This is a genomic window from Streptomyces sp. NPDC093071 (assembly GCF_044754545.1).
In the GTDB taxonomy this organism is placed as follows: Bacteria; Actinomycetota; Actinomycetes; order Streptomycetales; family Streptomycetaceae; genus Streptomyces.
This window is the reverse complement of the sequence record NZ_JBIVPH010000006.1, coordinates 222,724-277,405: the sequence shown is the minus strand read 5'-3', so window position 1 is coordinate 277,405 and position 54,682 is coordinate 222,724. Positions and strand designations below refer to the sequence as shown.

At 73.0% G+C, this 54,682-nt stretch carries 55 protein-coding genes (2 of these 55 running past the window's edge); 15 read left to right on the top strand and 40 right to left on the bottom strand.

The window, feature by feature from the left end; genetic code table 11:
- The 6 genes from cobT to ACIQD7_RS24070 all read right to left on the bottom strand — a co-directional run.
- A protein-coding gene (gene cobT / locus ACIQD7_RS24095) for a nicotinate-nucleotide--dimethylbenzimidazole phosphoribosyltransferase (RefSeq protein ID WP_402444117.1) crosses the window boundary here: on the bottom strand, positions 1-2,269 show its 5' portion. Its footprint begins 998 nt before the window's first position; only the first 2,269 of its 3,267 coding nucleotides appear in the window; the start codon lies at positions 2,267-2,269; the stop codon falls past the left edge of the window.
- Positions 2,270-2,572: 303 nt separating this feature from the next.
- A complete protein-coding gene (cbiE, locus tag ACIQD7_RS24090; RefSeq protein WP_402444115.1) occupies positions 2,573-3,817 on the bottom strand; it encodes a precorrin-6y C5,15-methyltransferase (decarboxylating) subunit CbiE in 1,245 nt (414 codons plus the stop codon).
- A 60-nt stretch (positions 3,818-3,877) separates the two neighbouring features.
- Positions 3,878-4,513, bottom strand: a complete 636-nt coding sequence (locus ACIQD7_RS24085) for a GNAT family N-acetyltransferase (protein ID WP_402444113.1) — start codon at positions 4,511-4,513, stop codon at positions 3,878-3,880.
- A gap of 182 nt (positions 4,514-4,695) precedes the next feature.
- Complete coding sequence (locus ACIQD7_RS24080; protein WP_402444112.1) at positions 4,696-5,553, bottom strand: MetQ/NlpA family ABC transporter substrate-binding protein; 858 nt, start codon at positions 5,551-5,553, stop codon at positions 4,696-4,698.
- A gap of 94 nt (positions 5,554-5,647) precedes the next feature.
- Positions 5,648-6,316, bottom strand: a complete 669-nt coding sequence (locus ACIQD7_RS24075) for a methionine ABC transporter permease (protein WP_121829005.1) — start codon at positions 6,314-6,316, stop codon at positions 5,648-5,650.
- Positions 6,313-7,395 carry a methionine ABC transporter ATP-binding protein gene (locus ACIQD7_RS24070; protein ID WP_402444109.1) on the bottom strand — a complete coding sequence of 361 codons (1,083 nt, stop codon included), beginning with the start codon at positions 7,393-7,395 and terminating at the stop codon, positions 6,313-6,315. The genes ACIQD7_RS24075 and ACIQD7_RS24070 overlap by 4 nt, the downstream gene beginning before the upstream one ends.
- A gap of 571 nt (positions 7,396-7,966) precedes the next feature.
- On the opposite strand from ACIQD7_RS24070, the gene ACIQD7_RS24065 reads away from it, so the two are divergent.
- The gene (locus tag ACIQD7_RS24065) at positions 7,967-8,329 is read left to right on the top strand and encodes a hypothetical protein (RefSeq protein WP_121829007.1); all 363 of its coding nucleotides are present in this window, start codon (positions 7,967-7,969) and stop codon (positions 8,327-8,329) included.
- Positions 8,330-8,331: 2 nt separating this feature from the next.
- Positions 8,332-8,739: a hypothetical protein gene (locus tag ACIQD7_RS24060; protein WP_121829008.1), complete on the top strand. Its 408-nt coding sequence runs from the start codon at positions 8,332-8,334 to the stop codon at positions 8,737-8,739.
- A 31-nt stretch (positions 8,740-8,770) separates the two neighbouring features.
- Here the strand turns inward: ACIQD7_RS24060 and ACIQD7_RS24055 are convergent, their stop codons facing one another.
- The 3 genes from ACIQD7_RS24055 to ACIQD7_RS24045 form a co-directional block, all read right to left on the bottom strand.
- Complete coding sequence (locus ACIQD7_RS24055) at positions 8,771-9,259, bottom strand: GNAT family N-acetyltransferase (protein ID WP_121829009.1); 489 nt, start codon at positions 9,257-9,259, stop codon at positions 8,771-8,773.
- Positions 9,260-9,295: 36 nt separating this feature from the next.
- On the bottom strand, positions 9,296-9,886 hold the full coding sequence (locus ACIQD7_RS24050) for a sigma-70 family RNA polymerase sigma factor (RefSeq protein ID WP_402444106.1): 591 nt from the start codon (positions 9,884-9,886) through the stop codon (positions 9,296-9,298).
- Between the two features lie 101 nt (positions 9,887-9,987).
- Entirely contained in the window at positions 9,988-11,163 is a 1,176-nt protein-coding gene (locus ACIQD7_RS24045) for a glycerophosphodiester phosphodiesterase (RefSeq protein WP_402444105.1), read from the bottom strand.
- Positions 11,164-11,404: 241 nt separating this feature from the next.
- Here ACIQD7_RS24045 and ACIQD7_RS24040 point away from each other — a divergent pair, with 241 nt between their 5' ends.
- A complete protein-coding gene (locus ACIQD7_RS24040) occupies positions 11,405-12,076 on the top strand; it encodes a 1-acyl-sn-glycerol-3-phosphate acyltransferase (RefSeq protein ID WP_121829011.1) in 672 nt (223 codons plus the stop codon).
- A gap of 74 nt (positions 12,077-12,150) precedes the next feature.
- Here ACIQD7_RS24040 and ACIQD7_RS24035 read toward each other — a convergent pair whose 3' ends face one another.
- Together ACIQD7_RS24035 and ACIQD7_RS24030 are read right to left on the bottom strand one after the other, a co-directional pair.
- Positions 12,151-13,695 carry an MFS transporter gene (locus tag ACIQD7_RS24035; protein ID WP_402444103.1) on the bottom strand — a complete coding sequence of 515 codons (1,545 nt, stop codon included), beginning with the start codon at positions 13,693-13,695 and terminating at the stop codon, positions 12,151-12,153.
- On the bottom strand, positions 13,692-14,243 hold the full coding sequence (locus tag ACIQD7_RS24030; protein WP_389666889.1) for a TetR/AcrR family transcriptional regulator: 552 nt from the start codon (positions 14,241-14,243) through the stop codon (positions 13,692-13,694). Before ACIQD7_RS24030 ends, ACIQD7_RS24035 begins: the two co-directional genes overlap by 4 nt.
- A gap of 85 nt (positions 14,244-14,328) precedes the next feature.
- Here ACIQD7_RS24030 and ACIQD7_RS24025 point away from each other — a divergent pair, with 85 nt between their 5' ends.
- A complete protein-coding gene (locus ACIQD7_RS24025) occupies positions 14,329-14,838 on the top strand; it encodes an HAD domain-containing protein (RefSeq protein WP_402444100.1) in 510 nt (169 codons plus the stop codon).
- A 12-nt stretch (positions 14,839-14,850) separates the two neighbouring features.
- Here the strand turns inward: ACIQD7_RS24025 and argH are convergent, their stop codons facing one another.
- Complete coding sequence (gene argH / locus ACIQD7_RS24020) at positions 14,851-16,278, bottom strand: argininosuccinate lyase (protein ID WP_402444098.1); 1,428 nt, start codon at positions 16,276-16,278, stop codon at positions 14,851-14,853.
- A 245-nt stretch (positions 16,279-16,523) separates the two neighbouring features.
- Here argH and ACIQD7_RS24015 point away from each other — a divergent pair, with 245 nt between their 5' ends.
- Both ACIQD7_RS24015 and ACIQD7_RS24010 read left to right on the top strand, forming a co-directional pair.
- Positions 16,524-17,846, top strand: a complete 1,323-nt coding sequence (locus tag ACIQD7_RS24015; protein WP_402444097.1) for a hypothetical protein — start codon at positions 16,524-16,526, stop codon at positions 17,844-17,846.
- A 14-nt stretch (positions 17,847-17,860) separates the two neighbouring features.
- Positions 17,861-18,466, top strand: a complete 606-nt coding sequence (locus tag ACIQD7_RS24010) for a pyridoxamine 5'-phosphate oxidase family protein (protein WP_121829016.1) — start codon at positions 17,861-17,863, stop codon at positions 18,464-18,466.
- A 48-nt stretch (positions 18,467-18,514) separates the two neighbouring features.
- Here the strand turns inward: ACIQD7_RS24010 and ACIQD7_RS24005 are convergent, their stop codons facing one another.
- The 6 genes from ACIQD7_RS24005 to ACIQD7_RS23980 form a co-directional block, all read right to left on the bottom strand.
- Positions 18,515-19,045 (bottom strand): arginine repressor, encoded by a 531-nt coding sequence (locus tag ACIQD7_RS24005; protein ID WP_030214728.1) that lies wholly within the window; start codon positions 19,043-19,045, stop codon positions 18,515-18,517.
- Positions 19,046-19,052: 7 nt separating this feature from the next.
- Positions 19,053-20,309 carry an acetylornithine transaminase gene (locus tag ACIQD7_RS24000; RefSeq protein WP_402444095.1) on the bottom strand — a complete coding sequence of 419 codons (1,257 nt, stop codon included), beginning with the start codon at positions 20,307-20,309 and terminating at the stop codon, positions 19,053-19,055.
- Positions 20,309-21,220, bottom strand: coding sequence for an acetylglutamate kinase (argB, locus tag ACIQD7_RS23995; RefSeq protein WP_161374839.1), 912 nt, complete (start codon positions 21,218-21,220; stop codon positions 20,309-20,311). Before argB ends, ACIQD7_RS24000 begins: the two co-directional genes overlap by 1 nt.
- Positions 21,217-22,383, bottom strand: coding sequence for a bifunctional glutamate N-acetyltransferase/amino-acid acetyltransferase ArgJ (gene argJ / locus ACIQD7_RS23990; RefSeq protein WP_402444093.1), 1,167 nt, complete (start codon positions 22,381-22,383; stop codon positions 21,217-21,219). Before argJ ends, argB begins: the two co-directional genes overlap by 4 nt.
- Positions 22,380-23,408, bottom strand: a complete 1,029-nt coding sequence (argC, locus tag ACIQD7_RS23985) for an N-acetyl-gamma-glutamyl-phosphate reductase (RefSeq protein WP_121829020.1) — start codon at positions 23,406-23,408, stop codon at positions 22,380-22,382. Before argC ends, argJ begins: the two co-directional genes overlap by 4 nt.
- A 94-nt stretch (positions 23,409-23,502) precedes the next feature.
- Positions 23,503-24,081: a TetR/AcrR family transcriptional regulator gene (locus tag ACIQD7_RS23980; protein WP_402444091.1), complete on the bottom strand. Its 579-nt coding sequence runs from the start codon at positions 24,079-24,081 to the stop codon at positions 23,503-23,505.
- Between the two features lie 90 nt (positions 24,082-24,171).
- Here ACIQD7_RS23980 and ACIQD7_RS23975 point away from each other — a divergent pair, with 90 nt between their 5' ends.
- Together ACIQD7_RS23975 and argG are read left to right on the top strand one after the other, a co-directional pair.
- Positions 24,172-24,618 (top strand): anthrone oxygenase family protein, encoded by a 447-nt coding sequence (locus ACIQD7_RS23975; protein WP_402444089.1) that lies wholly within the window; start codon positions 24,172-24,174, stop codon positions 24,616-24,618.
- Positions 24,619-24,718: 100 nt separating this feature from the next.
- Entirely contained in the window at positions 24,719-26,164 is a 1,446-nt protein-coding gene (gene argG, locus ACIQD7_RS23970) for an argininosuccinate synthase (protein ID WP_402444087.1), read from the top strand.
- Between the two features lie 278 nt (positions 26,165-26,442).
- Here argG and ACIQD7_RS23965 read toward each other — a convergent pair whose 3' ends face one another.
- From ACIQD7_RS23965 to ACIQD7_RS23955, 3 genes are all read right to left on the bottom strand, one after another.
- Positions 26,443-26,847 carry a MerR family transcriptional regulator gene (locus tag ACIQD7_RS23965; RefSeq protein WP_402444085.1) on the bottom strand — a complete coding sequence of 135 codons (405 nt, stop codon included), beginning with the start codon at positions 26,845-26,847 and terminating at the stop codon, positions 26,443-26,445.
- Positions 26,848-26,886: 39 nt separating this feature from the next.
- Positions 26,887-27,903, bottom strand: coding sequence for an MDR family NADP-dependent oxidoreductase (locus tag ACIQD7_RS23960; protein WP_402444084.1), 1,017 nt, complete (start codon positions 27,901-27,903; stop codon positions 26,887-26,889).
- Between the two features lie 401 nt (positions 27,904-28,304).
- Positions 28,305-29,126 carry an NAD(P)H-binding protein gene (locus ACIQD7_RS23955; protein ID WP_402444082.1) on the bottom strand — a complete coding sequence of 274 codons (822 nt, stop codon included), beginning with the start codon at positions 29,124-29,126 and terminating at the stop codon, positions 28,305-28,307.
- 88 nt (positions 29,127-29,214) lie between these two features.
- Between ACIQD7_RS23955 and ACIQD7_RS23950 the strand changes: the two genes are divergently transcribed.
- Entirely contained in the window at positions 29,215-29,637 is a 423-nt protein-coding gene (locus tag ACIQD7_RS23950) for a helix-turn-helix domain-containing protein (RefSeq protein ID WP_121829027.1), read from the top strand.
- Between the two features lie 107 nt (positions 29,638-29,744).
- On the opposite strand, the gene ACIQD7_RS23945 is transcribed toward ACIQD7_RS23950, so the two are convergent.
- The 4 genes from ACIQD7_RS23945 to ACIQD7_RS23930 all read right to left on the bottom strand — a co-directional run bounded on the left by ACIQD7_RS23945 (position 29,745) and on the right by ACIQD7_RS23930 (position 33,626).
- Positions 29,745-30,905, bottom strand: a complete 1,161-nt coding sequence (locus tag ACIQD7_RS23945; protein ID WP_402444080.1) for a methyltransferase — start codon at positions 30,903-30,905, stop codon at positions 29,745-29,747.
- 83 nt (positions 30,906-30,988) lie between these two features.
- Positions 30,989-31,564 (bottom strand): histidine phosphatase family protein, encoded by a 576-nt coding sequence (locus tag ACIQD7_RS23940; protein WP_402444221.1) that lies wholly within the window; start codon positions 31,562-31,564, stop codon positions 30,989-30,991.
- A gap of 69 nt (positions 31,565-31,633) precedes the next feature.
- Positions 31,634-32,086, bottom strand: a complete 453-nt coding sequence (locus tag ACIQD7_RS23935) for a GNAT family N-acetyltransferase (RefSeq protein ID WP_121829029.1) — start codon at positions 32,084-32,086, stop codon at positions 31,634-31,636.
- 31 nt (positions 32,087-32,117) lie between these two features.
- Positions 32,118-33,626, bottom strand: coding sequence for a PLP-dependent aminotransferase family protein (locus tag ACIQD7_RS23930; RefSeq protein ID WP_402444079.1), 1,509 nt, complete (start codon positions 33,624-33,626; stop codon positions 32,118-32,120).
- Positions 33,627-34,254: 628 nt separating this feature from the next.
- Here ACIQD7_RS23930 and ACIQD7_RS23925 point away from each other — a divergent pair.
- A complete protein-coding gene (locus ACIQD7_RS23925) occupies positions 34,255-35,094 on the top strand; it encodes a DMT family transporter (protein WP_402444219.1) in 840 nt (279 codons plus the stop codon).
- Between the two features lie 123 nt (positions 35,095-35,217).
- Complete coding sequence (locus ACIQD7_RS23920; protein ID WP_121829032.1) at positions 35,218-35,421, top strand: DUF1918 domain-containing protein; 204 nt, start codon at positions 35,218-35,220, stop codon at positions 35,419-35,421.
- Between the two features lie 79 nt (positions 35,422-35,500).
- Here the strand turns inward: ACIQD7_RS23920 and ACIQD7_RS23915 are convergent, their stop codons facing one another.
- Positions 35,501-36,778: a glycoside hydrolase family 10 protein gene (locus tag ACIQD7_RS23915; RefSeq protein WP_402444076.1), complete on the bottom strand. Its 1,278-nt coding sequence runs from the start codon at positions 36,776-36,778 to the stop codon at positions 35,501-35,503.
- Positions 36,779-36,976: 198 nt separating this feature from the next.
- Between ACIQD7_RS23915 and ACIQD7_RS23910 the strand changes: the two genes are divergently transcribed.
- Positions 36,977-37,837: a 3-hydroxybutyryl-CoA dehydrogenase gene (locus ACIQD7_RS23910; protein ID WP_121829046.1), complete on the top strand. Its 861-nt coding sequence runs from the start codon at positions 36,977-36,979 to the stop codon at positions 37,835-37,837.
- 116 nt (positions 37,838-37,953) lie between these two features.
- Here ACIQD7_RS23910 and ACIQD7_RS23905 read toward each other — a convergent pair whose 3' ends face one another.
- From ACIQD7_RS23905 to ACIQD7_RS23885, 5 genes are all read right to left on the bottom strand, one after another.
- Positions 37,954-38,484 carry an NUDIX hydrolase gene (locus ACIQD7_RS23905; RefSeq protein WP_205613797.1) on the bottom strand — a complete coding sequence of 177 codons (531 nt, stop codon included), beginning with the start codon at positions 38,482-38,484 and terminating at the stop codon, positions 37,954-37,956.
- A gap of 142 nt (positions 38,485-38,626) precedes the next feature.
- Positions 38,627-39,967 (bottom strand): transcriptional regulator, encoded by a 1,341-nt coding sequence (locus ACIQD7_RS23900; RefSeq protein ID WP_402444217.1) that lies wholly within the window; start codon positions 39,965-39,967, stop codon positions 38,627-38,629.
- Positions 39,968-40,364: 397 nt separating this feature from the next.
- Positions 40,365-41,432, bottom strand: coding sequence for a PP2C family protein-serine/threonine phosphatase (locus tag ACIQD7_RS23895; protein WP_402444074.1), 1,068 nt, complete (start codon positions 41,430-41,432; stop codon positions 40,365-40,367).
- A gap of 433 nt (positions 41,433-41,865) precedes the next feature.
- Complete coding sequence (locus ACIQD7_RS23890; RefSeq protein WP_402444072.1) at positions 41,866-43,386, bottom strand: serine/threonine-protein kinase; 1,521 nt, start codon at positions 43,384-43,386, stop codon at positions 41,866-41,868.
- 259 nt (positions 43,387-43,645) lie between these two features.
- Positions 43,646-44,113, bottom strand: a complete 468-nt coding sequence (locus ACIQD7_RS23885) for a DUF4240 domain-containing protein (protein WP_402444216.1) — start codon at positions 44,111-44,113, stop codon at positions 43,646-43,648.
- A gap of 91 nt (positions 44,114-44,204) precedes the next feature.
- Here ACIQD7_RS23885 and ACIQD7_RS23880 point away from each other — a divergent pair, with 91 nt between their 5' ends.
- Both ACIQD7_RS23880 and ACIQD7_RS23875 read left to right on the top strand, forming a co-directional pair.
- Complete coding sequence (locus ACIQD7_RS23880) at positions 44,205-44,612, top strand: hypothetical protein (protein ID WP_402444070.1); 408 nt, start codon at positions 44,205-44,207, stop codon at positions 44,610-44,612.
- A 94-nt stretch (positions 44,613-44,706) separates the two neighbouring features.
- On the top strand, positions 44,707-44,997 hold the full coding sequence (locus ACIQD7_RS23875; protein ID WP_402444068.1) for a hypothetical protein: 291 nt from the start codon (positions 44,707-44,709) through the stop codon (positions 44,995-44,997).
- 195 nt (positions 44,998-45,192) lie between these two features.
- Here ACIQD7_RS23875 and pheT read toward each other — a convergent pair whose 3' ends face one another.
- The 7 genes from pheT to infC form a co-directional block, all read right to left on the bottom strand.
- Entirely contained in the window at positions 45,193-47,721 is a 2,529-nt protein-coding gene (gene pheT, locus ACIQD7_RS23870) for a phenylalanine--tRNA ligase subunit beta (protein WP_402444066.1), read from the bottom strand.
- Positions 47,721-48,848: a phenylalanine--tRNA ligase subunit alpha gene (pheS, locus tag ACIQD7_RS23865; RefSeq protein WP_121829036.1), complete on the bottom strand. Its 1,128-nt coding sequence runs from the start codon at positions 48,846-48,848 to the stop codon at positions 47,721-47,723. Before pheS ends, pheT begins: the two co-directional genes overlap by 1 nt.
- A 157-nt stretch (positions 48,849-49,005) precedes the next feature.
- Positions 49,006-50,235: an ATP-binding protein gene (locus ACIQD7_RS23860; RefSeq protein WP_402444064.1), complete on the bottom strand. Its 1,230-nt coding sequence runs from the start codon at positions 50,233-50,235 to the stop codon at positions 49,006-49,008.
- 93 nt (positions 50,236-50,328) lie between these two features.
- Positions 50,329-51,168: an RNA methyltransferase gene (locus tag ACIQD7_RS23855; protein ID WP_121829038.1), complete on the bottom strand. Its 840-nt coding sequence runs from the start codon at positions 51,166-51,168 to the stop codon at positions 50,329-50,331.
- Positions 51,169-51,421: 253 nt separating this feature from the next.
- Positions 51,422-51,808 (bottom strand): 50S ribosomal protein L20, encoded by a 387-nt coding sequence (gene rplT, locus ACIQD7_RS23850; RefSeq protein ID WP_019884941.1) that lies wholly within the window; start codon positions 51,806-51,808, stop codon positions 51,422-51,424.
- A 106-nt stretch (positions 51,809-51,914) separates the two neighbouring features.
- Positions 51,915-52,109, bottom strand: a complete 195-nt coding sequence (rpmI, locus tag ACIQD7_RS23845; protein ID WP_015032399.1) for a 50S ribosomal protein L35 — start codon at positions 52,107-52,109, stop codon at positions 51,915-51,917.
- Between the two features lie 123 nt (positions 52,110-52,232).
- Positions 52,233-52,877: a translation initiation factor IF-3 gene (gene infC, locus ACIQD7_RS23840; RefSeq protein WP_402444214.1), complete on the bottom strand. Its 645-nt coding sequence runs from the start codon at positions 52,875-52,877 to the stop codon at positions 52,233-52,235.
- A 354-nt stretch (positions 52,878-53,231) separates the two neighbouring features.
- Between infC and ACIQD7_RS23835 the strand changes: the two genes are divergently transcribed.
- Positions 53,232-53,609, top strand: coding sequence for a DUF1844 domain-containing protein (locus tag ACIQD7_RS23835; RefSeq protein ID WP_030214668.1), 378 nt, complete (start codon positions 53,232-53,234; stop codon positions 53,607-53,609).
- Between the two features lie 104 nt (positions 53,610-53,713).
- Here ACIQD7_RS23835 and ACIQD7_RS23830 read toward each other — a convergent pair whose 3' ends face one another.
- The gene (locus tag ACIQD7_RS23830; RefSeq protein ID WP_402444061.1) at positions 53,714-54,448 is read right to left on the bottom strand and encodes an SseB family protein; all 735 of its coding nucleotides are present in this window, start codon (positions 54,446-54,448) and stop codon (positions 53,714-53,716) included.
- Positions 54,449-54,493: 45 nt separating this feature from the next.
- Positions 54,494-54,682, bottom strand: the final stretch of a protein-coding gene (gene mycP, locus ACIQD7_RS23825; RefSeq protein WP_402444060.1) for a type VII secretion-associated serine protease mycosin. 993 nt of this gene lie beyond the right edge of the window; only the last 189 of its 1,182 coding nucleotides appear in the window; its start codon lies beyond the right edge, outside the window; the stop codon is at positions 54,494-54,496.

Here is a 54,682-nt window from a genome sequence, read left to right as displayed (position 1 = left end):
CGAGCGCCTTGGCGTCCAGCGGGCGGATGTTCGCGACGGTCTCCTGGAGGAGGTCGTGCGGCTCCTCGCCGGGCAGGGCGCGGCGGCCGTACGTCTCCTCGTGGACGACCCAGGCCAGCGGGCGGCGCTTGGACCAGCCCGCCTGCATCAGCTCGGGCTCCTCGGGGAACTCGTCCACGTATCCCACGCAGAGGTACGCGACCACTTCGAGGTGCTCGGGGAGGCCGAGGGCGCGGACCATCTCGCGCTCGTCGAAGAAGCTGACCCAGCCGACGCCGAGGCCCTCGGCGCGGGCCGCGAGCCAGAGGTTCTCGACCGCGAGCGCGGAGGAGTACGGGGCCATCTGCGGCTGCGTGTAGCGGCCGAGGGTGTGGCGGCCGCCCCGGGTGGGGTCGGCGGTCACCACGATGTTGACCGGGGTGTCGAGGATGGCCTCGATCTTCAGTTCCTTGAACTGCTTCGCCCGGGCCTTCGGGAGCGACCTGGCGTACGCCTCGCGCTGCCGCTGGGCCAGTTCGTGCATCGTCTGCCGGGTCTCGGCGGAGCGGATGACGACGAAGTCCCAGGGCTGGGAGTGGCCGACGCTCGGGGCCGTGTGGGCGGCCTCCAGGACGCGGAGCAGCACCTCGTGAGGGATCGGGTCGGAGCGGAAGCCGTTGCGGATGTCGCGGCGCTCACGCATGACGCGGAGGACCGCCTCGCGCTCGGCGTCGTCGTAGCCGGGGGCTGCGGGGGTGGGCACCTGCTCCTGGGCCGGGGCGGACTCTTCCGGTGTGGACTCTTCCGTGGCGGGTGCCGGTTCCGGGGTGGGGAGTACCTCGGGGGCGGGTGCCGGTTCCGGGGTGGGGAGTACCTCGGGGGTGGGTGCCGGTTCCGGGGACGGAGTCGGCTCCGGGACAGGTGCCGGTTCCGGGACGGGTGCCGGTTCCGGGGGCAGGATCGGTTCCGGGGTGGGCGCCGGCTCCGGGGTGGGTGTCGACTCCTGGGCGGGTGCCGGTTCCGGGGCCGGGGTCGACTCCTGGACGGGCGCCTGTTCCTGGACCGAGGGCAGTTCCGGGGCGAAGGCCGGTTCCGGGGCGAGCGCCTGCTCCTGTGCCTGTTCCTGGGGCTCTTCCGGGGCCTCCGGGGTCTCCTGCGGCTGCTCGGGGATCGCCTCCGCGACCGGCTCCACGGCCGGCTGCTCCGCCGGGGTCTCGGGCGCGGGAGCGGGCTCCTCGGCCACGGGCGCGACGGGCTCCGGTTCGGTGGCTTCCGGGGCCGTCGGTTCGGGCTCGCGCGGTGCGGGCACGACGATCGCCTCGGAGCCGGTCGGCTCCTCCCAGATCTCCGGGGCGGCCTCGGGCGTCGGCTCCGCCGTGGCGGCGGGCTCCTCCGGGGCGGGGGCCGGTTCGGCCGGCGGCTCGGGGGCCAGGTGCGGGGTCGTCGGGACGGTGCCGTCGACCTGGACGAACTGGCCGGAGTGGTCCGGCTGCGGGACGACCGTTTCTGCGGGGGGCTGCGCCACCGGCTCCTGCGCGGTCCACGGCTCGGCGCCCTGCGGCGCGAGCTGCTGCTCCTGCGCGATCTCGAAGTACTCGGGGCCCGTGGTCGGCGGGCCCGGGTTCCGGACCGGCATCGGGGCGGGGGCAGTGGCCACCAGGGGCTCGGGAGCGGGCTGCGGGGCCGGGGCGGGCGCGGTGGCCGGGCCCCGGTCGGCCAGCGAGCGGACGACTCCGCCGGTGGCCTCGGGCACGGGCGGGCCCATGTGCAGCGGGCGGCGGGCGGGCGGCGGGGTCTGCGCCGCGGCCGGCGGAGGCACCTGGACGCCGCCGAGGTCGACGGAGCCCGTGTCGAGGATGCCGGGCTCGTAGCCGTGGTCGGTGAGGACCGGCTCGTACGGGGCCGCGGGGACGCCGTGCGCGGGAGTGCCGGCGGCGGGGACGCCGTGTGCCGGAGTGCCGGTGTACGGGGCGTCGCCGAGGGCGGCGGGCTCGGGGAGCGGGTCCGTGAGCGGATCCGGCAGGGGGTCCGTCAGCGGGTCTCCCAGCGGGGCCTCCTGGTGCGGGAGCACGGGGGGCGGCACGGCGACCGGCGGCGCGGGCACGACGCCCGGCGGGTGCTCGCTCCAGGCGCCCTGGGCGCCCGGCATCAGAAGCAGGTCGTCGTCCTCGGGGGTGTGCTCGGAGGGGTCCAGGAAGGTGTACGCGCCCGGTGCGGGGATGCCCGGCTGCTCGACCATGCCTGCGTTCTCCGGCAGCCCCTCGCCCGGGACCTGGCCGGTGTCCGTCATGCGTACCCCTCGCCCATCGCTTGTGCTCCTTCAGACCTGCGCCCGTCGACAAGAACGAGCGTGCGCGCCGCGCGGCACGAAGGACGCGGACACCTGCACATTGTCCCGGCCCTCGGCCCCCGTGGCAGGAAGATTCGCCACGGTGCGCTGTGGACTGCGCCACGTCGCGCGGTCCCCCCTTGTCGCGTACCACACCGGTGACTCCTAGGGGCCACCATTTCCGGACATCGGTACACGAAGTGACGAACGTCAGGACGCGGTACAACAATCGGCCAGCCTACCCCGCCCGGCGGGGCGGCCGGGTCACGGGGCGCGGTCGATCCTGCGTCCGGAGAGCAGGAAGACGGCCGAACGATCGCGTTCCGACCAGGTGTCCGGGTCGAGTCCGACGGTCTGGAGGAGGAGGGCCTCGACGGCGTAGCCGCCGGCGGCGGTGAGGGCGGCGGCGATCGCCTCGGCCTCGTCGCGGGTGGAGGCGTGGGCGACGATGCGTTCCGGGCGCCGGTCGGCACAGGCGGTGACGACCTGGACGCCGCCGGTCGCGATCCGGACGACATCGGGTTCGGGGAGGCTCTCCAGGACGTGCGGGGCGCGGCCCCGGACGGTCTGGAGGGGGACGCCGTGGCGGCGGGCGGCGGCCTCGGTGCGGGCGCAGGCGGCCGGGTCGGGGTCGACGGCGATGACGGCGGCGCCGAAGCGGGCGGCCTCGACGGAGAAGGCGCCGCCCGCGCAGCCGATGTCCCAGACGAGGTCGCCGGTGCGGGGCCCGAGACGGGCGAGCTGGGCGGCGCGGAGGGCGGGGTCCTCGCCCGCCTTCGGCCGGGCCTGATCGGTTCCGGGGGCGTGCCCCTCGGAGTCGTACTCCTCGGTGGGGAGGCCCCAGCCTCGGACGGGGTGGACGGACGGGTCCTGGCCCGCCAGCCAGGGGGTGGCCGGGGTGCCGCCGCCCCCGCCGATGACGAGGACGACGTTGGGGTCGCGCCAGGTGTGGTCGGCGGCCTTGTCGGAGGTGAGGACGGAGACCCGTTCGCGGTCGGTGCCGATTTCCTCGCAGACGACGAAGGTGCGGTGGACGCCGTCGAGGAGGAGGGCGAGCTCGGCGGGGCCCGCGCCCGGCGAGGTGAGGACGGCGACCTTGGGGTGGGCGCGGCAGACGTTGACGGCGCGGCGCAGGGTGCGCTGCTGGGCGACGACGATCCGGGCGTCCTCCCAGGGCATCCCGGCGCGGGCGAAGGCGGCGGCGACGGAGGAGACGGCCGGGACGACCTCGACCTCCAGGCCGTGCTCGGGGGCGCGCAGGGTGCGGACGACGCCGAAGAAGCCGGGGTCGCCGTCGGCGAGGACGACGGCGGTGCCGCGGTGGCCGGCGATGCGGCGGGCGGCGAGGTCGACGCTGCCGAGGCGGATGCGTTCGGCGGCGGGGGGCACCTCGGGCCGGGCCAGGTGGTGGCCGGCTCCGGCCACCAGGGTGGCGGCGGAGAGCGCGGACAGGGCCGCCGGGGAAAGGGGCGAGCCGTCCCAGCCGATCACCGTGACGCGGTCGGCCATCGTCGTCTGTCTCCCTGTGGTGTTGTCGCAGGTCGGGGGCGTGCCGAGCGTACCCGGTCGTCAGCTCCAGTCGGTGTACGAGGAGTATCCGGCCTCGGCCATCTGGTCGGCGACGTCGTCGAGGTCCTCGGGGAGGAGGCCCCAGAGGATGAAGTCGGTGCGCAGCTCGGTCCAGGCGCCGTCCTCGGTGCGGGTGCGGGCTATGCAGGCGTTGCGCAGGACGCCCTCGCTGATGCAGCCGATCTTCTGGGCGACCTGCTGGGAGGCGGTGTTGTCGGCGGCGGTGCGCAGTTCCAGGCGTTCGAACTTCCGGTCGTTGAAGAGCCACCGGGCGGTGGCGAGGGCGGCTTCGGAGGCGTAGCCCTCGCCGCGGGCCCAGGGGGCGACGATGTAGGAGAGTTCGGTGGAGCGGACGCGCCAGTCGGTGTGGGCCAGTTGGACGATGCCGACGAGGCGCTGGGTGAGGAACTCGGTGACGGCGAGGTCGAGTCCGCGGCCCGCGGCGCGTTCGGCGGGGGCGTACTCGGTGATCCAGCGGTGGGCGGCGGCCTCGGTGAAGGGCTGGGGCACGGCGGTCCAGGCGCCGACGAGTTCGTCGTTCATCATCTCGGCGAGCGCGGGGGCGTCCGCCTCCTCCAGCGCGCGCAGCACCAACCGGTCCGTGTTGATGGAGATGTCCGGAAAGGTGGTAGTCATGCGCAGCTCCATGCCGTGGACCGTCCGAATCGACCGTGAACGCACAGCATGCAGCATGGCGCCGCCGGTGCGCATGGCCGGGTGGGGTACGGCGGAAGGCCCCGCGCACCGGACGGGGTGCGCGGGGCCTTCCGCTCAAGGACTGTACGGGGGAACCGGTCTGACGGCCCCTCGGACGGCGGTCACTCCTTGGGGGCGCCGAAGGCCGGGATGACCGAGCCCTTGTAGGTGTCCTCGATGTACTTCTTCACCTCGGGCGAGTTGAGGAGCTCGGCGAGCTTCTGCACGCGGGCGTCCTTCTCGTTGCCCGCCTTCACGGCGAGGAAGTTGGCGTACGGGTTGCCCTCGGCCTTCTCCAGGGCGATGGCGTCCTTCGCCGGCTCCAGCTTCGCCTCCAGGGCGTAGTTGCCGTTGATGACGGCGGCGTCGACGTCGTTCAGGGCGCGGGGCACGGTGGCGGCCTCCAGCTCCTTGAACTCCAGGCCCTTCTTGTCGGTAATGTCGGAGAGCTTGGCGTTGGTGCCGACGCCGTCCTTGAGGGTGATCAGGCCGTTCTCGGCGAGGAGCTGGAGCGAGCGGCCGCCGTTGGTGGTGTCGTTGGGGACGGCGATGGTCTGGCCGGGCTTGATGTCCTTCAGCGACTTCAGCTTCTTGGAGTAGAGGCCGAGCGGCTCCAGGTGGACGTTGACCACGGGGACGATGGTGGTCTTGTTCTTCTGGTTGAAGTCGTCGAGGTACGGCTTGTGCTGGAAGAAGTTGGCGTCGACCTGGCCGGACTGGGTGGCGGTGTTCGGCAGGACGTAGTCCGTGAACTCCTTCACCTCCAGCTTCAGGCCGGCCTTCTCGGCCAGGTTGTCCTTGACGTAGTTGAGGATGTCGGCGTGCGGCGTCGGGGACGCGGCGACGACGAGGGGCTTGTCGGCGGCGCCGGCCGAGTCCTTGGAGGAGGACGGGTCGGAGGAGGTGCCGCAGGCGCTCAGGCCGAGGGCGAGGGCTGCGGTGGCGGCGATGCCGGCGGTGAGCTTGATGTTCTTGCGCACGAAGAGTGCCTCTTTCAGGTGGAGTGGTAGTCGTCTGGACAACAAGTCCGGACTGTTCTTCGCAGGACGAAGTCGGGGGACGGGGCGGGACGGCTCAGGCCGTGCGGCCCCGGCGGGCGAGGAGTCGGACGACTCCGTCGCCGATGAGCTGGACGACGGTCACGATGACGACCAGGACGACCACCGTGACGAGCATGAAGGTGGTGTCGAAGCGCTGGTAGCCGTAGGTGACGGCCTTGGAGCCGAGGCCTTCGCCGCCGACCGCGCCGGCCATCGCGGAGTAGCCGATGAGCACGATCACGGTGGTGGTGACGCCGGAGACCAGGGAGGGCAGGGACTGCGGGAGCAGGACCTTGCGGACGATGGTGGGGATGCCGCCGCCCATGGCCTGGACGGCTTCGACGAGTCCGTGGTCGACCTCGCGGATCGCGGTCTCGACGAGGCGCGCGAAGAAGGGGATGGCGCCGATGGCGAGCGGCACGATCATCGCGGTCGGGCCGATGAAGGTGCCGACGACGAAGGTGGTGAAGGGGATCAGGGCGATCAGCAGGATGATGAAGGGCAGCGAGCGCCCGACGTTCACGATCGCGCCGACGACCTTGTTCACCGGCCGGTTCTGGAGCAGTCCGCCCTTGTCGGTGAGGACGAGGAGGATGCCGAGCGGCAGGCCGCCGAGGACGGTGACGACGGTGGCCCACAGGACCATGTAGAGGGTGTCGACGGTGCCCTGCTCCAGCAGGGGCTGCATCTCGGACCAGGTCACTTGGCACCTTCCTTCACCAGTACGGTCGCCGCGTCGGACGCCGGTTCCGGGACAACCGTTTCTTCGGCGGTCTCGGCTTCTTCCACGACCTCGACCTGGAGGCCCTGCTCGCGCAGGAAGCCGACCGGGACGACGTTCTCCTCGTACCGTCCGGGCAGTTCGATCCGCATCCGGCCGATCTGCTTGCCGCCGACGGTGTCCATCGCCGCCCCGAGGATCGAGATGTCGATGTTGTACGTGCGGGAGAGCTGGGAGATGACCGGCTGGGTCGCGGCCTCGCCGTGGAAGGTGACGTCGACGACCGTGCGGTCGGGGCCGGTGGGGGCGCCGCTGACCGGGAAGAGTTCGGCGGCGAGCTGGGAGCCGGGGGTGGCGAGCAGTCCGCCGACGGTGCCGGACTCGACGACGCGCCCGTGCTGCATGAGGGCGGCGGAGTCGCAGATGGTCTTGACGACGTCCATCTCGTGCGTGATGAGCAGGACGGTGAGGCCGAGCTGCCGGTTGAGGTCGCGCAGGAGCTGGAGGATGGAGCGGGTGGTCTCCGGGTCGAGGGCGCTGGTGGCTTCGTCGGAGAGCAGGACCTTGGGCTTGCCGGCGAGGGCGCGGGCGATGCCGACGCGCTGCTTCTGACCGCCGGAGAGCTGGGCGGGGTAGGCCTTGGCCTTGTCGGCGAGGCCGACGAGGTCGAGGAGTTCCAGGGCGCGGCGGGAGCGCTCGGCGCCGGATATGCCGAGGATCTCCAGGGGGAGCTCGATGTTGTCCTTGACCGTGCGGGAGGACAGCAGGTTGAAGTGCTGGAAGACCATGCCGATGCTGCTGCGCGCCCGGCGCAGGTCCTTGCCCGCGCGGCGGCCCTTCCCGGCGAGGGCGGTGAGGTCGACGCCGTCGACGGTCACCGTGCCGGAGGTGGGGCGCTCCAGGAGGTTGACGCAGCGGATGAGGGAGGACTTGCCGGCGCCGCTCTGGCCGATCACGCCGAACACCTCGCCCTCGCGGACGTGGAGGTCGACGCCGCCCAGAGCGGTGACCTGCCGGCCGCGCGACTCATAGACCTTGGTCAGGCCCGAAGTGGTGATCACAGGGGTTTCCGTCACTGTCGAGTGCGCGACGCGGGGTCCGTCACGCACGGGGCATTCGTCATCGGACAGTCAGGCGCACGGAGCCGGTCCGGCGGGTGGCCGGGCGTCGGCGGGTGCGCGGGGCGGGCACGGTCCGCCGCCGTGGGGCGGGGGGACCGGCGCGGCCGTCGGTCTCGCTTCGGGGCGCGAAACGCAGCGGGAGCCCTCAGATGGCGCACATTCGACACATACAACGAGCACCGGGCGTCGTGATCGCCTCGGTCGCAAGGGTGCGGCTGCTCGTCGTGGTCATGTCTGCAAGTAAAGCACGCACGGTCGGGGGCGAAAGGGGGCTGTCCGAATAGCGGACGTCGATGAGACGCCATGCGGACACTTCGGAGGCTCCTCCTCCGCTTCCCTCCGCCCGTGCGGCCCGCCCTGTGGCCTGCGGGGACGGGGCTGCGGGCCGGTGCTCGGGGGGACGGGCGCGGGGCCTGCCGGGGTGCCGGTTGTGGCCAAGGCCACGCGGGGGCGGGGGCGGTGGGGAGGGCCGAGCGCATCGGGTCATTCGCACCGTAATACCCTCGGGCCCATGCTCGACGCCCTGACGGTCGCGGTCTCCGTGGCCGCGCTCGCCCTCGCCGCCTGGTGCGGCTTCGCCGCCTTCCGCGACCTGCCGACCAAGGACTGGCACTTCATCGGCATGGCCGTGGTGACCTTCCTGGTCCTAGTGCAGCTGATCGTCGGCATCGTGCAGCTGGCGCGCGGCGAGAAGGCCGAGGAGGGCGCGACGATCTTCGTCGCCTATCTGCTCGGCGCGCTGTGCGCGGTGCCGATCGCCGGCTTCATGTCGCTCGCGGAGCGCAGCCGGTGGGGTTCGGCGACGGTGGCGGCCGGCGCGGTCGTCCTGGCCGTGCTCGAAGTGCGTCTCTACGACATCTGGACGGTGGGCTGACCATGACCGCGACCGAGGGAACGACCCGTCTGGTCAAGGGACCGGGGATGCTCCTCGTCTGGCTGTACGGCGTGATGTCGGTCGGCGCGGTCTCCCGCTCGATCTACCAGATCGCCACCGAGTTCGACCGGGCGCCGCTCGCGTACGCCCTGTCGGGGGTGGCGGCGGTCGTCTACGTCTTCATCACGTACACGCTGGTACGGGGCGGGGAGAGGGCCCGCAGGGCGGCGCTGGTGTGCTGCGCCGCCGAGCTGGCGGGCGTGCTGGTCGTGGGGACCTGGACGCTGGTCGAGCCGTCCGCCTTCCCGGACGCGACGGTCTGGTCGGACTTCGGCTACGGCTACGTCTTCATCCCGGTGCTGCTGCCGCTGACCGGGATCTGGTGGCTGCGGAGGTCCAAGGCCGCCTAGGGTCCGTCCGGCGGATCGGGATCGGCCAGGGTCAGGCGGCCTTCTCCAGGGTCACCAGGGTGAGCCTGGGGCCTACTTCCCGGGTGGCGACCTGGGCGTACCCCTTGCTGCGGTAGAGGCGCAGGTTGAGTTCGCTGCGGTGGCCGGTGAAGAGCTGGAAGCGCTTGGCGGGGGAAGCCGGTTCGGGGGCGTCGGCGAAGTGGCGCTCGATGGCGTCGAGGAGCCGGCCGCCGAGGCCGTGGCGCCGCATCCGCGGGTGGACGATGAGCTTGGCGATCCGTACGGTGCCGTCCTCGTCGGCGCGGGCCCGTACGGAGGCGACGACCTCGTCGCCGAGGCGGGCCACGAGCCCGTGCCCCTCCTCCAGTTCGGCGCGCAGGGCGTCGAGGGACTGGGTGAGCGGCTCGATGGACCAGTCTCCGTAGAGCTCCGCCTCGCTCTGGTAGCAGAGGTACTGCAGCTTCAGGATGTGCTCCGCGTCCCGCGCGTCCGCCGCCGAGATGGTCACGCTCAGGCCCATGTGTGCACGCCTCCCGCTCATCTGCCGATCATCGGTTCAACACACCCTTCCCCGTCGGCTCGGGGCGGGAACCTCCGCAGCCAGCATTCTGCGCAGGCATCCCAGGCAACGGGAACGCATCGGCCCCAGACTCCCCTGTGAGATACCCAACTCTCCTGCGATTTCGCGGTAGGTACGGTCCACGGGGTCGAGCATCGCGGTGAGGACCCCGGGGCAGCGGCCGGGGGTGCGGGTGACGGCGGCGCGCAGGGTGCGGCGGCCCTCGGCGGCGAGGAGGGAGCCCTCCGGGGAGCCGTGGGGATCGGCGCCGGCCGGTTCGTGGACGGGCTCGGTCCGGTAGGGGCGTTCCCGGTCGCCGGTCCTGCGGGCGCGGCGGGCTTCGGCCCGTACGGCCCGGCGGAGCCATTCGGCGGGCCGCTCGGGGGCGCCGGTGTCCCGGAGGCGTTCCAGGAGGCGGAGCCAGACGGCCTGTTCCAGGTCGCCGGGTTCGACGCCGGCGGCCGGTGCCTCGGCGTCCGACTCGGCGGCGAGGAGCGGAGCGAGCGCGGCGAGGAGACCGGCCGACGCTTCGGCGGTGTCGGGAGTGGGGGTGGCGGGGGCGGGTGCGGGGGTGGCTGGGGTGGTCATGCCCCGCACGATGCCGGGGTACGCGCCCGTGGTTGCGGTACGGGGCGTAAACCACCCGGGAGGGGGTCGTGCGGGCCCGGGGGTCCGGGCCCGCGGGGGCGTCAGCGGCGGGCGGTGAGGTCCGCGGCGGCGAGCAGGGCGGTGTCCGGGTTGTCGGAGAAGATGCCGTCGATGCCCGTCTCCAGGTACCTCCTCAGGGCGCCGAAGGAGTCTCCGTAGGCGTTCGGGTCGGTGCCCCGGCGGAACTCGGCGGGCAGGAAGGCGTTCTCGTTGCGGTGCGTGTACGGGTGGAGGACGAGCCCGGCCGCGTGCGCGTCGCGGACCAGGGTGGTCGGGGTACCGAGCCGGCCCTCCGCGTCCCGGGGGATCACCAGGTCGAGCGTGGGGCCGATGCCCTTCGCGTACGAGGAGATCCACCGCAGGCCCTTGGGGGTGACCAGGTCCGCGACCGTGCGTGGGTCCCCGGCCTCGGTGAAGTCCCAGGGGCGGCTGCCGGCGCCGGAGAGCAGGACCACGCCGGGGGCGTCGACCAGCTTCGCCAGGCGCCGGATGCTGCTCGGCTCGAAGGACTGGAGGATGACCGGGGAGTTCGCGCGGTGGCGTCCGTACCGGCGCAGGAGCCCGGCGAGCCGCTCCTCCAGGCCGAGGCCGAGGGAGCGGAAGTAGCTGGGGTGCTTGGTCTCGACGTACAGCCAGACCTCGCGGCCCCGGCGGCGGCCCTCCTCGTCGGCCCAGCGCAGCACCTCCTCGAAGGTGGGGACCGTCCAGCGCCCGTCGTAGAGGGTGTTCTCCTGGCGGTTGCCGGGGATGCGCTCCTTGGCGCGCAGGGTCTTGAGCTCGGCGAGCGTGAAGTCCTCGGTGAACCAGCCGGTGAGCTCGGTGCCGTCGACGGTCTTGGTGGTCCTGCGGGAGGCGAACTCGGGGTGGTCGGCGACGTCGGTGGTGCCGGTGATGTCGTTCTCGTGGCGGCAGACCAGGTGTCCGTCCCGGGTGGGGACGAGGTCCTGCTCGACGACGTGGGCGCCGAGGTCGAGGGCCAGGCGGTAGGAGCCGAGGGTGTGTTCGGGGCGGTAGCCGCTCGCGCCGCGGTGGCCGATGACCGTGGGGACGGGCAGGGAGCGGTAGCCGCGGCCGTGGCCGTGCGCACCGCTCGTCCCGACGGCGGGGGCGGCCTGCGCGGGGCCGGCGGTGAGGGCCGCGGAGGCGCCGAGGACGGTGGCGCCCGCCGCGCCGAGAACCGTCCGCCGTGCCGGGGTCCGGCGTTCGCCCTGGGTCATAAGGGATCCTCCTGAGTGGACCGGGGTGTGATGTCCCGCACCTGTCGGCGGTGACCCCGACGCTAGGCACGGAGCCCCTACGGGCGGCAGACCTGCGCCGAACATGGCGGAAACACGTGTCAACACTGCGTATCCACCCGGTGAACCCGATGTGCGCACGGTGGTGACCCGCGAGTATCGTCGCCACCTGCACCGTCGGTGCGGCCGCCTTCGCCCGACCCGCTTCCCACCGGAGGAACCGTTGTCCCGTCTCGCGATCATCAAGGCAGTGCTCGGGCCGGTCATGCGCCTGATGTTCCGCCCCCGCGTGGAGGGCGCCGAGAACATTCCGGGGACGGGTCCCGTGATCCTCGCGGGGAACCACCTGACGTTCATCGACTCGATGATCATGCCGATCTGCCTGGACCGTCCGGTCTACTTCATCGGCAAGGACGAGTACGTGACGGGCAAGGGGATCAAGGGCCGGGCGATGGCCTGGTTCTTCACCAGCGTCGGCATGATCCCGGTGGACCGGGACGGCGGCCGGGGCGGTGTGGCGGCGCTGATGACGGGCCGCCGGGTCCTGGAGGAGGGCAAGGTCTTCTCGATCTACCCGGAGGGCACCCGCTCCCCCGACGGCCGGCTGTACCGGGGCCGTACGGGCATCGCGCGGCTGACCCTGATGACGGGCGCGCCGGTGGTGCCGTTCGCGATGATCGGCACCGACAAGATCCAGCCGGGCGGGGCGGGCTTCCCGCGTCCGGGCCGGGTGACGGTCCGCTTCGGCGAGGCGATGGAGTTCTCGCGGTACGAGGGGATGGACCGCGACCGCTACGTCCTGCGGGCGGTGACGGACTCGGTGATGGCCGAGGTGATGCGGCTCTCCGGGCAGGAGTACGTGGACATGTACGCCACCAAGGCGAAGGCCGCGTAGGTCTCGTACGCGCGTGGAAGCGCCCCCGTACGGTCTGCGCCGTACGGGGGCGCTTTCGTGTGCGGACCGGCGCGTCAGTGTGCGACGCCGTCCTCCAGCTTCTGGCCCCTGAGCAGGAACCAGGCCGCGACCGCCGTCGCGAGGAGGACCGCCGCGCCGACTCCGGCCGCGATCCGCAGGCCGTCGACGAAGGCCTCCTGGGCGGCCGACACGAGGGCCGTCGCCGTGTCCGGGGCGAGGGCGCCGGAGGCTTCGACGGCGCCGCCGAGGGACTCGTGGGCGGCCGCCGTGACGTCCGCGGGGACGCCGGCCGGGGTGGGGAAGCCCCGGTAGACCCCGGTGACGATGGAGCCGAGGACGGCGATGCCGAGCGCGGCGCCCAGTTCGTACGCGGTCTCGGAGACGGCGGACGCGGAGCCGGCCTGCTCCTTGGGGACGCTGGAGAGGATCACGTCGGCGGTGACGGTGAAGGCGAAGCCGGCGCCGATGCCGACGACGAGCAGGGCGGCGCCGAGCAGCGGGTAGCCGGTGTGCTGGTCGAGGGTGGTCAGGACGGCGAGGGAGAGGCCGACCGCCGCGAGGCCCGCGGTGACCACGGACCGCACGGAGAAGCGGCGGGCAGCGACGCCCGCGATCAGACCGGCGGTGACCGCGCCGACCGCGGCGGGCAGTTCGGCGAGTCCGGCCTCCAGGGGCTGGCGGCCCTGGACCAGCTGGAAGAACTGGGACAGGAAGAACACCAGGCCGGAGAGGCCGAGGATGGTCAGCAGGTCCGCGAGGACGGCGCCGGAGAAGCCGCGGTGGCGGAAGAGGCGCATGTCGAGGAGGGGCGCGGGCAGGGTCAGCTGCCTGCGGACGAACCAGGTGAGCGCGCCGGCGCCGGCGAGGGCGGCGAGGCCCGCGTCGAGGGAGGGGCCGTGCGAGGCCAGTTCCTTGATCGCGTAGACGACGCCGATCATGCCGACGAGGGAGAGGGCGACGCTGGGCAGGTCCCAGGGGCCCGGGTCCGGGTTCTTCGACTCGGGGATCAGCTTGACGCCGACGAGGACGAGGACGGCCATGACGGGCAGGTTGATGAGGAAGACCGAGCCCCACCAGAAATGCTCCAGGAGGAAGCCGCCGACGACCGGTCCGACGGCCGCGCCGGCCGAGGCCATGGCGCCCCAGATGCCGATGGCGAGGCTGCGCTCGCGCGGGTCGTGGAAGAGGTTGCGGATGAGCGCCAGGGTGGACGGCATCAGGGTCGCGCCGGCGACGCCGAGGAGGGCGCGGGCGACGATCATCGTCTCGGGGCTGGTCGCGTAGGCGTTGAGCACGGAGACGGCGCCGAAGGCGGTGGCGCCGATCAGCAGCAGCTTCTTGCGGCCGATGCGGTCGCCGAGGCTGCCCATGGAGACCAGGAGTCCGGCGATGACGAAGGAGTAGACGTCGCCGATCCAGAGCAGCTGGGTGCCGGTGGGTTCGAGGTCCTCGGAGAGGAAGGGGGTGGCGAGGCCGAGCACCGTGGCGTCGACCGCCACGAGCAGGACGGCCAGGACGAGGACGGAGAGGGCGAGCCACCGGCCGGGGCGGCGCACGCCCTCGGTATGGCCCGTGCTCTTGAAGGTGCTGGTGGTCACTTCTCCACGCTCCTGCGCGCTCCGCCGAGCAGCAGCTCGACGATCATGTACTGGAAGTCCTTGGCGGCGACCCGGCCGTCCTGCACGGCCCAGGCGCCGGAACCGACGAGTCCGTAGAAGGCCTCGGTGAGCCAGGCGGGGGACAGGTCGATCCGGAAGACGCCGTTCTCCTGTCCGCGCCGGAAGAGCGCGGAGACCCGGGCGTCGATGCGGGCCCAGCCCTCGTTCTGCTGGTCGCCCTCGAAGAGCTGGTTCTCGGTGACGAGGAACGAGAGCAGGGGGCCGACGGGCTCGACCGCGGCGACGAGCCGGCGTACGGCCTCGTCCTCGGGTCCCTCGTCGATCCCGGCGGCGTCGAGGGCCGCCTCCAGCTCCTGGAGCCCCAGCTCCTCCAGCGCCCGCACCAGGGCGTCGCGCCCGGCGAAGTGCCGGTGCAGCGTGGCCCGGCCGATCCCGGCGGCCCGGGCGACCTCGTCCATGGTGGCGGTCGCCTTGCGGGTGAGCAGGGCGGCGGCGGCGCGGAGCACCTGGGTGCGATCGACTGACATGAGACGAGCATACACCGAATGAGACATCAGTGTCTCATTCAATAAATCGACGCCTCACCAGGGGCGGGAACGGAATGCTGTGAACATGACGAAGCCACTGCTGCTCATCGACGTGGACGGGCCGCTGAACCCGTACGCGGCGCAGCCCGAGCGGCGCCCGGAGGGGTACGAGACCCATCGGATGAGCCCCACGGGCTGGACGGGGGCGAAGCCGCTGCGGGTGTGGCTCAATCCGGACCACGGGGACGAGCTGCTGGCGCTCGCGGAGGCGTACGAGCTGGTGTGGGCGACGACCTGGAAGGGGGAGGCGAACGACTGGATAGGGCCCCGGCTCGGGCTGCCCGAGCTGCCGTTCGTCGACTGGCCGCAGATGCACGGGAAGGCCCCTCACGGGACCTTCTGGAAGACGCAGTACGTCCTGGAGTACGCGGCCGGGCGGCCGTTCGCCTGGATCGACGACGACATCACGCCGTACGACCGGGAGTACGTGGAGCGGAACCACCTCGCCGCCGCCCTGCTCCTGCGTGTCAACGAGCGGATCGGGCTGATCCGGCCGGACTTCGACGCACTCGCGGAGTGGGCGGCGGCGCTGTGATCCCCTGGCGTCCTACTGCTTCGCGGTGGCCCAGGCGTGCTGGATCACCAGGTCCGCCTTGACCTCGACGAGCTGGACGGCGACGGCGGAGGGGGCGGTGCCGCCCCGGCCGTCGCGGGAGGCGAGGGCGCCGGGGACGTCGAGGACCGTGCGGACCTCGGGGGTGAGGTGCTCGGAGATCTTGGCGAACTGCTCGTCCGTCAGCTCGTCCAGCTCCTTGTCCTCGGACTCGGCGACCTTCACGCACTCGCCGGCCACCTCGTGCGCCACCCGGAACGGCACGCCCCGCTTGACCAGCCACTCGGCGATGTCCGTGGCCAGCGAGAAGCCGGCCGGGGCGAGGGCCTCCATGCGCTCCCGGTTCACGGTGAGCGTGGCCATCATGCCGGTGAAGGCGGGCAGCAGGAGCTCCAGCTGGTCGCAGGAGTCGAAGACCGGCTCCTTGTCCTCCTGGAGGTCCCGGTTGTAGGCGAGTGGGAGCGCCTTGAGGGTGGCCATCAGGCCGGAGAGGTTGCCGATGAGGCGGCCGGACTTGCCCCGGGCGAGCTCCGCGATGTCGGGGTTCTTCTTCTGCGGCATGATCGAGGAGCCGGTGGAGAAGGCGTCGTGGAGGGTGACGAAGGAGAACTCCTTCGTGTTCCAGATGATGACCTCCTCCGCGATCCGGGAGAGGTTCACGCCGATCATCGCGGTGATGAAGGCGAACTCGGCGACGAAGTCGCGGGAGGCCGTGCCGTCGATCGAGTTGCCCGCGCTGCCCCGCTCGAAGCCGAGGTCCTTCGCGACCGCCTCCGGGTCGAGGCCGAGGGAGGAGCCGGCGAGGGCGCCGGAGCCGTACGGGGAGACCGCCGTCCGGGTGTCCCACTGCCGCAGCCGCTCGGCGTCCCGGGAGAGGGACTGGACGTGGGCCAGGACGTGGTGGGCGAAGAGCACCGGCTGGGCGTGCTGGAGGTGGGTGCGGCCGGGCATGGCGACGTCCGCGTGCGCCTCGGCGAGGCCGACGAGGGCGCTCTGGAGGTCGGCGAGGAGACCGCCGATGATCCGGGCGTGGTCGCGCAGGTACATCCGGAAGAGGGTGGCGACCTGGTCATTCCGGGACCGGCCGGCGCGCAGCTTGCCGCCGAGGTCCGGACCGAGGCGCTCCAGGAGGCCCCGCTCCAGGGCGGTGTGGACGTCCTCGTCGGCGATGGTGCCGACGAAGGAGCCGTCGGCGACGTCCGCCTCCAACTGGTCGAGCCCGGCCAGCATCCGGGTCAGCTCGTCCTGGGTGAGCAGGCCCGCCGTGTGCAGCACGCGCGCGTGGGCGCGGGAACCGGCGATGTCGTACGGGGCGAGGCGCCAGTCGAAGTGGACCGACGCGGACAGCTTCGCCAGGGCCTCGGCCGGACCGTCGGCGAACCGTCCGCCCCAGAGCCGTACGTCACCGTTGTTGCTGCTCACAGCTGCTGCTCCTCGGGAGGGTGGGGGTACCGCCGCCTTCCCGGCCCGGGGCCTCGCGGCGCGGGGACGGAGAAGACGATGGCATAACTATGCAATCCTCCGTATGTTTTGTCAACGCGGGCCGGTCACCCTCCCGGGGGTCACATCGGGGGTGACATCGGGGGTGGCCCCCGGGGTGACATCGGGGATGGCGGCGGGGGCGATATCCGGCGGCTTTCCCGGCCGCGCGGGCCTAGGCTCCGCCCATGCCGACCAGCGCTTTCGACGACCTCGCCGACCAGCTCGCCCGCGCCCTGACAGGGACCCACGCGCACGCGTGGACCGACTTCGACGAGGCCGTCCGGGCCGAGCTGCGATGGGGCCGCTCCGTCCCGCCCGTCCCCACCCGGTTCCCCGGCGACCCGGACCGGCGGCCCACCGCCGTCGAGACGGCCGTCGCCCTGTGCGGTCCGGACGGACGGGCGCGGGAGGCCGCCCTCTCCTTCGCGCACGGTCTCCCCGAACTCCTCCCCCTGGTCGTCGTCCGGTGCGCCGACTGGGCCGGACCCGTACGGGAACGGGCGCGGTCCGTGCTGCGCGCGGAGCTGCCGGGACTGCCGCCCGAGGCGTTCGGCGACCTCCTGGCGGTCGCCCTGCTGATCGCGGGGCGGCTGCGCGGGGACGCCGCGCGGGAGCTGCTGGCCGGGTCCCTGCGGGAAGGGCGCGCGAGCCGGGTGACCGCGCTGCTCGGGCACGGCGACCGGAGGGTCCGGCGGCTCGCCCACCGGATCGGCGTCGAGCGCGGGCTCCTCTCCCCCTCGTGGCTCGCGGAGACCGCCGCCACCGACCCCGACGTGGTCGTGCAGGACCTCTGCGCGAACGCCGTGCTCGCGGCGGTCCGGGACGCGGCCGACGGGGCCGTCCTCGGTCCGCTCCTGCGCTCCCGGAAGGGGCGGGTGCGGGCCGCCGGGGTCACGGGGCTGCGCCGGGCGGGACGGGCGGCCGAGGCCGAGCCGTTCCTGTACGACCGCTCCGCGATGGTGCGCGCCTGCGCCCGCTGGGTGCTGCGGCAGGCGGGCACGGACCCGTTGCCGCTCTATCGGGCGGCCTGCGCCGCCGGGACCGGGGTGCCCGACGACGCGCCGTACGGTCTCGCCGAGTGCGGCGAGCGGGCCGTGGACGTCCCGGTCCTGTGGGTGCTCACGGACCACGAGCGGGCCCGCGTGCGGGCGGGCGCCGTGGCGGGACTGCGCCGGTTCGACGCCGCCCGGGTCGAGCCCCTCGTCCCCCTACTCGAAGACGGTTCGGCGCGGGTCGTACGGGAGGTGGTGACGGCGCTGCTGCCGTGGGCCGGCCGGCTTCCGGCCGACGGGCTCCTCCGGCGCGCGACCACCGCCCCGGCCCCGCACGTCCGCGGGGGCGCGCTGCGCCTGCTCGCCGAGGCCGGGGGCGTCCCGGCGCGGGAGGCGGTCCGGGCGCTCCTCGACGACCCGGATCCCGGGCTGCGCGCCCGGGCACGCCGGGCATGGGGAGAAGCGCCTTCTTCCGCAAGGGACGTGCCAAAGGTGCGCTCCGGGTGGGGGCGGTGAGCAGAATGTGGGCCATGGGAAAGACATACGAACGTATTGACGGACGGCTGCGCGCCTTCATCGAGGAGCAGCCGGTGTTCTTCACGGCGACCGCTCCCCTGACCGGCGACGGCCACGTCAACCTCTCCCCCAAGGGGCGGCGCGGCACCCTCGTGGTGTTGGACGAACTGACGCTCGCCTATGTGGACTTCGGCGGCAGCGGGGCCGAGACGATCGCGCACCTGCGGGAGCCGGGCAACGGGCGGATCACCCTGATGTGGACCGCGTTCTCGGGGCCGCCGACCGTGGTGCGGGTGCACGGGACCGGGGAGGCGGTGTTCCGGGACGACCCGCGCTGGGGCGAGCTGTTCGCCCGGTTCCCGGCCGAAGCCGTGGAGGGGCAGGGCAGCGCCCGGGCGATCGTGGTGGTGCGGGCGCGGCTGATCAGGGACGCCTGCGGGTTCGCCGTACCGCTGATGGAGTACCGGGAGGAACGGACGCTGCACGCCGAGTACTTCAACCGGAAGACGGACGAGGAGTTCAACGCGTACTGCGAGGGCAAGGAGCACATCGCGAACAGCCTGGACGGGCTGCCCGCGCTTCCGCTGCCGCTGCCGCCGCTGCCCAGCCCGGCCGGGTGACCCGTACGGGACTGATGCCCCGTACGGGTCCGCACCGCGGGCGGGGGCCTACTTCTGGGCCAGTTTCAGGAGGTGGTCCGCCAGGGCCTGGCCGCCCACCGGGTCGCGGCTGATCAGCAGGAGGGTGTCGTCGCCCGCGATCGTGCCGAGGATGGCGTGCAGTTCGGCCTGGTCGATGGCCGACGCGAGGAACTGGGCGGCGCCCGGCGGGGTCCGCAGGACCACCAGGTTCGCGGAGGCCTCGGCGGAGATCAGCAGTTCGCCGGAGAGGCGCCTCATGCGCTCCTCCTTGGCGGACTCGCCCAGCGGCGCCTGCGGGGTGCGGAAGCCGCCCTCGCTGGGCACCGCGTAGATCAGCTCCCCGCCGGTGTTGCGGATCTTCACCGCGCCCAGCTCGTCGAGGTCGCGGGAGAGCGTCGCCTGCGTGACGCTCAGGCCGTCGTCCGCGAGGAGCTTGGCCAGCTGGCTCTGCGAGCGCACCGGCTGCCGGTTGAGGATGTCGACGATCCTGCGGTGGCGTGCGGTGCGGGTCTGCGGAACGGACGGCCCTCCGTGCTCGTTCTCCTGCGCGTCGGTCATCGTCGTCTCATTCTCCGCTTCGTCCTTGCCCGTTCACCACGTCGAGGACCCCGGGCAGCGCCCGGACGAAGGCGTCCGCCTCGGCGTCGGTGAGGAGCAGCGAAGGCATGATCCGTACGACATCGGGGGCGGGCGCGTTCACCAGGAGGCCGGCGTCCTGAGCCGCCTGCTGCACCTGGGGCGCGAGGGACTCCGTGAGCACGATACCCAGCAGGAGGCCCGCGCCACGGACGTGGGAGACCAGCGGGTGGCCCAGACCCTCGATTCCCTGCCGCAGCCGCTCCCCCACCGCCTTCACGTGGTCGAGGGCCGCGTCGGCGGCGAGGGTGTCCAGGACGGCGAGTCCGGCGGCGCAGGCGACCGGGTTGCCGCCGAAGGTGGTGCCGTGGTGGCCGGGACCGAAGAGGTCGGCGGCCGGGCCGAAGGCGACGGTCGCGCCGATCGGGAGGCCGCCGCCGAGGCCCTTGGCGAGGGTCACGACGTCCGCCTCGACGCCTTCGGCCTGGGCCGCGAACCAGTGGCCGCAGCGGCCGATGCCGGTCTGGACCTCGTCGAGGACGAGCAGGGTGCCGGTGGCGCGGGTGATCTCCCGGGCCGCCTTGAGGTAGCCGGCGGGCGGGACGACGACGCCGTTCTCGCCCTGGATCGGCTCGATGATCACCAGCGCGGTGTCCTCGGTGACCGCGGCCCGCAGCGCCTCGGCGTCGCCGTACGGCACGTGGGTGACGTCGCCGGGCAGCGGCAGGAAGGGGGTCTGCTTGGCGGGCTGGCCGGTGAGGGCCAGGGAGCCCATGGTCCGGCCGTGGAAGCCGCCGTGGGTGGCGACCATGTGGGGGCGGCCGGTGAGCCGGCCGAGCTTGAAGGCGCCCTCGACGGCCTCGGCGCCCGAGTTGCAGAAGAAGACCCTGCCGGGCCGGCCGAAGAGGCCGAGGAGCCGCTCGGCGAGGGCGACGGGGGGCTCGGCCACGAAGAGGTTGGAGACGTGGCCGAGGGTCCCGACCTGCCGGGAGACGGCCTCGACGACCGCCGGGTGGGCGTGGCCGAGGGCGTTGACGGCGATGCCGCCGACGAAGTCCAGGTACTCCTTGCCGTCGGCGTCCCAGACCCGGGCGCCCTCGCCGCGGACGAGGGGGAGCCGAGGCGTGCCGTAGTTGTTCATGAGCGAGCCCTGCCAGCGCCGGGTCAGCTCCGCGTTGCCGGTGCCGGTGCTGTTGCCGGTGCTGTGGTTGGTGCCGGTACCGGTGTTGGTGCCGTTGCCGCTCATCAGTCCCCCTGTCCGTCGTGGCCGTCCGGTACGACCATCGTGCCGATGCCCTCGTCGGTGAAGATCTCCAGCAGGATCGAGTGCTGGACGCGGCCGTCGATCACGCGGGCCGTGGTGACCCCGTTCCGTACGGCGTGCAGGCAGCCCTCCATCTTGGGGACCATGCCGCTGGAGAGCTCGGGCAGCAGCTTCTCCAGCTGGCTCGCGGTGAGCCGGCTGATGACCTCGTCGCTGTTCGGCCAGTCCTCGTAGAGGCCCTCGACGTCGGTCAGGACCATCAGGGTCTCGGCACCCAGCGCCGCAGCGAGTGCCGCAGCCGCCGTATCAGCATTGACGTTGTAGACATGTGCGTCGTCCCGGGAGCGTGCGATGGAGGAGATGACCGGGATCCGGCCGTCCTCCAGGAGTGCTTCGATGGCGCCGGTCTCGATGGCGGTGATCTCGCCGACCCGGCCGATGTCGACCTGCTCGCCCTCGATGACCGGCCGGTGCTGGACGGCGGTGATGGTGCGGGCGTCCTCGCCGGTCATGCCGACGGCGAACGGGCCGTGCTGGTTGAGCAGTCCGACCAGCTCGCGCTGGACCTGCCCGGCGAGCACCATCCGTACGACGTCCATGGCCTCGGGGGTGGTGACCCGCAGGCCAGCCTTGAACTCGCTGACCAGGCCGTGCCGGTCGAGGGCGGCGTTGATCTGGGGGCCGCCGCCGTGCACCACGACCGGCCTGAGGCCGGCGTGGCGCAGGAAGACGACGTCCTGGGCGAAGGCGGCCTTGAGGTCCTCGTCGATCATGGCGTTGCCGCCGAACTTGATGACGACGGTCTTGCCGTGGTGGCGGGTGAGCCAGGGCAGGGCCTCGATGAGGATCTGGGCCTTGGGGAGCGCGGTGTGCTTCCGCGTGGCGCCGGTCACGACGAGTACGCGCTGTTCTCGTGGACGTAGTCCGCGGTGAGGTCGTTGGCCCAGATGACGGCGGACTCGGTGCCGGCGGCGAGGTCGGCGGTGATGGTGACCTCCCGGTAGCGCATGTCCACGAGGTCGCGGTCCTCGCCGACCGAGCCGTTCCGGCAGACCCAGACGCCGTTGATGGCGACGTTGAGCTCGTCGGGCTCGAAGGCGGCCGAGGTGGTGCCGATGGCGGAGAGCACCCGGCCCCAGTTGGGGTCCTCGCCGTGGATGGCGCACTTGAGGAGGTTGTTGCGGGCGATGGACCGGCCGACCTCGACGGCGTCGTCCTCGGTCGCGGCGTTGACCACCTCGATGCGGATGTCCTTGCTGGCGCCCTCGGCGTCGCCGATGAGCTGGCGGGCGAGGTCGTCGCAGACGGCCCGTACGGCCCCGGTGAACTCGTCCTGGGCGGGGGTGAGGCCGGAGGCGCCGGAGGCGAGGAGCAGCACGGTGTCGTTGGTGGACATGCAGCCGTCGGAGTCGACCCGGTCGAAGGTGACGCGGGTGGCGGCCCGGAGGGCGTCGTCGAGGCGCTTGGCGTCCACGTCGGCGTCGGTGGTGAGGACGACGAGCATGGTGGCGAGGCCGGGGGCGAGCATTCCCGCGCCCTTGGCCATGCCGCCGACCGTCCAGCCGTCCTGGGTCACCACGGCGGTCTTGTGGACGGTGTCGGTGGTCTTGATGGCGATGGCGGCCTTCTCGCCGCCGTGCTCGGAGAGTTCGGCCGCGGCCTTCTCGACGCCGGGGAGGAGCTTGTCCATGGGGAGCGGGATGCCGATGAGGCCGGTGGAGGCGACGGCGACCTCGCCGGCGCCGACCTCCTCGCCCTTCGCGGAGAGGACCTCGGCGACCTTCTCGGCGGTGGCGTGGGTGTCCTGGAAGCCCTGGGGGCCGGTGCAGGCGTTGGCGCCGCCGGAGTTGAGGACGACGGCGGTCAGCTCGCCGTCGGCGAGGACCTGCCGGGACCAGACGACGGGGGCGGCCTTGACGCGGTTGGAGGTGAAGACTCCCGCGGCGGCGCGGCGGGGCCCGGTGTTGACCACGAGGGCCAGGTCCGGGTTGCCGTTCTGCTTGATCCCGGCGGCGATGCCCGCCGCCGTGAATCCCTTCGCTGCGGTGACGCTCACGGAGCGACTCCAATCGTGGAAAGTCCGGTCGCCTCGGGGAGCCCGAGGGCGATGTTCATGCTCTGCACCGCGCCGCCGGCGGTGCCCTTGGTGAGGTTGTCGATGGCGCTGATCGCGATGATCCGGCGCGCGCCGGGGTCGTACGCGACCTGGACCTGGACGGCGTTGGAGCCGTAGACGGAGGCGGTCGCCGGCCACTGCCCCTCGGGGAGCAGATGGACGAACGGCTCGTCCGCGAAGGCCTTCTCGTATGCGGTCCGCACGGCCTCGGCGGTGGTGCCCGGCTTCGCGGCGGCCGTGCAGGTGGCGAGGATGCCGCGGGGCATCGGGGCCAGGGTGGGCGTGAAGGAGACGGTGACCCGCTCCCCCGCCGGTCCGCTGAGGTTCTGGATCATCTCGGGGGTGTGGCGGTGGCCGCCGCCGACCCCGTACGGGGACATGCTGCCCATGACCTCGCTGCCGAGCAGGTGCGGCTTGGCCGCCTTGCCGGCGCCGGAGGTGCCGGAGGCGGCGACGATCACGGCCTCGGGCTCGGCCAGGCCGTCCGCGTACGCCGGGAAGAGCGCGAGCGAGACGGCGGTGGGGTAGCAGCCGGGCACCGCGACGCGCTTGGACCCCTCCAGTGCGGCGCGGGCGCCCGGCAGTTCGGGGAGGCCGTAGGGCCAGGTCCCGGCGTGCGGAGAGCCGTAGTACGCCTCCCAGTCGGCGGGGTCCTCGAGGCGGAAGTCGGCGCCCATGTCGACGACGAGGACGTCCGGGCCGAGCTGCTCGGCGACGGCGGCGGACTGGCCGTGCGGCAGCGCGAGGAAGACCACGTCGTGCCCGGCGAGCTCCTCGGCGGCGGTGGGCACGAGGACGCGGTCGGCGAGCGGCAGCAGATGGGGCTGGAGGGCCCCGAGGCGCTGGCCGGCGTTGGAGTGGCCGGTCAGTGCCCCGATCTCGACGTGGGGGTGTGCCAGGAGCAGACGCAGGAGCTCTCCGCCCGCGTATCCGCTCGCACCCGCCACCGCTACTCGTACCGTCATCGAAACCCTCCTCATGGATGGCATGACTATACGTGGAGCCGCAGTTTTATGCAACGAACCGCGGGGAAGGCGCCCCACGCGCGAGCGGCGGCGGTCAGACCACGGCGAGGCGGTCCACCAGCAGCTCCGTCCGCCGCTCGGCGTCCTCGGGAGGCAGCCGTCCCGCCCGGGCCAGGGTCGCGAGGCCGTGCAGGGCCGCCCAGAACACCTCGGTGAACAGCCCCGGGTGGACACCCTCGCCCGCGACCTCGCCGAGGGGCTCCAGCAGGGCCGCGAAGGCGTCCTTCAGGGGCTCGGGGGTGCCCTCCTCCGCGAACGCCAGGCCGCCGTCGAGCCGGAACATGGCGTCGTAGACCGCCGGGTTCCGCTCGGCGAAGTCGAGGTAGGAGCGGGCGAGGGCGGCCACCCGGGCGCGCGGGCCGTCCGCGGCGGAGGTCGCGGCCCGCAGCGCCTCGGCCATCTCGGCGGCGCCCTCCAGGGCGACGGCGCCGATGATCTCGCGCTTGCCGCGGAAGTGGCTGTAGAGGACGGGCTGGCTGTACTCGATGCGCTCGGCGAGCCGCCGGGTGGTGACCGCGTCCCAGCCCTGCCGCTCGGCGAGTTCGCGGGCCGTCGCCACGATGAGCCGCTCGCGGTCCGCCCGTTCGCGCTCCTTGCGTTCCTGTACCGACATGAAGGAATCCTAGCACCGCTAGACAATCGAGCGGCAGTAGGTCTAGCGTTGCCTTACTGTCTAGCAACGCTAGAACCCGGGAGGGTCATCATGCTCACCGCACTCGAGGTCTTCACCACCGTGGTCGTCGGCGTGATGGTGGGGGTGGAGTTCTCCGTCGCCTTCGTCATGAACCCGATCTTCGGCGCACTCCCCGAGGACAGCGGTCAGCTCGCCCGCGCCCACGGGGGCCGGATGCTCGGCGCCGTGATGCCGTTCTGGTACATCGGCTCGCTCGTCCTCGCCGCGATCTGGGCCGTCGCCGGGCGGCACGACGGCGGCACCGCCCTCGTCGCCACCGCCGGCGGACTGCTGCTCGTCAGCGTGGCCATGTCGGTCCTGCTGCTCGTCCCGATCAACAACCGGGGCAAGACGTGGACCCCCGAGAACCGGCCCGCCGACTGGAAGGAGCAGATGAACCGCTGGGACTTCTTCCACTACATCCGCGTCGCCGTCATCATCGGCGCCTTCACCCTGCTGATCACCGCACTCGCCTGAGGGGCCGAGGGGTGTGGGGGGCCGGGGGGCGGGGGCGCCCCCCTTCAGGGCTCCCCCACCCCTCTTTGCATGACCATGCGAGATGATGCATACTCTTCCTATGTCCAAGGTCCTCACCTCCCTGCCCGCCGGCGAGCGCGTCGGCATCGCCTTCTCCGGCGGCCTCGACACCTCCGTCGCGGTCGCATGGATGCGCGACAAGGGCGCCATCCCCTGCACCTACACCGCCGACATCGGCCAGTACGACGAGCCCGACATCGCCTCGGTGCCCGGCCGCGCGCAGACCTACGGTGCCGAGATCGCGCGCCTGGTCGACTGCCGGGCGGCGCTGGTCGAGGAGGGCCTCGCCGCGCTCACCTGCGGCGCGTTCCACATCCGCTCGGGCGGCCGTGCCTACTTCAACACCACGCCCCTGGGCCGTGCCGTCACCGGCACCCTGCTCGTCCGGGCGATGCTGGAGGACGACGTCCAGATCTGGGGCGACGGCTCGACCTTCAAGGGCAACGACATCGAGCGGTTCTACCGCTACGGGCTGCTCGCCAACCCCCACCTGCGGATCTACAAGCCGTGGCTGGACACCGACTTCGTGACCGAGCTGGGCGGCCGCAAGGAGATGTCGGAGTGGCTCCTCGCCCACGACCTCCCCTACCGGGACAGCACGGAGAAGGCGTACTCCACCGACGCCAACATCTGGGGCGCCACCCACGAGGCCAAGACCCTGGAGCACCTGGACACCGGCGTCGAGACCGTGGAGCCCATCATGGGCGTCCGGTTCTGGGACCCGTCGGTCGAGATCGCCGCCGAGGACGTGACGATCGGCTTCGACCAGGGCCGCCCGGTCACCATCAACGGCAAGGAGTTCTCCTCCGCCGTCGACCTCGTCATGGAGGCCAACGCCATCGGCGGCCGCCACGGCATGGGCATGTCGGACCAGATCGAGAACCGGATCATCGAGGCCAAGAGCCGGGGCATCTACGAGGCCCCCGGCATGGCCCTGCTGCACGCCGCGTACGAGCGCCTGGTCAACGCGATCCACAACGAGGACACCCTCGCCCAGTACCACAACGAGGGCCGGCGGCTCGGCCGGCTCATGTACGAGGGCCGGTGGCTGGACCCGCAGGCGCTGATGGTCCGCGAGTCGCTCCAGCGTTGGGTCGGCGCGGCCGTCACCGGCGAGGTGACGCTGCGGCTGCGGCGCGGCGAGGACTACTCGATCCTCGACACCACGGGCCCGGCGTTCAGCTACCACCCGGACAAGCTGTCCATGGAGCGCACCGAGGACTCGGCCTTCGGTCCGGCGGACCGGATCGGCCAGCTCACCATGCGGAACCTCGACATCGCCGACTCCCGCGCCAAGCTGGAGCAGTACGCGGGCCTCGGTCTGATCGGCAGCGGCGGTCCGGCCATCGGCGCCGCGCAGGCCGCCGCGACCGGGCTGATCGGCACCATGCCGGAGGGCGGGGCCGAGGCCATCGCCTCGCGCGGCGAGGCCTCGGACGAGGACGAGCTGCTCGACCGGGCCGCGATGGAGTTCGGCACGGACTGACCGCGCGGGCCGTCGGGCGACGGCCCGTCAGTGGCGGAAGGCCGGTTCGGCACCTTGGGTGCCGGGCCGGCCTTTTCGCGGAGCGGACCGGGGCGGACCGGAGCGGACCGGGGCGGACCGGGGAGGCGTGCGGGCGGCGTGCGGGCGGCTTTTTCGCGGGCCGCGTGGGCCCGGTGCGGGCGGTTCTTTCGTGGGCGGGCCCCGTGGGCTCGACGCGGGCGGGCCCGTGGGATCGGTGTGAGCGGGCTCCGTCGGCTCGGCGCGGGCGGCGCGGCGGGTCAGTCCGTCGTTTCCTCCGGGCTCCGGCCGCCCCGCGTCGTGGCCGCGCGGGAGGCCAGTTCGTCGCGCATCCGGGTCAGCCGGGCGATCTCCTCGTCGAGGGCCTCGATCCGGCGGTTCACGACCGGGGAGGTCCGCGCGCAGACGCCCTCCGGGACCCGCCGGGAGCGGATCGCCTCCACGTCGAGGAGGGAGAGGCGGTCCACGCAGGCCCGGACGTCCTCGATCGTCAGGCCGAGGGCGAGGAGTTCGCGCACCACGCGCACGCGTGCCACGTCGTCCGGGCCGTACTCCCGCTGGCCGGCCGGGGTGCGGACGGGGGCCGGGAGGAGGCCCCGCTGCTCGTACAGGCGCAGGGCCCTGGGCGTGGTCCCCGCCGCTGCCGCCGCGTCGCCGATCCTCATGCCGACCGTCCCCGCCGTGGCCCCCGGCGGCCACCTCCGTCAGGGCAACTCGACCACGACCGCGCCGAGATGCCGTCCCGTCATCACCTCGTGCAACACGTCGGCGGCCCGTTCCATGCCCGCCGCCCTGACGTGCGGGAAGGTGATCTCGCCGGTACGGAGCCAGCCGCCGAAGCGCTCCCGCCACTCGGCGTCGGTCTCCGGGTGGTCGAGCGGGCTGAAGCCGCGCAGCGAGATCCGCTTGAGGACGAGCGCGTACGAATCAAGCTCCACGCGTGCGTCGGTGCCGGTTCCGGCGGGGTCGAGCTGGCCGGAGAGCGCGCCGACGACGACGGCACGGGCCCCGGGGCGGGCCGCGTCGACGGCCGCGCGCAGTTGCTCGCCGCCGACGTTGTCGAAGATCACGTCGACGCCGTCGGGCGCGGCCTCGGCGAGCTGCGCGGCGAAGGGCGCTCCGGCGTCCCGTACGACGGCCGCGTCGTAGCCGAGTCCGGTGACGAGCCGTTCGGCCTTGGCGGGCGAGCCGGTGCTGCCGACGACCCGGCCCGCGCCGAGGAGCCGGGCGATCTGCCCGGCCATGGTGCCGACGGCGCCCGCCCCGCCGGTCACGAGGACCGTGTCGCCGGGACGCACCTCCGCGCCCCGGGTGAGGGCCGCGTACGCCGTCCTGCCCTGGGAGAGGTGGGCGACCGGGTCGGGCAGCGCGTCCCCGAGGGGCGTGCAGGCGGCGACGGGGACGGCGGCGTACTCGCGCCAGCCCTGCCAGTGGAGGACCAGTTCCCCGGGGCGCGGGCCGCCGGGCGGGGCGGACACGACCTCGCCGACGGCCGCGCCGAACAGCGTGTCGCCCGGCTCGACGGACGGGAGGGGCGCGCCCTCGATCCGGCCGGAGATGAGGGTCCGCAGCGCGGCCTGGACCGCGAACCAGCGGTTCCTGACGAGGAGTTCGCCGGGGGCGGGCACGGGGCGCGCGGTCGTGACGAGTTCGAGGTGGTCGGGGGTCGGGAGGCCGTGGGCGGGGCGGGTGCGCAGCCGGATCTCGCGGTGGGTGGCCATGGCGTGCTCCAGGAGGAGGGACGGGCGGGTCGGCGGGACCGTAAACCCTGACCCGCGCGTCAGGGTCAAGCCCGCCCGTCCCGTGCCTGCCGGGTGTACGGGGCCATGGCGTCGGTGACACCGGCGTGGGGTCGAGCTGTTGGTGGGTGGTTTCCGACAGCGGTGTGGGGGCGGCGGTGATGGTGGTCGTGGTGGGCGGTTCCGGGCTGCGAGCGCAGCGAACCGGACCTTCGCCCGGTGCGGGAAGCCGATCTGCGGTGGCCGCCTTTCCCGTCATCCCGGCGGAAAGGGGCGCGTCGCGCGACACAGGCGAGTCCTCCCACCGCGATCGCCGGGAGGACTCGCTTCGCCGCTGAGCGCGTGTCGCCGTCGCTGTCACCGTCGCCGCTAATCGCCCGCCGCTAATCGCCTGCTTCCGGCCTGGCAGCGGATGCCGCCGCGACGGCCGTGGCCAGGGGAGCGCGGGCCGCGCGGCCGAGGAGGTCGGTGAGGTCGGGTGCGGTGCCGTCCAGGAAGCCGTGCCGGATGCCCGTGGCGATCGAGGCGAGCATCGGCGGCTGGAACGGCAGCAGCCCCGGCGTCTCGTGGAGGAGCCTGCGCCGGTACTCGCCCAGACCGATGGCGCGGTGCGCGACGCCGAGTTCATCGGCCACCTGTCCTGCCGTGATCGGCGTGCCGACGAGGTCGTAGACGCGCCCGCCATGGGGTGCGGGATCCGACGCCACCACCGCCGCGGCCTCGGCCAGGTCCGCTCGCGAGACCGCGGCCAAGGCGCCGTCCCCGAACGCGGACTCCACGTCGCCACCGGCCCACATCAGCAGGCCGCCGAAGAGTTCGGCGTACAGGCCGTTGCGCAGGATCGTCCACGGCAACCCGCTCGCCCGTACAAGGCGCTCGGTCGCGCGGTGGGCCAGAGCGAAACCGAGATGGTCGCCGGCGGTGGTCAGGCTCGTGTAGACGACGTGGCCGACGCCGTCGCGGACGGCGGCGTCCAGGGCCGCCGCGTGCCGGGCGACGACCCGGTCGTCCTCGGCGTAACCGGCGGAGACGAGCACCAGAGTCGACACACCGGCGAGGTCGAGGCTCGAAGGGTCGTCGAAGTCGAGGCGCCGCATCCCCTCGCCCGGCGTGCGGCTGCCGCCCGCCGCGACGGTACCGCGGGCGTGCAGCGCCGCGAGAGCGGCCGCGCCGAGGTTCCCGTTCGCTCCGGTCACTAAAATCATGATCGATCACCGTCTTCCGTAGTGGTTCTCATCGGTAACTACGCTTGATCCTCGACCTCACGCCCACCGGCCACAAGGAGGCAGTTCGATGTCACTCACGCACACCGGGGTAACCACCGCTCCCGCCGAAATCGACCCGTGCGGACGCGAACACCACCCCGACTGCGGCATCCGCGACGTCCTGGATCGCATCGGCGACAAGTGGTCGGTGCTCGTGATCGTCGAACTCACCGGCGGGCCACGTCGCTTCCGCGAACTCCAGCGCGCCATCGACGGCATCTCCCAGCGGATGCTCACCCTCACCGTGCGCAGGCTCGAACGCGACGGCCTCGTACTGCGCACCGTGTACCCGACCGTCCCGGCCCGGGTCGACTACCGCCTGACCGAGACCGGGGCCGGCCTGACCCACCTGGTCAAGGCACTCGCCGACTGGTCCCTCGCGCATCGTTCCGTGATCGCCGAGGCGCGGCACGTGTACGACCGGGCCCACCCCGACCACGACATCCGCTGACACGGGCGGCTGTCGCCGCGTGCCGGACGCCTGCCGCCACGGGGCGTCGACCACGTCACGACAAGCGACGGCCAGGACCCGTCCGCCCCTGATCCGCCGGATGGGATCTAGGAGCGGACCGCGCGCAGGACCACGAACTTCGGGTCGCTCGCGACCAGTTCGCTGTTGCCGAAGATCCGGCGGAGGGTGACGTGGTAGCCGAGGTGCCGGTTGCCGACGACCCACAGTTCGCCGCCGGGGCGCAGGGCGCGCCGGGCGTCGGCGAACATGCGGCGGGCGGTGCGGTCGGTGGTGGCCTGGTGGCTGTGGAACGGCGGGTTGTTGAGGACCAGGTCCACCGAGCCGGGGGCCAGGTCCGCGAGCCCGTCGCCGACGAGGAACCCGGCCGTGCGCCCGTCGCCCGCGTGGGCGCGGAAGTTCTCCTCGGCCGAGGCGACGGCCTGGTACGACTCGTCGGTGAAGACCAGCTCCGCGCCGGGTTCGGCGAGGGCGACCGCGAGGCCCACGACGCCGTTGCCGCAGCCGAGGTCGGCGACGCGGGCCCGGCCCAGGTCGCGGGGCAGGTGGGCGAGGAGGAAGCGGGTGCCGATGTCGAGGCGGTCGGCACAGAAGACGCCGGCGTGGTTGGTGACGGTCCGTCCGGGGAGGCCGGGCGCGGGGGTGTCGGCGGGGAGCGCGTACCGGTACGGCCAGGGGTTCGGGCCCGGGGCGGCGGCGGGGTCCGGCGTGGTGTGGATCAGCCGGGCCTTCTTCACCGCGAGGGAGGTGCGAGTGGGGCCGAGGATCCGCTCGAAGAGCTTCAGCGTGGAGGTGTGGATCTCCTTGACCATGCCGGTGCCGACGATCACGGTGCCCTCGTGGACGGCGGGGGCGAGGCGGTGCAGCTGGTCCTCCAGGAGCGCGAGGCTCTTGGGGACGCGGACGAGGAGCACGTCGATCCGCTCGGGCGGCGGGTCCTGGGTGGTGAGCAGCCGGACGGCGTCCGGGGCGGCGCCGGCGCGCGCGAGGTTGGTCCGGGTGGCCCGCCCGCCGAGGTACGAGTCGGTGATCTGGACGAGGGCGCCGGGGCCCGCCGCCTGGAGGGCGGTGACGAGGGCGCCCCAGCGGTCGCCGAGGACGGCGACGGTGCCGGAGAGGTCGGTGCCGGTCTCGGCCAGGTGCCCCAGGAGGTACTCGTCGGACGCGTCCCAGGCGCGCAGCGGGTCGCGCGGGTCCTCGGGGTGGCGGGTCAGCGCGAAGGCGCCCCATGACGTGCTCAAACGGTTCATCGTGGGTTCAGGCTAGCCGGTCGCGGGGCCGGGCCGCCCCGACCCCGGCCCGCCCCCGTCCCGTTCCCGGGGGCGCGGGCCGGTCAGCGCAGGGCCGCGCCGAGCTGGAGGTGCCAGAGGCCGGGGCGGCCGGTGAGGGTGACGGTGGAGAGGGGGCGGACGTCGACGTTCCAGTACGTGGTGGGGTGCGCCTTCAGGGCGTACACGAGGGCGGCCCGTACGACGGAGGGTTCGGCGACGGCGACGATGGCGCCGTCCTCGGCGGGGCGGGTGTCGAGCCAGCCGCCGATCCGGGCGATGAAGGCGAGGAGGGGTTCGCCGCCGTGCGGGGCGGTGCGGGCGTCGGTGAGCCAGGCGTCGACGGCGGCCGGTTCGAGGGCGGCGACCTCGGCGAGGGTCAGGCCGCGCCAGCGGCCCATGTCGCAGTCGCGCAGCGCGGGCTGGGCGAGGGGCGCGTAGCCGAGGGCGGTGCCGGTGGCGCGGCTGCGCGGGGTCGGGGAGCAGTAGCGCAGTTCGGCCGCGCCGAGCGGGATGAGCGCGGGCGCGGCCTGCTGCACCTCGTACCAGCCGGCCTCGTCGAGCGGCCGGTCGTCGTCGAACCGTTCGGCGAGCAGGGAGGAGCTGCGTGCCGCCGTGACGAGCGTCACCCTAAGACCCATGGCCGCGATCGTGAGGCCGGTGGCGCCGCTGGTCAAGGGGTCGTTTCGCGGGGGCGGAGGGGGTCCGGCTCACTGCCGCCCGAGAGCCATCCACTTGTCCGGATTTCGTAGTGGCGCGAAACCCACCTTCTCGTACACGCCGTGCGCGTCGGCGGTGGCGAGCATGATCCGGCTCAGCCCGTACGGCTCCAGGAGGTCCCGGACGGCGGTGACGAGCGCGGTGCCGAGGCCGGTGCCCCGGGCAGGGCGGTCGACGTAGACGTCGCAGAGCCAGGCGAAGGTGGCGTAGTCGGTGACGACGCGCGCGTAGGCGCCCATCTCGCCGGTCTCGCGGTGGTAGGCGCCGACGTTGAGCGAGCCCGCGATGGCTCGGTCCTGCTTCTCCCGAGGTCGGCCCGGGGCCCAGTAGGAGTCGGTGGAGATCCAGTGGTGGACGCGGGCGGCGTCGATCCGGGCGGGGTCGGCCGATATCTCGTACGCCCCGTGCATGACGGGGCCTTCCGGGACGGTGCTGTCGCTCATGGACGCAGGCTTTCAGGAGTACGGGGTGTTGTCAGGCGGATTTGCCGGGGACCGTTGCCGGGCCGGGGGCGGGCGGAGCGTCCGTACGGCCCGGCCCCGGATGCCGGCCGGTGAGCTCGTCCACCGCCGTCCGCAGGCGGCGCACGCCCTCCGCGATCTCCGTGGGGCCCGCGACACCCGCGAAACTCAGCCGGATGTGGCCGGCGGGGGGTTCGGCGCAGAAATAGGGGCGGCCGGGGGCCACGGCGACCCCGGCGCGCAGGGCGGTGGCGTGGAGGGAGGTCTCGGACAGGGCGTCGGGGAGGCGCGGCCAGAGGTGGTAGCCGCCGGAGGGGACGTGGGACAGGGCGAGTTCGGGAAGGTGGCGGGCGAGGGCGCCGGTCATGGCGTCCCGGCGGGCCCTGAGCTCCTGCGAGACGGCGCGGAGGTGGCGGGGCCAGGCCGGGGAGCCGACGAGTTCGAGCGCGGCCTCCTGGAGGGGGCGGGGGACGAAGAAGCTGTCCACGACCTGGATGGCGCGCAGCCGTTCCAGGACGGGGCCGCGGGCGGCGAGGGCGCCGACGCGGAGGCTGGCCGAGGTGGGTTTGGTGAGGGAGCGGACGTGGACGACGACGCCGTCCGGGTCCTCGGCGGCGAGGGGCGCGGGGAGCGGCGGGGCGTCCTCGTGCACGAGGCGGCGGGCGAAGTCGTCCTCGATGACGAAGGCCCCGGCGGCACGGGCGATCCGGACGACCTCCCGGCGCCGCTCCGGCCCGAGGACGGCGCCCGTCGGGTTCTGGAAGAGCGGCTGGCAGACGAGGACGCGGGCCCCGGTGGCGCGGAAGGCGGCTTCGAGGAGTTCGGGGCGGACTCCCCCGGCGTCGACGGGCACGGGGACGGGGCGGAGGCCCGCGGCGCGGGCGACGGCGAGCATCCCCGGGTAGGTGGGCGACTCGACGAGGACGGGGGTGCCCGGCGGGGCGAGGGCGCGCAGGGCGGTGGTGATCGCGGACTGGCCCCCGGCGGTGATGAGGATCTCGGCCGCCGTGACGCTGCCGCCGATCTCGCGGGCGAACCATTCGCGCAGCTCGGGCAGGCCGTCGATGGGCGGCCTGCCCCAGGCGCCGGGGCGGCGGCCGGCCCGGGCGAGGGCGGCGGCGAGGGCCCGCTCGGGCTGGAGGGAGGGGTGGAGGTAGCCGCCGTTGAACTCGATCGTGCCGGGCGGCGGCGCGGCGAGCGTGACGAGGACGCCGGAGGCGTCGACGGCCCGGGGCACGAGTTCGGTGGCGGTGTCGGCGCTGAGGGCGACCTCCTGCCAGGAGGTGTCGCCGGTGACCGGGGCGGGGGTACGGGGCTCCGCACGGAAGGCGCCGGCGCCGGGGCGGGTGACGACGAGCCCTTCGGCGGCGAGCTGCGCGAGGGCGCGGGTGACGGTGACCGGGGAGACGCGGTGGCGCTCGACGAGGGCCCGGCTCGACGGAAGCTTTCCGCCGGGAGAGTAGCGGTCAAGCTCTACCCTCAGGGATTTCACCAGTTCCGCGACACTGCTACGCTCATGCATGAGGACACACGATAGCGCTACTACTCCTAATGCGATAGCGGTCACCGGCTCGGAGGGCGGCACCGCTGGGGCATCGGCCCCCTCGGCCCCGGGGGTTGCCGGGGCGCCGGGTGTCTCGGCCTTGGGGGCCGGTGGAGCCACGGGGCCCTCGGTCTCCGGGGCCGCCGGAACCACCGGGTCCTCGCTTCCCGGGGCCGCCGGAGCGTCGACCCCTTCAGTTCCCGGAGCCATCGGAGCGTCGACCCCTTCGATTCCCGGAGCCATCGGAGCGTCGACCCCTTCGTTTCCGGGAGCCGCCGGAGCCACGGCTCCCCCAGCTCCCGGCTCCGCCGGAGCCCCCGGAGCCCCGGACGGTTGCCGGGCCGCAGGCTCTACGCCCGTTCACCCGGCCCCCGGCCCTACGGGAGCCGTGACCGTCCGCCGGGACCCCGGAGCCACTGGAGCCGCCGGAGCCACGGGAGCCGTGACCGGCCGCCGAGCCCCCGCCGACACCGGCACCGGCACCGGCACCGGCACCACGGCTGCCCGCCGGACCCCCGGCACTCCCGGCGCCCCCGACACCGCCGACACCCCCGACACCGCGAGCACCCACCGGCCCCCCGCTCCCGACTCCCGCGCCCGTGGCACCCTGCTCGCCGGCCTCGGCGTCGTCGCGTTCTCGCTCACCTTCCCGTCGACCGTCTGGGGGCTGGAGAGCTTCGGCCCCTGGTCGCTGGTGGCCGTGCGCTCCACCCTCGCCGCGCTCGTCGCCGGCGTCTTCCTGCTCGCCGGCCGGGTGCCGCTGCCGGAGCGGCGCCACTGGGCGGGGCTCGCGGTGGTCGCCGGCGGGGTCGTCATCGGCTTCCCGCTCCTGACCAGCCTGGCGCTCCAGACCTCCACCACCTCCCACGCCGCCGTGGTGGTGGGCCTGCTGCCGCTGACCACGGCCGCCTTCGCCGCCCTGCGGACGGGCCGGCGCCCCTCCCGCACCTTCTGGATCGCGGCCGTCTCCGGCGCCGTGGTGGTGCTCGGCTTCACGCTCGCGGAGAGCGGCGGGGCGCTCTCCACCGGCGACCTGTACCTCTTCGGGGCGCTGCTCGTGTGCGCGGCCGGCTACACCGAGGGCGGCCGGCTGGCCGGGCTGATGCCGGGCTGGCAGGTCATCGGCTGGGCCCTGATCCTCTGCCTGCCGCTGATGCTGGTCGCCTCGGCCGTCACCCTGTCCCTGGAGCCGGTCCATCTCACCGCCCACGGCGTCGTCGGACTGGTGTGGGTCGCCGCCGGTTCGACCTTCTTCGGCCTGTACGTCTGGTACCGGGGCATGGCCGCGATCGGCATCCCGAAGGCCAGCCAGCTCCAGCTCGCCCAGCCGCTCCTCACCCTCGTCTGGTCGGTCACCCTCCTCGGCGAGACCCTGTCGCCGGCCGCCCCCGTCGCGGCGGTCGCGGTCCTGGTCTGCATCGCGGTCACCCAGCGCTCGAAGTCGTGACCCGCCCCCCGGCGACCGGGCGGGTCCGGTGCGACGGAAGCGGACGAAAAGGGTCACAATGACAAGCAGAGGCTCCGAAGAGCGAAGGACCGGCACGGGCCGGATCGCGAGGAGGTCACCCCGATGCAGGCGAGCGTGGGCGACAAACTGCTGGTGCACGGACGGACCGTCGGCCACCACGACCGTACGGCCGAGGTCCTTCAGGTACTGGGGGAGAACGGCACTCCCCCGTACCGCGTGAAGTTCGACGACGACGGACACGAGGCCCTGATGTCACCGGGCCCCGACACCGTCGTGCGTCACCACCCGGAGGCGGGAACCGGCTGAGGAACGGAGACCGGCCGAGGAGCTGGGACCAGCTGAAGAACGGGAACCGGCCGAAGAACGAGGACCGGCCGAGGGGCCGTCACCCCGGCGGGCGGATCCTGGTCGGATAGTGGTCGGTCACCACCCTGGCCATCGCCCCGATCCGGTCCCGCGCGACCTCCTTCGCCGAGAAGAAGCAGTGCCCGCCGACCCCGGCGTACCCCTTGGCGAGTTCCAGGTGGCGCGAGAGCTCCCCCGGGTCCTGCCAGGCGGCCGGCTGGGCGGGGTCGCCCGCCTTGTGGAGCGCCTCGCCGACGTAGAGGCCGACGCCGGTCCCCCGTACCGTCTCGTCCCACCAGGGCAGCAGCTCGGCGTAGTCGGCCGCGGGCAGGCCGATGTTCCAGTACAGCTGCGGCACGATGTGGTCGAGCCAGCCCTCCCGCACCCACTTCCGGGTGTCGGCGTACAGGTCGTCGTAGGTCTGGACGCCGGCGGTGGTGTTTGAGCCCTCCGGGTCGGTGGCGGCGTTCCGCCAGACCCCGAAGGGACTCACCCCGAAGGCCACTCCCGGTGTGACGGCCTTGATCCGGGCGGACATCTCGGAGACCAGCAGATCGGTGTTGTGCCGCCGCCAGGACGCCTTGTCGGGGAAGTCGCCGCCGTGGCGCGCGTACGTCCCGTCGTCGGCGAAGGCCTGCCCGGCGACCGGGTACGGATAGAAGTAGTCGTCCCAGTGCACGGCGTCGACGTCGTAGCGGCGCACCGCGTCCAGCATGGCGTCCTGGACGAAGCGCCGGACCTCGGGAAGGCCGGGGTCGTAGTACAGCTTCCCGCCGTAGGGCAGCACCCACTCCGGGTGGCGCCGCGCCGGGTGGGAGGCGACCAGCCGGGCCGGGTCGGTGTGGTTGGCCACCCGGTACGGGTTGAACCAGGCGTGCAGCTGGAGGTCCCGCGCGTGGGCCTCGGCGACGGCCGTGCCCAGCGGGTCCCAGCCGGGGTCGCGGCCCTGGACGCCGGTCAGGCACTCGGCCCACGGCTCGTACGGCGAGGGCCACAGGGCGTCGGCGGTCGGCCGGACCTGGAGGACCACGGCGTTGAGCCGCCGCTCGGCCGCCCTGTCGAGGTGGACGAGGAGCTCGGAGCGCTGCTGCCCGGCGGTCAGGCCGGGCTTGGAGGGCCAGTCGATGTTGTTGACCGTCGCCACCCACACGCCGCGGAACTCCCGGCGGCGGTGGGGCCTCCCCCGCGCCCGGCTCCTCGCCTCGGGTGCCGCGCCAGCCTCCGCGCCCGCCTCCGCGACCCCCCGGACCGCACCGGCCGCCGTCGCCGTCCCTGTCGTTCCCGTCACGGCGAGCGCCGTCCCGGTGGCGCCGGCCACGAACCCTCTTCTCCCGATAGGCCGCACTTGTACCCCTCCTCTGTCGGATACGTCACACTCACGGGGAGATCCTGCCCACGTCCCGGACGATCGATCATCGGTTAATGAGCGGTAACGTCGGAGGATCGAGGCGGACGCACCGGAATCACACGGGCCCGCCGCCGGCAGAAGAGCGAAAGGCACGAGGTGACGGACTCCATGGCCGACATTGAGCGCGTCGGAGTGGTGGGCTGCGGCCAGATGGGCGCGGGCATCGCGGAGGTGTGTGCCCGGAGCGGGCTCGAGGTGAAGGTGGCCGAGACCACCGGCGAGGCGCTGGAGATCGGCCGGACGCGGCTCTACAACTCGCTGGCGAAGGCCGCCGAGCGCGGCAAGATCAGCGAGGAGGAGCGGGACGCGACGCTCGCGCGCCTCAGCTTCACCACCGACCTGGGCGAGTTCGCCGACCGCGACCTCGTCATCGAGGCCGTGGTGGAGAACGAGCAGGTCAAGACCGAGATCTTCCAGGTCCTCGACCAGGTGATGACCCGGCCGGACGCCATCCTGGCCTCGAACACCTCCTCCATCCCGCTGGTGAAGCTGGCCGTGGCGACCTCCCGCCCCGACCAGGTCGTCGGCATCCACTTCTTCAACCCGGCCCCGGTGCAGAAGCTCGTCGAGCTGATCCCGGCCCTCACCACCTCCGAGGGCACGCTCAGCCGGGCGCAGGCCTTCGCCGAGAAGACGCTCGGCAAGCACGCGATCCGCGCCCAGGACCGCTCCGGCTTCGTGGTGAACGCGCTGCTCGTGCCGTACCTGCTCTCCGCGATCCGGATGTTCGAGTCGGGCATCGCGAGCCGCGAGGACATCGACAACGGCATGGAGTTCGGCTGCGCCCACCCGATGGGCCCGCTGAAGCTCTCCGACCTGATCGGCCTGGACACGATCGCCTCGATCGCCGACTCGATGTACTCGGAGTTCAAGGAGCCGCTGTACGCCGCTCCCCCGCTGCTCCAGCGCATGGTGGACGCGGGCCGGCTCGGCCGGAAGACGGGCTGGGGCTTCTACCCGTACTCCTGACGCGTCCCTCCGCTCCCGGCGGCTTTCCGCCGGGGCCTCACGACCACTCTCCGCACCACCCGGACGGCCCGTACTCCCGCACAGGTACGGGCCGTCCGGCCTTTCCCGGCCCCGGCTCAGCCGAGGCGCAGATGGTGGAGCATCAGCAGCCCGGCGGCCATGTTGGCGGCCGGGACCTCGCCCCGGGCGATCATGTCGGGGACCTGTTTCAGCGGGACCCAGGCCCGCCGCGAGGACTCGAACGCGTCCTCGGGCGGACCGGTGTACGTGGCCCGCTCCGCCCAGTAGAGGTGGTGGCGGGCGTCGGTGAGGCCGTTGGAGGGCTCGACGGTGAGGAGGTGGCGCAGCGGCCCCGGCCGCCAGCCGGTCTCCTCCTCCATCTCGCGGGCGGCGGCGGACTCGACGTCCTCGCCGTCCTCGACCACGCCGGCGGCCAGTTCCCAGCCCCAGCTGTCGGTGATGAAGCGGTGGCGCCAGAGCATCAGGACTTCGTCGGCCTCGTTGACGGCGGTCGCGACGGCGACCGGACGGAGCCGGATCAGATAGTGGTCCAGGTGGCGGCCGTCCGGGAGTTCGACGTCCGCGAGGTTCACTCGGAACCAACGGTTCTCATAGACGGAGCGTTCGCTCCGTTTCGTCCACTGCACGTTCTTGCCACCTTCCGACTGGTCGGAGCTTGTTCGGTGGCAATATCGCAGCAGTTGGAGACCGAAAGGGGATCAGGAGGGATCAGGAGGGATCGGAGAAGGCCGAAAGGGATCGGGCGAGGGGCAGCGGGCAGGGGCGGCGTCAGAGGGGAACGCGCAGCGCCCCGTCGATGAGGGCCGCCGCCTCCCGCGCGTCCTGCGCACCGCTCGCCAGCAGGTGCTCCCGCACCTCCCGCAGCCGGTCCCGCAGCCTGCGCGACTCCATCCCGCGCGCCAGCTCCGTCATCTCCACGGCCGTGTGCGCCGCCCCGTCGGCCTCCCCCCGCCGCAGCTGGACCTGGCACAGCATGGCGAGCCGGTGCACCCGCCCCCGGTCGTGCGAGGGGGCGCCGACCGCCACCGTGGCGTGCTCGTGGGCCGCCGGAAGGTCGCCCAGACCGAGGAGGGCCTCCGCGATCTGCACGTTGACGAGCCCCGGCTGCACATAGCCCGTCTCGGCGGGCTCGTCGCCCGGACTGATCCGCTCCGCCGCCGCCTCGGCCCGCCGGATGCAGGCGAGGGCGGTCGCGCCGTCGCCCAGGTGCGCGTACGCCTTCGCCTGCATCGCCGTCAGGTCGGCGGCGAGCGCCGGGGTGATCCCCGGCCCCGCCGCCCGCAGCGCCGCCTCCGCGAACGCCACCGCCTGCCGGTACTCCCCCGTGAACAGCGACTGGTTGACGAGGAGCGCGATCACGTACGCGCCGAGCCCCCGGTCCCCGCTCGCCTTCGCGAGCCGCAGCGCCTGGTGGAAGTAGCGCTGGGCCAGGCCGTGCGCGTCGGCGTCGTAGGCACAGATCCCGGCCACCGCCACCAGGCCGCCGGCGGCGCGGTGCAGCCGCCGTCCGAGGGCGTCGCTGTACGTGCCCCGGAGCAGCGGCGCCGTCTCGGCGGTGAGGAAGCCGACGATCCGGGCCCGGGTCGCGACGCCGCCGGCCTTGCGGTACATCTGCTCGTAGTGGGACCGGGCGGCGACCAGGACGGCGATGTCGGCCGCCGAGACGGCGGTCCTGCCGGTACGGGAGACGTCCACGTCCTCCGGCGGGTTCTCCCACTCCCACACGGGCATCACGGCGGGGGTGCCGGTCAGGGCGGGTGCGGAGACGATGTGCGGCCGCTGCTGCTCGTCGGAGCGCCAGAGGGCGGCCGCCCGCTCCACGAAGCCGGAGAGCGGCGAACCGGTCGCCGGGGCCGGGCCGCCCGGGATTCCGAGGCCGATGTCGTCCAGGGTCACCTGCCGGTGCAGCCGGGCGGCGAGCACCTCGCAGATCAGGTCGGGCACCTGGCCGCGCGGCCGCTGGCCCTTCAACCAGCGGGCCACGGCGGTGTGTTCGTAGCGCAGGGCGAGTCCCCTGGCCCGGCCCGCCCGGTTCACCCGGGTGGCGAGGCCGGCGTGCGAGACGCCCGCTTCGTCGAGCAGGGCGTCGAGCAAGGTGTTGGGCTGCATGGCCACTCCGGTCCGCTCGGTGAACTCAGCGTAGCGGTGGCCGATTTCGTACGGGGCGAAGTGGCGCGAGTGGCCCCGTACGGGGGGAATCGCGTGCACGGGGTGTACGCGCGGAGGGGGTCGGGGGTCTCACCCGAAAGCTCCGACACGGTGTCCCGCACGAGAGGTCGGGCACGGGGATTTCGCACGGGGTGTGAACGAAGCACCCGTTCTCCCGGCCCGTGCGCTCTGCCGCGCCCGTCCCGCCCCCGGTTGACTGTGCTTCTCGCCGCAAGGCGACGACCGGGCCGCCGGCTCCCCCTCGTACAGTGCGGCCGCCCGGTCCGCGTCGCCCGCCCCGCTGATCTGCCCGACACTCCGTGGCGGGGCGGGCGGCGCCGGTCCCGTCCCCCTCCGCTCAACAGTGGGAGGAGGGGGCGGGCCGGGGGCGGCGCAGCCCGGGTTCGGCGGGCTGCGCCGGCACCCTGGCACGGTCGTTCCGTACGACGAGGAGCGCGACGTCGTCGGCGAGCCGGCCGCCCGTGTGGTGCAGCAGCTCCGCGTGGACCCGGCGGACGAGGGCGGCGGGCGCCTCGCCGGGCGGCCCGGCCAGGGCGGCGTCGAGGGCGAAGAACCGGCCCCGATGGTCCCGGGCCTCCTCCGCGCCGTCGGTGTGCAGGACGAGGGTCTCGCCGGGCAGCAGCCGGGCGGCGGTGTACGGCGCGAGGCCGGCGGGCAGCGGCAGCACGCCGAGCGGGGGCAGCGGGTCCCCGACGGGCAGCCGCTCCGCCTCCCGGCCGAGGCGGTACGGGCCGGGGTGACCGCAGTTGAACACGGAGAGCCGCCCGTCGGGCGCGACCTCCAGGAGCAGCAGGGTCACGAACTCCTCCGCCGCCGGGTGTTCGGGGTCCGTCCCGGCCCGCGCCGGGTGCTCGTCCCGGGCCCGCTCCCGCAGGTGCCGCTCCAGGGCCCGCTCCAACCGCCTGAGCACTCCGGCGAGTTCGGGCTCGTCGTGGGCGGCCTCGCGGAAGCTGCCGAGCACCGCGACCACGGCGCCGAGCGCGGCGAGCCCGTGGCCCCGGACGTCCCCGATGACGATCCGCACCCCGTAGGGGGTGGCCATCGCCTCGTACAGGTCCCCGCCGACGGACGCGCCCCGGGAGGCGGAGAGCTGCCCGGCGGCCAGGCTCAGTCCTTCGAGCCGGCCCGGCGGCGGCCGCAGGAGCACCCGCTGGGTGGCGGCCGCGACGGCCCGGGCCCGCGCCAGCTCCTGGGCGAGCCCGCGCCGGACGCCGAGGACGAGACCGATGCCGACGGAGAGGAAGACGACGCTGGTGGCGATCCGTATCGGCAGCCCCGGCTCCCTGGCCGGCGGGCAGGCGAACTTCCACGCCACGGCCACCGCGCCCCAGGCGGCGGGAAGAGCGAACGGGGCCAGCCGGCGGAGCCGGGAGCCATCGGAGTCCAACGACCTCGTACGGATCATGCACGACCCTTCCCGAGCCCCGACAGTGCCCGAAGGCCCTGCGACACGCAGGTCCGCCCCTGCGGCCGCGTCGATTCTCCCGACCGCGCCCACCCCCGCGGAACACCCCCGGACGATCTCACCCGAAGGAGTGACCACCCCCGGCGCGCCGCCCTCCGCCAGGGCCGCGCCATCGGCACGGACGCGCGATTCTCGTGAAGGTGTGCGCACTTCGGGGACGGTAGGCATCGCCGTACCCACCGCCCTGCGCGAGATCGCCGTACGAGATTCCCGTCAATCGATGAAGGGGGTTGCGATCCCCTCAGGAGGAGCACGAACGGCGGAAGATTTCCGGTGCGACACGAGCTGGGACGCGCCCGACGGCGCAGGGACTCACGGCGAGGCGGGGCACCGGAAGAAGGGGGTACCGCATCCGATCCCTGCCGACCGCACGTCAGGCACCGGCATGTTCCAGCAGGCAGACGTGTGCCGGTGGCGTCCCGGCGTCGAGACGGCTGTAGTCGAGGATCGCCGGGTAGGTCAGACGTGTTCCCGGATAAGAAGATATGCAGTCTTGGGGAGAGTCGTAGAAAACAACCGACTCGCCGTCCAGGTGCACGGCTTGTCCGTCGACGGCTCCCACGAGAGTGGCGCCGCACTGATAGCCAGGGGCATTCAGGAGAAGCGCGCCGTCGCGATCGGTTCCTTTTCCTTCGCCGGTCCAGGCGACACAGAACGCCGTACCGGGATCGCCGCCGGTTTCCGGCTGGGAAACGAGGTGCACGACCCGGGTGGAAGACCGCTCGCCGCACAGGGCGTTGATGTCGGAGACGTACCACGGCGCACCGTCCGTGCAGATGTCTTCCTTGGATTCACAGCTCGATTCGCCGTCCGGAAGCTTGTAGGTGACGGGTAGGCATGTGGCCGATGCCTTGGCACCGGGCAGAGCACCGGTCGGCGGCGACACCGAAACCGGGGCCGACCGGCCGCCGCTGTTCACCGTCGTGGGAGACGCCGGAGTAGTGGTCGGATGCTGTCCGCGCATCACGTAGGCGGCACCCAGCGTCACGGCGAATGCCATGAGGCCGACGGCGGCGAGGAACCCGGCGCGATGCCAGAGGGGGCGTCGTCGGGCGAGCGTCCATGCAGGGTCGTCCTGAGCGGGCATGTCCCAGTGGGCAGCCACGAGGTCCCCGACGACGGTGGGCGTGTCCGCGTTCAGGGGCAGGACACTGGTGGTCTGGGCGGCGAGCAGAGCGATGCACTTCTCCGCCAGAACGGCGGGGGTGGGTCGATCGCCGGGTTCTTTGGCCAGCGACGACGTCACCACCGCGAGCAGGTCGTCAGGCACGCCGGCGATATCGGGTTGGCCGGACATCACGCGGAAAGCCACCACGTCCGGGGCTCCGGTGCCGAACGGCAGGCGGCCTGTCGCGGCGTACGCGATCAGAGCTCCCCAGGCGAACACATCGCCGGCGGTGCCTGCCGTACCGGTTCGGTAGTACTCGGGGCTGATCCAGCCGGCGGTGCCCGTCATCACGCCCGTACGGGTCACAGAGGTGCCGTCGAGCACGTGGGCGATACCGAAATCGAGCACCCGCGGGCCGGACGGCGCCAGAATCACATTGGCCGGTTTGATGTCGCGGTGCACCACCCCTGCCTCGTGGATGGCCGCCAGTGCCGCCGCTGTGCCCGCCGCCAAGGCGTACAGCTGCGCCCCGGTCAGCGGACCGTCCGCAGCGACACGCTGACCGAGTGTGGGACCGGAGACGTACTCGGTGACCAGCCAGGGATGGCCGACGTCGGTGTCGGCGTCGAGCAACGCCACCAGACACGGACCGGAGACCCGCCGGGACAGCGCGACTTCTCGCTTGAACCGTGCGCGGAACTCGCCGTCGTCGGCCTGCGCCGGATGAATGAGCTTGAGCGCGACTCGGCGCCCTGCGGGGTCAAGAGCGGCATGGACGGTTCCCATTCCGCCCGCACCCAGGCGACCGATGATCCGATAAGGGCCTATGCGGCTGGGGTCACCGGGGCGGGCGGGCTGGACACGTGTGGGCAACGAACCTCCAAGAGCACCGATCGGGACGAGCAGCACCGTAACCGTCCTGGTCGGCCTGCCGGACGTTTTGCGGGTTTTCGCAGCCCGCCCGTTGCACGGTCCGGCAGGCGGGCGGCTCCGTCACCCCGATCACGGCTTTCCGGAGCGATCGGCCGGGCAGCGGCGGCTCGGCTCAGTCCCGCAGGTGCGGCCACCCGTCCCGGTTGGAGCAGGTCTCGTAGCAGTACCGGGTCAAGCGGTTCCACTTCTCACCGGTGGCCAGCTCGTACGCCTGGTCCGGTACGTACAGCAGCCATTCACCGTCGTACTCGGTGGAGGTGTACGGAGCGAACCCGTCGACGTCGAAGAAGACGCTCTCCCAAACGGTTCGGCCCGCGGCCACGACGGCACAGCGTGCGTACAGGAACGTGTCGGACGACTGCGGGAACGGGCTGCCGTCCCGGTCCGTCAGGTCGATCACGGGGAGGGTGCCGAACTTCTCCTGGTCCAGGCGGTAGAGGGCCTCGGCATGGCGTTCCGCGAAGCCGATGATGTCGGGGACGGGGCGGCGGCTCAGCTCTTCGGCGAGGTGTCGGCAGCTCTCTTGGGTCGCTTTGCCGTCCAAGGTGGCTATCAGTACCCAGAAGTCGGCCCATGTCATTCTCACGGGCGCAGGATGGCATGGGGGTCCGACATCGACGAGGACGCGCGACCGAACCGGGATTGTCCGTGCTCTGGCGTACCTTCTCGTCATGGCGAAGAGACCCCCCGAGAACTGGCGTGCCTGGATGGCGGAGATGGCTCGCGAGGTCGCCGCCGGGATTTCCGAACCCGAGTGCGCCGGCGCGGCGGAGGCGTACCCCGAATCCTTGCTGAGGGCGACGGACTCGGCGCTGGAGACGTTCGAGGCGGAGATGCGTACGTTGGCGGAGCCCTCCGACGACGAGGTCTTCGGGGTGGTCGAGAGGGTCGTTCTCGCGCTCAACGTCGTCGCCTGCGACGACGGCCACGGTGGCGTCGGCTATTGCACCGAAGAGCGGGAGCAGCTGTGCGAGTACATCGATCTCACCTTGGGTGAGCACGGTGTGGACGTGGCCGCTCTGGCGGCGAGGAGGGGCATCGATCGTGCCGAGATCACGGACGCGTGGCGCGACTGGTGACCGCGGCTTCCCGAGCTTCTGCCCGTCCGCCGCGTGCGCGGGTCCGAGTTCCCGGCCTCCGGGGACCTTTCCGTGGGGCGGCATCATGGGCTCCATGACTTCCGGAACCGGCTCGGCGCCGATCGAGAGCACTCACGTCACCGTCGTCGTCGAGGGCACGGGGCTCCGCTTCTCCTGGGACGCCGACGCCCGGATCGAGGTGCGGAACCTCAGGGCCGAGGTCGTCATCGAGGCGAATGCCGCGGGCCTCAGAACGCTTGCCGGGCATCTTCTGGTACTGGCCGGCGAAGGAGTTACGAACGGGGCGCATCTGCATCTCGAAGGCGGCAACGGGCTGGAGGGCGGGTCCGTCGGCCTGGTCCTGGAGCGGAGCGACGAGGAGTGAGCGGATCCTTCGCGGTTGTCGCAGGAGTCGACGGCGGCCGTACGCGGTTCGCCGTGACGGGGGTCCGCTTCCGGCCGTGGCTCGGTGGGCGAACGCGCACAGCGGATGTCGCCGTTTCCGGAAACGGCGGAGGGCCGCCCCGGGAAGAGTTCTCCCGGGGCGGCCCTCCTGGTGCCGCTGGGTGCCGCTGCGAGGTCAGGCGCCGCGCAGGACGGCGCCGGTGCGCTCGGACGCGAGGGTGACGGCCGCGTCGCGGGCCGCGGTGGCCTCGTCGACCGTCAGGGTGCGGTCCGGGGCGCGGAACTTGAGGGCGTAGGCCAGGGACTTGGTGCCCTCGTCGAGCTGGTCGCCGGTGTAGACGTCGAACAGCCGGATGGACTCCAGGAGTTCGCCCGCACCCTCGCGCAGGGCGGCCTCGACCTCGGCGGCCGGGACGCCGTCGGCGACGACCAGGGCGACGTCCTGGGTGGCGACCGGGAAGGAGGAGATCCGGGGGGCCTTGAGGGGGCCCCCGGACGCCGCCTCGACCAGGTCGAGGTCGAGCTCCATCGCGCTGGTCCGGGCCGGCAGGCCGAAGGACTTCACCACGCGCGGGTGCAGCTCGCCCGCGTGACCCGCCGTGCGCTCCTCGCCGTCGACGACGACCAGCAGCTCGGCGCAGCGGCCCGGGTGCCAGGGGCCGTACTGGCCCTGGCGCACGATCAGTTCGGCTCCGGCCTCGCGGGCGACCGTGCGGGCGGCCTCGACCGCGTCCGCCCAGTCGGACGGGCGGCCCTTGCCCCACCAGCCCGCCTGCTCGCGCGCACCGGCGAGCACGACGGCGGCGTGCCGGGGCTGCGCGGGCAGGGCCGCGTTGACCTCGGCGATCTCCTCGTCCGTGGGGCGCCGGTCGACGCCGAGGCGGACGGCGACGCCCGGCCGCTCCCCGGCCAGGAAGACCAGGCCGGTCTCGAAGAGCGCCAGGTCGTGGCCGCCCCGGCTGTCGTTGCGGCGCAGCGCCCCGAGCAGCCCCGGGAGCAGCGTCGTACGGAGCGCGGGCTCCTCGTCCGAGAGCGGGTTGACCAGCTTCACCAGGCGGCGACGGGCGTCGTCCGCGTCGAGGCCGAGGTTGTCGAGGGCCTGCTCGCCGATGAACGGGTAGTTCAGCGCCTCGACGTAGCCGGCGCCGGCCAGGGCGCGGCCCACCCGGCGGTGGACGCGCTGGCGCTCGGTGAGCCCGCGGCCGGCCGGGGGCTTGGGCAGCGTGGAGGGCAGGTTCTCGTAGCCCTCCAGGCGGATGACCTCTTCGGCCAGGTCGTTCGGCTCGTTGAGGTCGGGCCGCCACGAGGGGACGGTGACGATCAGCTCGTCCTGTCCGTAGACGTCGCAGCCGACCTCCTGGAGGCGGCGGACGACGGTCTCGCGGCCGTAGGCGACGCCCGCGACCTTGTCCGGGTGGTCCGCCGGGATGACGATCGTCCGGGGCGCGGACGGGGCGACGACCTCGGTGACGCCGGCCTCGGCCGTGCCGCCCGCGAGCAGCACGAGCAGGTCGACGGTGCGCTGCGCGGCAGCGGCGGCAGCCTGCGGGTCGACGCCGCGCTCGAAGCGCTTGGACGCCTCGGAGGCCAGCTTGTGGCGGCGGGCCGTGCGGGCGATCGAGATCGCGTCGAAGTGCGCGGCCTCGACGACGACCTCGGAGGTGCCGGTGACGACGCCGGTCTCCGGGTCGGTGACCGGGTCGGCGATCTCCGTGTTGGCGCCGCCCATGACGCCCGCGATGCCGATCGGGCCGCGGTTGTCGGTGATGACCAGGTCCGCGGCGTCCAGGACGCGCACGGTGCCGTCGAGGGTGGTGATCTTCTCGCCGGGCTCGGCGCGGCGGACCCCGATGGGGCCGTCGAGCCGGGTGCGGTCGTAGGCGTGGAGCGGCTGGCCGAGCTCCAGCATCACGTAGTTGGTGACGTCCACGGCCAGCGAGATCGGGCGCATTCCGGCCTTCTGGAGGCGGCGCTGGAGCCAGATCGGGGAGCGGGCCTCGGGCGCCAGGCCGACGACGGTGCGCGCGGTGAAGCGGTCGCAGCCGATCGGGTCGGTGATCTGGACCGGGTAGCCGTACGAGTTCGGCGCGGGCACGTCGAGCAGCGCCGGGTCGCGCAGCGGCAGGCCGTAGGCGGTGGCCGTCTCGCGGGCGACGCCGCGCATCGAGAGGCAGTAGCCGCGGTCCGGGGTGACGGCGATGTCGAGGACCTCGTCGAACAGCTCCAGGAGGACCGTGGCGTCGGTGCCGACCTCGTGCTCCGGCGGCAGCACGATGATGCCGTGCGAGCCGTCGTCGCCCATGCCGAGCTCGTCGCCGGAGCAGATCATGCCCCGGGAGACGCGGCCGTACGTCTTGCGCTCGGCGATCCGGAAGTCGCCGGGGAGCACGGCGCCGGGCAGGGCCACGACGACCTTGTCGCCCTCGGCGAAGTTCCGGGCGCCGCAGATGATCTCCTGGGGCTCGCCGGTGCCGTTGGCCTGCCCGACGTCGACGGTGCAGAAGCGGATGGGCTTCTTGAACTCCGTCAGCTCCTCGATGGTGAGGACCCTGCCGACCACCAGCGGGCCGGACAGGCCGGCGCCGAGCTGCTCGACGGTCTCGACCTCGAGGCCCGCGGAGATGAGTTTGGCCTGGACGTCGCGGCCGGTCTCCGTCGCCGGCAGGTCGACGTACTCCCGCAGCCAAGAAAGCGGGACCCGCATCAGATCTCCATCCCGAACGGCCGGGTGAACCGGACGTCACCCTCGACCATGTCTCGCATGTCTTCGACGTTGTGGCGGAACATCAGCATCCGCTCGATGCCGAACCCGAAGGCGAATCCGCTGTACTTCTCGGGGTCCACGCCGCAGGCGACGAGCACCTTCGGGTTGACCATGCCGCAGCCGCCGAGCTCGATCCAGCCCTCGCTGCCGCAGGTGCGGCAGGGCCGGTCCGGGTTGCCGACGGACTCGCCGCGACAGACGTAGCAGAGCATGTCCATCTCGGCGGACGGCTCGGTGAACGGGAAGAAGTTCGGGCGCAGCCGGGTCTTCATGTCCGGGCCGAAGAGCGCCTGGACCATGTGGTCGAGGGTGCCCTTGAGGTCGGCCATGGTGAGGCCCTCGTCGACGGCGAGCAGCTCGATCTGGTGGAAGACCGGGGTGTGCGTGGCGTCGAGCTCGTCGGTGCGGTAGACGCGGCCGGGGCACACGACGTAGACCGGGGGCTCCCGGTCGATGAGCGTGCGGGCCTGCACCGGGGAGGTGTGGGTGCGCAGGACGACGCCGGACTCGTCGCCGGTGGTGCCTTCCGGCCCCTCGACGAAGAAGGTGTCCTGCATCTGGCGCGCCGGGTGGTCCGGGACGAAGTTGAGGGCGTCGAAGTTGAACCACTCCGCCTCGACCTCGGGGCCCTCGGCGACCTCGTACCCCATGGAGACGAAGACGTCGGAGACGCGCTCCATGAGGGTGGTCAGCGGGTGGCGGGCGCCGGCCGGGACGCGGTCGTACGGCAGGGTGACGTCGACGGCCTCCTCGACGAGGACGCGGGCGTCGCGCTCGGCCTCCAGCTCGGTCTGGCGGGCGGCGAGCGCCTTGGAGACGGCGCCGCGGGCCTGGCCCACGAGCTTGCCCGCGGCGGCCTTGGCCTGCGGGGGCAGGGCACCGATCTCCCGGTTGGCGAGCGCCAGCGGCGAGGTGCCACCGGTGTGCGCGGTCTTCGCGTGCGCGAGCGCGTCGAGATCGTCCGCGGCGGCGAAGGCGGCGAGCGCCTCGTCCCGCATACGCTCGATCTCTTCCGGTTTCAGTGCCTCGACCTCAACCGGGTCGTACGACTTATTGGGTGCGGACATCTCTTCCCGTGCTTCCGTTGGCTTGGCTGGGCGGCCCCGCTCGACGTCAAGGGCGCAAACGTGCCAAAGGTCGAGTCTAACGGGGTGGGGGGACGCGAATGAGCCCGTGGGCGGGCCGGGCGCCTCCTGATCGTCTGCGGTCTCGCGGGGCGAGACGTCAGAGGAGGTGGGCCGGGGTGCCGACGGGCAGGATAAATCGGAACTCGGCCCCGCCGCGGGGGCCCCGTCCGACGGTGATGGTTCCGCCGTGGGCCTCGACGACGCCCTTGACGATGTAGAGGCCGAGACCGGTGCCGCCGCGCTTGCTGCCCCGCCAGAAGCGGGTGAAGACGCGGCTCATGGACTCCTCGGGGATGCCGGGGCCCTCGTCGCTCACGGTGACCTCCGTCCCCTCTTCTCCGTCGTCGCCCGCCGTGGTGGGTGCCACCTCGATGGTGACGGTTCCCTCGCCGTGGCGCACCGCATTTTCGAGGAGGTTCCCGAGGATCTGGTCGATCTTGTCGGGGTCGGCCCAGAGCGGGGGCAGCTGGGGCCTGATCCGTACGAAGAAGCGGTCCGGGGACTGGCCGCCGGTGGTGTGGGCGTGGACGTGCCGGCCGACGGCGGCCGCGATGTCGACGGGCTGGCGGCGGACCTCCAGGCGGCCGGAGTCGATCCGGGAGATGTCGAGGAGTTCGGCGATGAGCCGTTTGATGCGGCCGGCGTCGGCGTCGACGGTCTCCAGCATCAGCCGCTTCTGCTCGTCGGTGAACCGCTCCCACTTGTGGAGGAGGGTGGCGGTGAAGCCCTTGACGGAGGTGAGCGGGGAGCGGAGCTCGTGGGCGACGGTGGCGATGAGCTCGGCGTGGCTGCGCTCGGTGCGGCGGCGGGCCTCGGTGCCGCGCAGGGAGACGACGACCCGGCGGACGGGGCCCGTGGGGTGCTCGCGGACGTAGCGGGCGGAGACGAGGACCTCGCGGCCGCCGGGGAGCAGCAGGTTGCGCTCGGGCTGTCCGCTGCGGGTGGCGAGCCCGCCGTACGGGTCGGTCAGCGCCCACCAGCGACGCCCCTTGAGGTCCTCCAGGGGCAGCGCCCGGTCGAGCGGAAGCCCGAGGGCCCGGTCGGCGGGGACGGCGGTGATGCGGGCGGCGGCGGCGTTGTAGCAGACGACCCGGCCGGTGGCGTCGGCGACGACGAGACCGTCGGGGAGGTCGTCGGGGTGGACCCCGGCGAAGCCGAGGCCGACGGGGTCGGCGGAGGTGGTGGAGTCGCCGGGGTCGGCCGGGCCGGTCGTTCCGGCGGGGCCGGTGGAGGGTGGGGCCTCCGGTGGGTCGGTCGGGGTGGAGGGTTTCGGGGCGTGCGGTCGGTCGCTCCGTGCCTGTGCGGGACTGTCCGTGCCGGCCGTCATCCCCGTTCCCCACCCCTCCGTGTAGCGCAGTGGGCCCCCGAGTGCGTCACTCTACTGGGCGGGCGGGGCGGAATGGGCCCTTCCGGGCGTCTCTCAGGGAGAGGTTCGGGGGCGCTGGGCGCGGGCGGAGGCGTACAGGCAGACCGCGGCGGCGGTGGCGAGGTTGAGGCTCTCCGCCTTGCCGTGGATCGGGACGCGGACGACGGCGTCGGCGAGGGCCCGGGTCTCCTCGGGCAGCCCCCAGGCCTCGTTGCCGAAGATCCAGGCGGTGGGCCCGCCCATGGTGCCGGCGTCCAGCTCGTCGTCGAGGTCGTCACGCCCGGCCCCGTCGGCGGCGAGGATCCGTACGCCCGCCGCCTTGAGTCCGGCGACGGCCTGCTCGACGGGGACGCCGACGGCCACCGGCAGGTGGAAGAGCGAACCGACCGAGGCGCGCACGGACTTGGGGTTGTAGAGGTCGACGGAGGCGTCGGTGAGGACGACGGCGTCGGCGCCGGCCGCGTCGGCGCAGCGCAGTACGGTGCCGGCGTTCCCGGGGTCGCGCACGTGCGCGAGGACGGCGACCAGCTTGGGGCGGGCCGCGACGATCTCCTCGAACGGCGAGTCGAGGAACCGGCAGACGCCGACGAGCCCCTGCGGGGTGACGGTCTGGGAGACCTCGGCGAGGACGGCGTCGGAGGCGTGGTGGACGCGGGCCCCGGCGGCGCGGGCCGCGTCCACGATGGCGTCGTACCGCTCGGCGGCCTCGACGGTGGTGAACAGCTCGACGAGGGTGGGCTCCCCGCCGGGTCCCCGGTGCTCGACGGCCTCGCGGACGGCCTGGGGGCCCTCGGCGATGAAGAGGCGGTCCTTGCCCCGGAAGTTGCGCTTGGCGAGCCGTCGGGCGGCGACGACGCGCGGGGAACGCGGGGAGATCAGCTCGGGGGTGACCATGGCGTGCGGCGGTTCTCTCTTCGGGGCCGGGGGCTACGGAGGCCGGGGCTGCGGGGACCTGGGACGGTCGCGGTCCGGTACGGCACGGACACGCGCGCGTGGGTGCGGACACGAACGAGGACGCGTCACGCGCGCGGGCGCGCCACGGGTGCGGGTACGGCGCGGGCCGGATGGTTCGGGGGGCCGACGCACCCGGACCCGCAGGCGCGTGGGCGTCTGCGGGTCCGGGCGGAAGTACTGCGGGCCTGGAAGATCAGGCGGCGGCCTTCGGGGCGTTGACGTCGGCCGGGAGGGCCTTCTGCGCGACCTCGACCAGCGCGGCGAACGCGTTGGCGTCGTTGACGGCCAGCTCGGCGAGGATCTTGCGGTCCACCTCGATGTTGGCGGCCTTCAGACCCTGGATGAGGCGGTTGTACGTCATGCCGTTCAGGCGGGCAGCGGCGTTGATGCGCTGGATCCACAGCTGACGGAAGTCGCCCTTGCGCTTCTTGCGGTCGTTGTAGTTGTAGACCAGCGAGTGGGTGACCTGCTCCTTGGCCTTGCGGTACAGGCGCGAACGCTGACCGCGGTAGCCGGAGGCCTGCTCGAGGATCGCCCGGCGCTTCTTGTGGGCGTTGACTGCCCGCTTGACGCGTGCCACTTGTTAACTCCTTGTAGCGGGGTCGTGGTTGGACTCACACGACCCGAAAAACGAATGGGTCCCGGACCTGGCCGGTGGCCCTCGTCGCCGAGGGCGGGTGATCAGATCAGATGCCCAGCATCTTCTTGATCTTGGCCGCGTCGCCCGGGGCCATCTCCGCGTTGCCGGTGAGGCGACGGGTCAGCTTGGACGACTTGTGCTCGAGCAGGTGGCGCTTGCCGGCGCGCTCGCGCAGGATCTTGCCGGAGCCGGTGACCTTGAAGCGCTTCTTGGCACCGGAGTGCGTCTTGTTCTTCGGCATCGCGCCGTATCTCCTCGTCAGTGGCGCTCCCCCCGGTGCGGGCACCGGACGTCCGGGAGCGTCAATTCTTCGTTTGGTGGGTCCGGGCGGGGCCCGGGGCTGCCTGGGTGGCAGCCCCTCGGGTCACGCCTCGGGGGTCTCGGCCGGAGCCTCGGCCTCGGGTGCCGGAGCCTCGGAAGTCTCCTCGGCGGTGACGCCCTGGCGCTCGGCCTTGCGTGCGGCCTGGGCCTCACGCGCCTCGGCCATGGCCTCGGTCTTCTTCTTGTGCGGACCGAGAACCATGATCATGTTCCGGCCGTCCTGCTTCGGGTTGGACTCGATGAAGCCAAGCTCCTCGACGTCCGACGCCAGCCGCTGCAGCAGCCGGAAGCCGAGCTCGGGGCGGGACTGCTCACGACCACGGAACATGATCGTGATCTTGACCTTGTCGCCCTGCTTGAGGAACCGGACGACGTGACCCTTCTTGGTGTCGTAGTCGTGCGGGTCGATCTTCGGCCGGAGCTTCATCTCCTTGATGACCGTGTGCGCCTGGTTCTTGCGCGCCTCACGGGCCTTCATGGCCGACTCGTACTTGAACTTCCCGTAGTCCATGAGCTTGCACACGGGCGGACGGGCGTTCGCCGCGACCTCGACCAGGTCGAGGTCGTACTCCTGTGCGAGCTCCAGGGCCTTGGCAAGCGGAACAATCCCGACCTGCTCGCCGCTGGGTCCGACAAGTCGCACCTCGGGAACGCGAATCCTGTCGTTGATGCGGGGCTCGGCGCTGATGGATCCTCCTCGGTAGCACCACGCGACCGCCTGGCGGACGGACGCGTAACGTCTGTTTCTGAGACCAACCGAGCCGGTACATGAAAAATGCCCCGGACGGGACACAGGCGGGGCTCCAGGGGAATACCGGAGCACCGCCGCGGTCAACCGCGGGGCGCGCATCGGGCGGCTCCATCGTCCGTACGGAACGATGGGCGCCACCTGACCGGTGACCCGCCACCCCTGAGGGCGGTCGGGTGGGAGTACGGAGCCTCCACTTGTGGGCTGGGCACACACGTGTCCAGCCGGTCGTTACACAAGGTTAGCAGGACCCGCCGGTCTCCGCTAACCGGAGACCGGCATATCGTGTGGGGCATGAGCGAGACGCCCCAGAACGAGTCCCCCGACTCCTCCGACACCCCCGACTTCGAAGCCATGACCCGCGACATCGCCGAGGTCCCGGCGGTCGAGGTGATCGTGACCGTCGCCGTCAACCTGATGAGCGCCGCCGCGGTGAAGCTCGGGCTCACCGAGGAGGGCGACAAGCACAAGGACCTGGACGAGGCCCGCAAGCTGGTGCACGCGCTCGCGGGTCTGCTCGACGCCGGCGCGACGGAGGTCTCCTCCTTCCACGCGGCGCCCCTGCGGGACGGCCTGAAGTCCCTCCAGCTCGCCTTCCGCGAAGCCTCCCTGATCCCGGACGAGCCGGGCCAGGGACCGGGCGAGAAGTACACCGGGCCGGTGTACGGCTAGGACCTGTCACGGGGGTACGGGGGTCGCCCCCCCCGGAAGACAACAGCCACGGGGCCGGTGTACGGCCAGGACCCGTCACGGGGGTACGGCCAGGACCCGTACCCCTACGCGTTCCGTACGTAGAAGGGCTCGCCCGGAGGCGTGGCCGAGGCCGGCAGGAGTGCCAGGTCGAGGCCCCGCACCAGGCGGGCCCTCAGTGTTTCGTCGGCGGCCAGGGCGCGCGCCACGCCCTGGGCGGCCTCCGCCGGGGACGCGTCCCCGGCGAGGACCAGGGCGAGGGTGCCGTCGGCGGTGCCGGGGCCCAGGTGGGCGCGGAGCACGGCGGGCTCGGCGGCGACGGCGGCCCGGACCGCCTCCCGTACGGCGGGGTCGTCGAGCGGGTCGGCGCTGGTGCGGCCCTCGGCGAGGGCGAGCAGGGCCGGGCCGGTGACCTGGTAGGGCACGGGGCCCGCGAGGTCGAGGAGGAGCGTGTCCGCCTTCTCGTGCGCGACGGCCTGGAGCGCCTGGTGCAGCGGGACGGCCACGGGCCGGGCCTGCGGGTCCCAGAGGGCGAGCGAGGCGGTCGAGGTGAAGGCGGGCAGGGCCCGCCGGTCGCCGGCCGTGAGGGTGGGGACCGCCATGTCGCTGGTCTTCTCGCGGCGCAGGCCGTTCTCGTCGGTCTCGACCTCGCCGAGGACGGCGACGACGGGGACGAGCAGCCGGGCGTCGCGCAGGGCTTCGAGGACGGGGCCGTGGGCGGTCCTGTCCTGCGCCCAGGCCGCGAGGGCCTCGGTGAGCCGCGGGTCGGCGGTGCCGTCGTCTTCGGAGAAACCGGGGTCCGGGATGTTCTTGAGCGCCACGCCCCGAGCCTAGCCGCCGGGCGGGTGCGCCCGGCCCGCCGGGTGTCAGCCGGTGCGGTGGGCGCGCCGGAGCACGACGGCGGTGAGGAGGAGCAGGGCGCCGAGGCCGCCGAGGAGCGGGGCGAGCAGGCCGAAGGAGCGGGGCTCCTCGGCGGCGGCGACGGGACCGGGGCCGAAGTAGCGGCCCCGGTAGCCGGCGGCGGTGTCCTTCGGGTCGCCGCCCTTCAGCCGGGC

Excerpts from the sequence above, each read along its gene's own strand:
- cbiE (WP_402444115.1), bottom strand. The coding sequence starts at position 3,817 with ATGGCCGACCGCGTCACGGTGATCGGCTGGGACGGCTCGCCCCTTTCC.
- ACIQD7_RS24085 (WP_402444113.1), bottom strand. The coding sequence starts at position 4,513 with ATGACTACCACCTTTCCGGACATCTCCATCAACACGGACCGGTTGGTG.
- ACIQD7_RS24065 (WP_121829007.1), top strand. The coding sequence starts at position 7,967 with ATGCTCGACGCCCTGACGGTCGCGGTCTCCGTGGCCGCGCTCGCCCTC.
- ACIQD7_RS24060 (WP_121829008.1), top strand. The coding sequence starts at position 8,332 with ATGACCGCGACCGAGGGAACGACCCGTCTGGTCAAGGGACCGGGGATG.
- ACIQD7_RS24055 (WP_121829009.1), bottom strand. The coding sequence starts at position 9,259 with ATGGGCCTGAGCGTGACCATCTCGGCGGCGGACGCGCGGGACGCGGAG.
- ACIQD7_RS24050 (WP_402444106.1), bottom strand. The coding sequence starts at position 9,886 with ATGACCACCCCAGCCACCCCCGCACCCGCCCCCGCCACCCCCACTCCC.
- ACIQD7_RS24045 (WP_402444105.1), bottom strand. The coding sequence starts at position 11,163 with ATGACCCAGGGCGAACGCCGGACCCCGGCACGGCGGACGGTTCTCGGC.
- ACIQD7_RS24030 (WP_389666889.1), bottom strand. The coding sequence starts at position 14,243 with ATGTCAGTCGATCGCACCCAGGTGCTCCGCGCCGCCGCCGCCCTGCTC.
- ACIQD7_RS24025 (WP_402444100.1), top strand. The coding sequence starts at position 14,329 with ATGACGAAGCCACTGCTGCTCATCGACGTGGACGGGCCGCTGAACCCG.
- ACIQD7_RS24015 (WP_402444097.1), top strand. The coding sequence starts at position 16,524 with ATGCCGACCAGCGCTTTCGACGACCTCGCCGACCAGCTCGCCCGCGCC.
- ACIQD7_RS24010 (WP_121829016.1), top strand. The coding sequence starts at position 17,861 with ATGGGAAAGACATACGAACGTATTGACGGACGGCTGCGCGCCTTCATC.
- ACIQD7_RS24005 (WP_030214728.1), bottom strand. The coding sequence starts at position 19,045 with ATGACCGACGCGCAGGAGAACGAGCACGGAGGGCCGTCCGTTCCGCAG.
- ACIQD7_RS24000 (WP_402444095.1), bottom strand. The coding sequence starts at position 20,309 with ATGAGCGGCAACGGCACCAACACCGGTACCGGCACCAACCACAGCACC.
- argC (WP_121829020.1), bottom strand. The coding sequence starts at position 23,408 with ATGACGGTACGAGTAGCGGTGGCGGGTGCGAGCGGATACGCGGGCGGA.
- ACIQD7_RS23980 (WP_402444091.1), bottom strand. The coding sequence starts at position 24,081 with ATGTCGGTACAGGAACGCAAGGAGCGCGAACGGGCGGACCGCGAGCGG.
- ACIQD7_RS23975 (WP_402444089.1), top strand. The coding sequence starts at position 24,172 with ATGCTCACCGCACTCGAGGTCTTCACCACCGTGGTCGTCGGCGTGATG.
- argG (WP_402444087.1), top strand. The coding sequence starts at position 24,719 with ATGTCCAAGGTCCTCACCTCCCTGCCCGCCGGCGAGCGCGTCGGCATC.
- ACIQD7_RS23965 (WP_402444085.1), bottom strand. The coding sequence starts at position 26,847 with ATGAGGATCGGCGACGCGGCGGCAGCGGCGGGGACCACGCCCAGGGCC.
- ACIQD7_RS23960 (WP_402444084.1), bottom strand. The coding sequence starts at position 27,903 with ATGGCCACCCACCGCGAGATCCGGCTGCGCACCCGCCCCGCCCACGGC.
- ACIQD7_RS23955 (WP_402444082.1), bottom strand. The coding sequence starts at position 29,126 with ATGATTTTAGTGACCGGAGCGAACGGGAACCTCGGCGCGGCCGCTCTC.
- ACIQD7_RS23950 (WP_121829027.1), top strand. The coding sequence starts at position 29,215 with ATGTCACTCACGCACACCGGGGTAACCACCGCTCCCGCCGAAATCGAC.
- ACIQD7_RS23945 (WP_402444080.1), bottom strand. The coding sequence starts at position 30,905 with ATGAACCGTTTGAGCACGTCATGGGGCGCCTTCGCGCTGACCCGCCAC.
- ACIQD7_RS23940 (WP_402444221.1), bottom strand. The coding sequence starts at position 31,564 with ATGGGTCTTAGGGTGACGCTCGTCACGGCGGCACGCAGCTCCTCCCTG.
- ACIQD7_RS23935 (WP_121829029.1), bottom strand. The coding sequence starts at position 32,086 with ATGAGCGACAGCACCGTCCCGGAAGGCCCCGTCATGCACGGGGCGTAC.
- ACIQD7_RS23930 (WP_402444079.1), bottom strand. The coding sequence starts at position 33,626 with ATGCATGAGCGTAGCAGTGTCGCGGAACTGGTGAAATCCCTGAGGGTA.
- ACIQD7_RS23920 (WP_121829032.1), top strand. The coding sequence starts at position 35,218 with ATGCAGGCGAGCGTGGGCGACAAACTGCTGGTGCACGGACGGACCGTC.
- ACIQD7_RS23910 (WP_121829046.1), top strand. The coding sequence starts at position 36,977 with ATGGCCGACATTGAGCGCGTCGGAGTGGTGGGCTGCGGCCAGATGGGC.
- ACIQD7_RS23900 (WP_402444217.1), bottom strand. The coding sequence starts at position 39,967 with ATGCAGCCCAACACCTTGCTCGACGCCCTGCTCGACGAAGCGGGCGTC.
- ACIQD7_RS23895 (WP_402444074.1), bottom strand. The coding sequence starts at position 41,432 with ATGATCCGTACGAGGTCGTTGGACTCCGATGGCTCCCGGCTCCGCCGG.
- ACIQD7_RS23890 (WP_402444072.1), bottom strand. The coding sequence starts at position 43,386 with ATGGGAACCGTCCATGCCGCTCTTGACCCCGCAGGGCGCCGAGTCGCG.
- ACIQD7_RS23885 (WP_402444216.1), bottom strand. The coding sequence starts at position 44,113 with ATGACATGGGCCGACTTCTGGGTACTGATAGCCACCTTGGACGGCAAA.
- ACIQD7_RS23880 (WP_402444070.1), top strand. The coding sequence starts at position 44,205 with ATGGCGAAGAGACCCCCCGAGAACTGGCGTGCCTGGATGGCGGAGATG.
- ACIQD7_RS23875 (WP_402444068.1), top strand. The coding sequence starts at position 44,707 with ATGACTTCCGGAACCGGCTCGGCGCCGATCGAGAGCACTCACGTCACC.
- pheT (WP_402444066.1), bottom strand. The coding sequence starts at position 47,721 with ATGCGGGTCCCGCTTTCTTGGCTGCGGGAGTACGTCGACCTGCCGGCG.
- pheS (WP_121829036.1), bottom strand. The coding sequence starts at position 48,848 with ATGTCCGCACCCAATAAGTCGTACGACCCGGTTGAGGTCGAGGCACTG.
- ACIQD7_RS23860 (WP_402444064.1), bottom strand. The coding sequence starts at position 50,235 with ATGACGGCCGGCACGGACAGTCCCGCACAGGCACGGAGCGACCGACCG.
- ACIQD7_RS23855 (WP_121829038.1), bottom strand. The coding sequence starts at position 51,168 with ATGGTCACCCCCGAGCTGATCTCCCCGCGTTCCCCGCGCGTCGTCGCC.
- rpmI (WP_015032399.1), bottom strand. The coding sequence starts at position 52,109 with ATGCCGAAGAACAAGACGCACTCCGGTGCCAAGAAGCGCTTCAAGGTC.
- ACIQD7_RS23835 (WP_030214668.1), top strand. The coding sequence starts at position 53,232 with ATGAGCGAGACGCCCCAGAACGAGTCCCCCGACTCCTCCGACACCCCC.